General features: G+C 34.0%; 55 protein-coding genes and 2 other annotated features (1 of these 57 running past the window's edge). Of the genes, 8 read left to right on the top strand and 47 right to left on the bottom strand.

Annotated elements, in window-relative coordinates; all coding sequences use genetic code 11:
- Together FC45_RS07860 and FC45_RS03565 are read left to right on the top strand one after the other, a co-directional pair.
- Positions 1-227 (top strand): hypothetical protein (locus tag FC45_RS07860; protein WP_236694513.1); only part of this gene is annotated, 227 nt, incomplete at its 5' end.
- Between the two features lie 305 nt (positions 228-532).
- The gene (locus FC45_RS03565; RefSeq protein ID WP_006584471.1) at positions 533-1,042 is read left to right on the top strand and encodes a hypothetical protein; all 510 of its coding nucleotides are present in this window, start codon (positions 533-535) and stop codon (positions 1,040-1,042) included.
- A gap of 47 nt (positions 1,043-1,089) precedes the next feature.
- On the opposite strand, the gene FC45_RS03570 is transcribed toward FC45_RS03565, so the two are convergent.
- Entirely contained in the window at positions 1,090-2,268 is a 1,179-nt protein-coding gene (locus FC45_RS03570; RefSeq protein WP_006584470.1) for an MFS transporter, read from the bottom strand.
- A 215-nt stretch (positions 2,269-2,483) separates the two neighbouring features.
- Here FC45_RS03570 and FC45_RS03575 point away from each other — a divergent pair, with 215 nt between their 5' ends.
- Positions 2,484-3,677: an ATP-binding protein gene (locus FC45_RS03575; RefSeq protein WP_006584469.1), complete on the top strand. Its 1,194-nt coding sequence runs from the start codon at positions 2,484-2,486 to the stop codon at positions 3,675-3,677.
- A 134-nt stretch (positions 3,678-3,811) separates the two neighbouring features.
- On the opposite strand, the gene FC45_RS03580 is transcribed toward FC45_RS03575, so the two are convergent.
- Positions 3,812-4,894 (bottom strand): BMP family lipoprotein, encoded by a 1,083-nt coding sequence (locus FC45_RS03580; RefSeq protein WP_006587804.1) that lies wholly within the window; start codon positions 4,892-4,894, stop codon positions 3,812-3,814.
- Between the two features lie 191 nt (positions 4,895-5,085).
- Between FC45_RS03580 and FC45_RS03585 the strand changes: the two genes are divergently transcribed.
- On the top strand, positions 5,086-5,841 hold the full coding sequence (locus tag FC45_RS03585; protein ID WP_006584467.1) for a nucleoside phosphorylase: 756 nt from the start codon (positions 5,086-5,088) through the stop codon (positions 5,839-5,841).
- A 55-nt stretch (positions 5,842-5,896) separates the two neighbouring features.
- Here FC45_RS03585 and glnA read toward each other — a convergent pair whose 3' ends face one another.
- The 3 genes from glnA to miaA form a co-directional block, all read right to left on the bottom strand.
- Positions 5,897-7,234 (bottom strand): type I glutamate--ammonia ligase, encoded by a 1,338-nt coding sequence (glnA, locus tag FC45_RS03590; protein WP_006584466.1) that lies wholly within the window; start codon positions 7,232-7,234, stop codon positions 5,897-5,899.
- A gap of 253 nt (positions 7,235-7,487) precedes the next feature.
- Positions 7,488-8,735, bottom strand: coding sequence for a methionine gamma-lyase family protein (locus FC45_RS03595; RefSeq protein ID WP_057706384.1), 1,248 nt, complete (start codon positions 8,733-8,735; stop codon positions 7,488-7,490).
- Positions 8,728-9,648 carry a tRNA (adenosine(37)-N6)-dimethylallyltransferase MiaA gene (gene miaA / locus FC45_RS03600; RefSeq protein WP_006584465.1) on the bottom strand — a complete coding sequence of 307 codons (921 nt, stop codon included), beginning with the start codon at positions 9,646-9,648 and terminating at the stop codon, positions 8,728-8,730. Before miaA ends, FC45_RS03595 begins: the two co-directional genes overlap by 8 nt.
- A 68-nt stretch (positions 9,649-9,716) precedes the next feature.
- Between miaA and FC45_RS03605 the strand changes: the two genes are divergently transcribed.
- Positions 9,717-9,896: a DUF3042 family protein gene (locus tag FC45_RS03605; RefSeq protein ID WP_006584464.1), complete on the top strand. Its 180-nt coding sequence runs from the start codon at positions 9,717-9,719 to the stop codon at positions 9,894-9,896.
- Between the two features lie 89 nt (positions 9,897-9,985).
- Here FC45_RS03605 and FC45_RS03610 read toward each other — a convergent pair whose 3' ends face one another.
- The 6 genes from FC45_RS03610 to FC45_RS03635 form a co-directional block, all read right to left on the bottom strand.
- Positions 9,986-10,387 (bottom strand): rhodanese-like domain-containing protein, encoded by a 402-nt coding sequence (locus FC45_RS03610; RefSeq protein ID WP_006584463.1) that lies wholly within the window; start codon positions 10,385-10,387, stop codon positions 9,986-9,988.
- Positions 10,388-10,431: 44 nt separating this feature from the next.
- The gene (locus FC45_RS03615) at positions 10,432-10,641 is read right to left on the bottom strand and encodes a YqgQ family protein (protein ID WP_006584462.1); all 210 of its coding nucleotides are present in this window, start codon (positions 10,639-10,641) and stop codon (positions 10,432-10,434) included.
- A complete protein-coding gene (locus tag FC45_RS03620; RefSeq protein WP_006584461.1) occupies positions 10,641-11,330 on the bottom strand; it encodes a rhomboid family intramembrane serine protease in 690 nt (229 codons plus the stop codon). Before FC45_RS03620 ends, FC45_RS03615 begins: the two co-directional genes overlap by 1 nt.
- Positions 11,331-11,373: 43 nt before the next feature.
- On the bottom strand, positions 11,374-11,931 hold the full coding sequence (locus FC45_RS03625) for a 5-formyltetrahydrofolate cyclo-ligase (RefSeq protein WP_006587801.1): 558 nt from the start codon (positions 11,929-11,931) through the stop codon (positions 11,374-11,376).
- Between the two features lie 44 nt (positions 11,932-11,975).
- Entirely contained in the window at positions 11,976-12,125 is a 150-nt protein-coding gene (rpmG, locus tag FC45_RS03630) for a 50S ribosomal protein L33 (RefSeq protein ID WP_006584459.1), read from the bottom strand.
- Between the two features lie 75 nt (positions 12,126-12,200).
- Complete coding sequence (locus FC45_RS03635) at positions 12,201-14,327, bottom strand: peptidoglycan D,D-transpeptidase FtsI family protein (RefSeq protein ID WP_006584458.1); 2,127 nt, start codon at positions 14,325-14,327, stop codon at positions 12,201-12,203.
- Positions 14,328-14,443: 116 nt separating this feature from the next.
- Here FC45_RS03635 and FC45_RS03640 point away from each other — a divergent pair, with 116 nt between their 5' ends.
- Complete coding sequence (locus FC45_RS03640; RefSeq protein WP_006587800.1) at positions 14,444-16,996, top strand: YfhO family protein; 2,553 nt, start codon at positions 14,444-14,446, stop codon at positions 16,994-16,996.
- 64 nt (positions 16,997-17,060) lie between these two features.
- Here FC45_RS03640 and greA read toward each other — a convergent pair whose 3' ends face one another.
- From greA to FC45_RS03665, 5 genes are all read right to left on the bottom strand, one after another.
- Positions 17,061-17,537 (bottom strand): transcription elongation factor GreA, encoded by a 477-nt coding sequence (gene greA, locus FC45_RS03645; RefSeq protein ID WP_006587799.1) that lies wholly within the window; start codon positions 17,535-17,537, stop codon positions 17,061-17,063.
- A 66-nt stretch (positions 17,538-17,603) separates the two neighbouring features.
- Complete coding sequence (pheT, locus tag FC45_RS03650) at positions 17,604-20,012, bottom strand: phenylalanine--tRNA ligase subunit beta (protein ID WP_006584456.1); 2,409 nt, start codon at positions 20,010-20,012, stop codon at positions 17,604-17,606.
- Positions 20,013-21,062, bottom strand: coding sequence for a phenylalanine--tRNA ligase subunit alpha (gene pheS / locus FC45_RS03655; RefSeq protein WP_006584455.1), 1,050 nt, complete (start codon positions 21,060-21,062; stop codon positions 20,013-20,015). It abuts the gene before it with no gap.
- Between the two features lie 35 nt (positions 21,063-21,097).
- Positions 21,098-21,301: a binding site (T-box leader), on the bottom strand.
- 58 nt (positions 21,302-21,359) lie between these two features.
- Positions 21,360-21,710: a winged helix-turn-helix transcriptional regulator gene (locus tag FC45_RS03660; RefSeq protein WP_006584454.1), complete on the bottom strand. Its 351-nt coding sequence runs from the start codon at positions 21,708-21,710 to the stop codon at positions 21,360-21,362.
- 75 nt (positions 21,711-21,785) lie between these two features.
- Positions 21,786-22,553 (bottom strand): TrmH family RNA methyltransferase, encoded by a 768-nt coding sequence (locus tag FC45_RS03665; RefSeq protein WP_057706386.1) that lies wholly within the window; start codon positions 22,551-22,553, stop codon positions 21,786-21,788.
- Between the two features lie 84 nt (positions 22,554-22,637).
- Here FC45_RS03665 and FC45_RS03670 point away from each other — a divergent pair, with 84 nt between their 5' ends.
- Positions 22,638-22,913, top strand: a complete 276-nt coding sequence (locus FC45_RS03670) for an acylphosphatase (protein WP_006584452.1) — start codon at positions 22,638-22,640, stop codon at positions 22,911-22,913.
- A 55-nt stretch (positions 22,914-22,968) separates the two neighbouring features.
- On the top strand, positions 22,969-23,937 hold the full coding sequence (gene yidC / locus FC45_RS03675; protein WP_006587798.1) for a membrane protein insertase YidC: 969 nt from the start codon (positions 22,969-22,971) through the stop codon (positions 23,935-23,937).
- A 61-nt stretch (positions 23,938-23,998) separates the two neighbouring features.
- On the opposite strand, the gene rbsU is transcribed toward yidC, so the two are convergent.
- The 31 genes from rbsU to FC45_RS03830 all read right to left on the bottom strand — a co-directional run.
- Positions 23,999-24,886: a ribose/proton symporter RbsU gene (rbsU, locus tag FC45_RS03680; RefSeq protein WP_006584450.1), complete on the bottom strand. Its 888-nt coding sequence runs from the start codon at positions 24,884-24,886 to the stop codon at positions 23,999-24,001.
- 97 nt (positions 24,887-24,983) lie between these two features.
- The gene (locus tag FC45_RS03685; protein ID WP_006584449.1) at positions 24,984-25,589 is read right to left on the bottom strand and encodes a response regulator transcription factor; all 606 of its coding nucleotides are present in this window, start codon (positions 25,587-25,589) and stop codon (positions 24,984-24,986) included.
- Between the two features lie 2 nt (positions 25,590-25,591).
- Positions 25,592-26,701 (bottom strand): sensor histidine kinase, encoded by a 1,110-nt coding sequence (locus FC45_RS03690; protein WP_006584448.1) that lies wholly within the window; start codon positions 26,699-26,701, stop codon positions 25,592-25,594.
- 19 nt (positions 26,702-26,720) lie between these two features.
- The gene (locus FC45_RS03695) at positions 26,721-27,458 is read right to left on the bottom strand and encodes an ABC transporter permease (RefSeq protein WP_006584447.1); all 738 of its coding nucleotides are present in this window, start codon (positions 27,456-27,458) and stop codon (positions 26,721-26,723) included.
- A 2-nt stretch (positions 27,459-27,460) separates the two neighbouring features.
- Positions 27,461-28,330, bottom strand: a complete 870-nt coding sequence (locus tag FC45_RS03700; protein WP_006584446.1) for an ABC transporter ATP-binding protein — start codon at positions 28,328-28,330, stop codon at positions 27,461-27,463.
- A gap of 127 nt (positions 28,331-28,457) precedes the next feature.
- Positions 28,458-30,026, bottom strand: a complete 1,569-nt coding sequence (locus tag FC45_RS03705) for a HAMP domain-containing sensor histidine kinase (protein WP_057706388.1) — start codon at positions 30,024-30,026, stop codon at positions 28,458-28,460.
- A complete protein-coding gene (locus FC45_RS03710; protein ID WP_006584445.1) occupies positions 30,001-30,723 on the bottom strand; it encodes a response regulator transcription factor in 723 nt (240 codons plus the stop codon). The genes FC45_RS03705 and FC45_RS03710 overlap by 26 nt, the downstream gene beginning before the upstream one ends.
- 174 nt (positions 30,724-30,897) lie before the next feature.
- Entirely contained in the window at positions 30,898-31,443 is a 546-nt protein-coding gene (locus FC45_RS03715; protein ID WP_006584444.1) for a YceD family protein, read from the bottom strand.
- On the bottom strand, positions 31,443-32,594 hold the full coding sequence (locus FC45_RS03720) for a nucleotidyltransferase (RefSeq protein ID WP_006584443.1): 1,152 nt from the start codon (positions 32,592-32,594) through the stop codon (positions 31,443-31,445). Before FC45_RS03720 ends, FC45_RS03715 begins: the two co-directional genes overlap by 1 nt.
- Before the next feature lie 2 nt (positions 32,595-32,596).
- A complete protein-coding gene (gene rsfS / locus FC45_RS03725; RefSeq protein ID WP_006584442.1) occupies positions 32,597-32,944 on the bottom strand; it encodes a ribosome silencing factor in 348 nt (115 codons plus the stop codon).
- A 2-nt stretch (positions 32,945-32,946) separates the two neighbouring features.
- Positions 32,947-33,555: a bis(5'-nucleosyl)-tetraphosphatase (symmetrical) YqeK gene (yqeK, locus tag FC45_RS03730; RefSeq protein ID WP_006584441.1), complete on the bottom strand. Its 609-nt coding sequence runs from the start codon at positions 33,553-33,555 to the stop codon at positions 32,947-32,949.
- Positions 33,548-34,177 carry a nicotinate-nucleotide adenylyltransferase gene (locus FC45_RS03735; protein WP_006584440.1) on the bottom strand — a complete coding sequence of 210 codons (630 nt, stop codon included), beginning with the start codon at positions 34,175-34,177 and terminating at the stop codon, positions 33,548-33,550. The genes yqeK and FC45_RS03735 overlap by 8 nt, the downstream gene beginning before the upstream one ends.
- Positions 34,178-34,190: 13 nt before the next feature.
- A complete protein-coding gene (gene yqeH, locus FC45_RS03740; RefSeq protein ID WP_006584439.1) occupies positions 34,191-35,300 on the bottom strand; it encodes a ribosome biogenesis GTPase YqeH in 1,110 nt (369 codons plus the stop codon).
- Positions 35,285-35,815, bottom strand: a complete 531-nt coding sequence (locus FC45_RS03745; protein ID WP_006584438.1) for a YqeG family HAD IIIA-type phosphatase — start codon at positions 35,813-35,815, stop codon at positions 35,285-35,287. The genes yqeH and FC45_RS03745 overlap by 16 nt, the downstream gene beginning before the upstream one ends.
- Positions 35,816-35,902: 87 nt before the next feature.
- Positions 35,903-38,500 carry a bifunctional acetaldehyde-CoA/alcohol dehydrogenase gene (gene adhE / locus FC45_RS03750; RefSeq protein ID WP_057706389.1) on the bottom strand — a complete coding sequence of 866 codons (2,598 nt, stop codon included), beginning with the start codon at positions 38,498-38,500 and terminating at the stop codon, positions 35,903-35,905.
- A gap of 238 nt (positions 38,501-38,738) precedes the next feature.
- Positions 38,739-39,095, bottom strand: a complete 357-nt coding sequence (gene rplT, locus FC45_RS03755) for a 50S ribosomal protein L20 (RefSeq protein ID WP_006584435.1) — start codon at positions 39,093-39,095, stop codon at positions 38,739-38,741.
- A gap of 43 nt (positions 39,096-39,138) precedes the next feature.
- On the bottom strand, positions 39,139-39,339 hold the full coding sequence (gene rpmI, locus FC45_RS03760) for a 50S ribosomal protein L35 (protein WP_006584434.1): 201 nt from the start codon (positions 39,337-39,339) through the stop codon (positions 39,139-39,141).
- A 29-nt stretch (positions 39,340-39,368) separates the two neighbouring features.
- Positions 39,369-39,896: a translation initiation factor IF-3 gene (infC, locus tag FC45_RS03765; RefSeq protein WP_075362502.1), complete on the bottom strand. Its 528-nt coding sequence runs from the start codon at positions 39,894-39,896 to the stop codon at positions 39,369-39,371.
- 25 nt (positions 39,897-39,921) lie between these two features.
- Positions 39,922-40,040, bottom strand: a sequence feature (ribosomal protein L20 leader region).
- A gap of 66 nt (positions 40,041-40,106) precedes the next feature.
- The gene (thrS, locus tag FC45_RS03770; protein ID WP_006584432.1) at positions 40,107-42,038 is read right to left on the bottom strand and encodes a threonine--tRNA ligase; all 1,932 of its coding nucleotides are present in this window, start codon (positions 42,036-42,038) and stop codon (positions 40,107-40,109) included.
- A 291-nt stretch (positions 42,039-42,329) separates the two neighbouring features.
- Entirely contained in the window at positions 42,330-44,285 is a 1,956-nt protein-coding gene (locus FC45_RS03775) for a M13 family metallopeptidase (RefSeq protein WP_006588272.1), read from the bottom strand.
- A gap of 22 nt (positions 44,286-44,307) precedes the next feature.
- Entirely contained in the window at positions 44,308-45,222 is a 915-nt protein-coding gene (gene dnaI, locus FC45_RS03780; RefSeq protein WP_006588273.1) for a primosomal protein DnaI, read from the bottom strand.
- 3 nt (positions 45,223-45,225) lie between these two features.
- Positions 45,226-46,569: a DnaD domain protein gene (locus tag FC45_RS03785; protein WP_006588274.1), complete on the bottom strand. Its 1,344-nt coding sequence runs from the start codon at positions 46,567-46,569 to the stop codon at positions 45,226-45,228.
- 16 nt (positions 46,570-46,585) lie between these two features.
- Positions 46,586-47,053 (bottom strand): transcriptional regulator NrdR, encoded by a 468-nt coding sequence (gene nrdR, locus FC45_RS03790; RefSeq protein WP_006584429.1) that lies wholly within the window; start codon positions 47,051-47,053, stop codon positions 46,586-46,588.
- Positions 47,031-47,645, bottom strand: a complete 615-nt coding sequence (gene coaE / locus FC45_RS03795; protein ID WP_006588275.1) for a dephospho-CoA kinase — start codon at positions 47,643-47,645, stop codon at positions 47,031-47,033. The genes nrdR and coaE overlap by 23 nt, the downstream gene beginning before the upstream one ends.
- Complete coding sequence (gene mutM / locus FC45_RS03800) at positions 47,645-48,472, bottom strand: DNA-formamidopyrimidine glycosylase (RefSeq protein ID WP_006588276.1); 828 nt, start codon at positions 48,470-48,472, stop codon at positions 47,645-47,647. The genes coaE and mutM overlap by 1 nt, the downstream gene beginning before the upstream one ends.
- Before the next feature lie 12 nt (positions 48,473-48,484).
- A complete protein-coding gene (gene polA, locus FC45_RS03805) occupies positions 48,485-51,142 on the bottom strand; it encodes a DNA polymerase I (RefSeq protein ID WP_006588893.1) in 2,658 nt (885 codons plus the stop codon).
- A gap of 103 nt (positions 51,143-51,245) precedes the next feature.
- Entirely contained in the window at positions 51,246-52,553 is a 1,308-nt protein-coding gene (murC, locus tag FC45_RS03810; protein WP_006588278.1) for a UDP-N-acetylmuramate--L-alanine ligase, read from the bottom strand.
- Positions 52,554-52,649: 96 nt separating this feature from the next.
- Positions 52,650-54,725 carry an LTA synthase family protein gene (locus tag FC45_RS03815; RefSeq protein WP_006584427.1) on the bottom strand — a complete coding sequence of 692 codons (2,076 nt, stop codon included), beginning with the start codon at positions 54,723-54,725 and terminating at the stop codon, positions 52,650-52,652.
- A gap of 93 nt (positions 54,726-54,818) precedes the next feature.
- On the bottom strand, positions 54,819-55,826 hold the full coding sequence (locus FC45_RS03820) for a lysylphosphatidylglycerol synthase transmembrane domain-containing protein (protein WP_006588279.1): 1,008 nt from the start codon (positions 55,824-55,826) through the stop codon (positions 54,819-54,821).
- Entirely contained in the window at positions 55,823-56,869 is a 1,047-nt protein-coding gene (locus FC45_RS03825; RefSeq protein WP_006584426.1) for a glycosyltransferase family 4 protein, read from the bottom strand. Before FC45_RS03825 ends, FC45_RS03820 begins: the two co-directional genes overlap by 4 nt.
- Positions 56,862-57,671 carry the 3' portion of a glycosyltransferase family 4 protein gene (locus FC45_RS03830; RefSeq protein ID WP_006584425.1) on the bottom strand. The gene runs 357 nt beyond the window's last position, so the window shows 810 of its 1,167 coding nt (coding positions 358-1,167); the start codon falls outside the window, past its right edge; the stop codon is at positions 56,862-56,864. The genes FC45_RS03825 and FC45_RS03830 overlap by 8 nt, the downstream gene beginning before the upstream one ends.

Below are 57,671 nucleotides of genomic sequence, written 5' to 3' on the forward strand. Positions count from 1 at the left end.
AAACTATCAACAGGAAAAATTATAGAACCATAATATTTTTAGCAAATGCAATTCTTAGATTGTATTTGCTTTTTTATCGCTCAATAATAAAACCGCTTTCAAAAATTGGGGGGTGCTGTATAATTAAATTAAAAAAGAATATCTCAAAAGAAGATGGCTTAATAACTAGAAAGTGTGACGAGAATGAAAAACAGTTTTTTCACAAAATATCACATCAACAAAAATAGAAAAATTGATTTTTTTGTAGATTTCGTGTCAATCATTCTAGCACTTCTTTATAGGCTTTTACTTGGTAATTTTGTTCTTTCCGCATTAATTACTAGTGTAGGAATACTTGGAATTTTAGATACGCTTGATTATCCTATATCTAGTCACAGATTGATTAAAAATTTGCAATTCTTTGGGTAATTCTTCTATTATTAAGTGCTATATTTAAGCAACAACTTGTCTTAGCATTGGAACTATTTTATTTATGTTAGCAGCTTTTGACATTGGTAAAGACAAACAATAAAAGTTATAGGAGGTAGACAAAATGTTACTTCAATTTCTTTACATCATCCCCTGCATTATTATTGTATCCACAGTGCTTACACGAACCTACCTTGCTACAAATACCAATTTAAAGGTTAAGGATTTACTGCCAGGTATTAAAGGAAGTATATTATTTGGGCTCTTTAACTTAATCTTGGTTATCTCTGTTAAGGTTTTAACTAGCTTAACTTATACTTCTTTACTAATAATTGACGGAGTAGTTTCATTAATAGTTATGACTCTTATTCTAATTTTTGTAATTAAGCAGCATCGCAATTACTCAGGCATCATGTTTTTCTCAATTGGCTTGCAGCTGATTATTTGGGGCAATCTAGCTAATGAAGATGCTTTATTAGTTTTAATTCCTTATCTAGCAATTTTGGGATTTGATTTAATCTACGCAATATTTTATGGATTTCATAAAGAAGGTACTTGGTTTTGGAAATGCAGTTTAGAAACTAAAAATGCCTTCTTCAAACAAATTTCCCCTGTTATTCCATTCTTATATTAGTAACAAAAAAGTCATCAGGATTTTCCGATGACTTTCTTATTTTCACTTTAATGTTGATCAATCGCTCCATTTAACTGTTTGCGATAAACGAAGTAAACTATTAAAACTAACGGTACCAAAACAAGTTGTACCAAGTAGAAATATTGAATTGGCAAATAAGTATCAATGAACCCAGCAATAATTGGTCCAAAGCTCATCCCCAAGTCAATTCCCATATAAAAAGTAGAACTAGCTAACCCTTGTTCTTCAAGTGGTGCTAATAATAACGCCGTTGATTGCAAGACTGAATATATAATTCCATACCCCACAGTCATTCCAATTGCGGCAAGCCCCATCATTAAATCATTAGTCATAATCGCTAATAATAGTAAGTACAAGAACATGCTGGCTGCTGCTGCATAAAGCCAAATACCAAAGCGAACAGTGTCAAAGAAATTCTTCAACACAATCCGCAATCCTAATAAAACAATTGCATAAATCACAAAATAAAAGCCTACATGAATATCAAGATGCTTCTGTTCTGCATAAGTTACAATATCAGCCTGGGTAATGAAATATGGAATCGCAAATAAAGCTGTTAAAATCGCAACTGGAAAGGCATTCTTTTGAATAAGCTTAAACTTCTTCTTGGATTTATTTTCTTTTACCTTTGGCAAGGCATGATTTTCAACGAATTGAATGACAATAATCATCAAAATGCTGGCTACTGCTGCCAAAACAAATGAATTACGATAGCCGATTGTATGATAAACATCAATTGCAATTGCTGGTGCGATTGCCATATCTAACGCATTCATTAAGCCATAAAAGCCCATTGCTTGTCCGACATGACTTCGCGGAACAAGCGCACCAAGCCAAGTAGTCATACATACTGTGCATAGCACAAAGCCAGTTCCATTTATCAATCTGAATAATAAGAGCAGCTCACTATTAGGTGTGATTACATATCCAATAATTCCGATTGCAATCAATATTCCACCAATTAAAGACAACCGATATTTTGAAAAAATATCAGTAATATTACCTGCAATAGGACGCAAAAATAGCGAAGCAACACTCATTATTCCGACTACAAATCCGGCAAAGCTACTACTAGCACCTAAGCTAATCGCATATCCATTGATTAAAGGCGTAACAAACATCACGCTAAACATGAAGAAAAATGAAGCCACCATAACTAAAATTACATCTTTAGTATAAACAGTCTTTCCTTGATTTTTTCCCATAATTTCCTCCTAGAATTTGTTGTTAGTCCTATTTATATCATACCAAGATTATAGTCCTTGCTCTAACTTGATTTAATATTTTTGCTTAATAAAAGGTAGTTGAGTATTTTGCTAAATTTTCAGTACACTGAAAATTATGCTAAAATATTGGTAGAATTTTCAGTACAGAGAAAATTTAGCTAAAAAAGCTAAAAGTTTTCAGTTAGGAGAAAATTATGGAACCAATTCTTCGCCCTTTATACTTAAAAAGAATCGAACCAATGATTGATACTGAGTTTATCAAGGTAATTACTGGAGTGCGTCGTTCAGGAAAAAGCTACTTATTATTAATGATTAGAGATCAGCTTCTCAAAAGAGGTATTTCAGAAAAGCAAATCATTTATTTAAACTTTGAAAATCCAGAATATTTTGATTTGCTTGACTACAGAAAATTATATGAGTACCTAAAGAAAAAAGTAGATAAAAGTAAAAAGACTTACTTTTTCTTTGATGAAATTCAAGAAGTCCATGAATGGCAGAAATTAATTAATGGCCTACGTGTAGCATTTGATTCTGACATTTATATTACAGGTTCTAATGCATCACTTCTTTCTGGAGAACTTGCCAGCTATCTAACAGGTCGTTATGTTCAAATTCCGGTATTACCGTTGACCTTTAGAGAATACTTGAAATTTAAAAACTATGAACAAGATGATCCTGCTCGCCACTTCAACGACTATTTAGAATATGGTGGTTTTCCTTCAGTTGTTTTACAAGATAATAATCAATTAAAGCGTGATGTTTTAAGTGGAATTTATAACTCAATTTTGCTTCGAGATGTTGCTGGGCGAGCAACCATTAAAAATACTGAAGTTTTAGAACGGGTCGGACTTTTTTTACTTGGTAATGCTGGTCAGCTTATCAGTATTAATAAAATCGCTAATACTTTAAGATCTAGTGGCTTCAAGATTAGTAACAATACCATTGAAGCTTATCTTAATTTATTACAAGATGCTTTTCTATTTTATAAAGTCCCACGCTATGATATTCGTGGAAAAGAGCTACTTAAAGGCCAAGGAAAATTTTATGCAGTAGATTTGGGATTTGTCCGTTCTCAATTACGTAGAGAAAGAATTAATCGTGGCTCAAAAATTGAAAATCTCGTTTATCTAGAATTATTAAGTCGTGACTATGAAGTCTTTGTGGGAAAATACGATACTAAAGAAATTGATTTTGTAGCAAAAAATGACAGTGATACCCTTTATATTCAAGTTACTAATCAAATTCCTCAAAATAATACTAGAGAAACTGATAACTTTTTGCATTTACCAACTGGTTATCGAAAAATTATTATTACTAATAATTGGGATGATGTTGGCGTAATCGATGGAATTGAAGTTGTACACATTACTGATTTTTTAACCAAATAATTTATTAATAGTTGATACTACACGATTTCTGTATGTTACAGAGGTCGTGTATTTTTTTCTACCATAAAAAAGCACCTCATAATCATCAGATTTCATATCTAACAACTATGAGGCACTTAATTATCTATCTTTTCTTATTTTGGTGAAGTTCTAACGGTAATTTTTCCATTAATGATTTGGCTTCTTGCTTCTTGACTTTCCTGCCAAGCTTTAGCAGATAAATTCCCCTTAGTAATTGAAACACCATTATGTTCTAAGCCGTAAACAAGGTGCTTGCCACCTGGGAATTTACCGAGATATGCTTTATCTGCAATATCCTTAACTGCAAAGCCCAGTCCCTTTAACACTGAAGTTAAAGTACAATTATCTTTTTTACCCCTACTATTAGTATATTCACCTTGAGCGGATTGATCTGAATCAACACCAATTACCCAAACTTTCTTCTTTTCGCTTCTTGTTTTGTTGAGATTTTTTGCTTCTTGGAAGACGCCATTGCCGGCTGTTGCGGCGGCTTGATAAAGGATATCAGCTTTTTTAGCATACATTGATTGAGCAATTGCTTTAGCCTTATCTGTTGAAGTAAAGTCACCAACATATTGATCTAAAATGGTAATCTTCTTACCCAATTTTTTAGCTGTATCTGTTACTCCTTGCTTAAAACCAGCTTCAAATAAGTCTAAGACAGTTGATCTAGCACCACCAATAAAGCCAACGGTATTAGTTTTAGTTGTATACGCGGCTACAACACCTGCTAGGTATGATGATTCGTTCGATTTAAAAGTTGCACTGACCACATTCTTTTGACCAGTGATGACATCGTCCATAATGACAAAGTTCTTTTTAGGATATTTTTGAGCTGCCGATGAAACGGCTTCTTTCAAGGCATAACCAACACCGTATAAGGTTTCAAAACCAGCATTAGCAGCCTGATTAAAATTAGGAACAAAATCTCCTTCACTATTAGATTGAAAATATTGATAACCACCCATTCCTCGGCTAAGCTCATGTTCTTGGCCAAAAGCTTCAAAGCCTTTCCAAGCAGCTTCAGTAAATGAATGATCATCAACACCACTAATATCGGTAATCAAAGCAATTGAATATTTGTTTTTATAGTTATTTTTGCTAAGTGAATGCTTGGCTCGACATCCAGTTAAAGTTAATAACATAACACCAATTAGGCCACTAACTACAATTGCTTTGATTTGCATCTTCTTCATCAAAAATCTCCTTACTATATAAAAGCGAACAAATTCTATAGTACGATATCAGTTTGAACGATTTTTGTCAAATCAAAATGGAAAAATATAATAACAAATATTTTCACACTTTTTTATTTAAAAAATAAAGAAATTGCTCCAATCATGTTATAATGATATTATTAAATAAATTTTATTAAAAGGTGAAAAATATGGAAGAATTATCATTAATGAACTTTGATTCAAATCCTAATGCGGTTCTTAATCCTAATCATGAAAATTTAGGATGCGATTTTGCTGACAAGCTTGTCTATCCTTTTGTCACTGATGAAAATTTCCAAGCTTTTTTAGCTGATAAAGATTATAAAATTGTGGCAACTTTTGAGACTTTTGCTTGCAACTTTTCTGTTTATCAAGTTCAGTATCATAATCAAACTCTTTCACTTGTTCACCCTCCTCTAGGCGCTAGTGCTGCTGTGCAGCTTCTTGACTGGTTAATTGCTTATGGTGTAAAAGAAGTGCTAGCAATCGGCTCTTGTGGTGCTTTAACTTCTGGGAATGAAGGTGACTTCTTTTTACCAACTAAGGCCCTGCGTGACGAAGGCACCAGTTTTCACTATGTAGCGCCAAGCCGTTACATCATCTTATCTAGTCCATTAGTAACACAAGTTAAAGAGCAACTTGAAAAAAGAAGCCTGCCCTACACCGAAGTAACTACTTGGACAACTGATGGTTTTTTCAGAGAAACTAAAACTAAAGTTGAACAGCACCTAGCTGAGGGAATTTCGGTTGTTGAAATGGAATGTGCTGCAATGGCTGCTTGCTGTCAGTTACGCAATGTTCAATTTGCTCAAATTCTATACTCAGCTGACAGCTTAGCTAATTTTGAACATGATGAACGAAATTGGGGGCAAAAGCGTCAAAAGGATGTCATGGCTCTAGCTTGTGATATTTTAACAGCAATATAAAAAGGAGAGGTATAAACCTCTCCTTTTATAGTATTTAGATAATTATTACTACATATTAGTAGTTCATGTAACGATTTCTTTCCCAATCTGAAACACTTTGAGTATATTGAGCCCATTCAAGTTCTTTAGATTCAATAAAGCTTTGAGTTAAGTGTTCACCTAAAGCATCTTGAATTAACTTATCTTCCTTGAAGTACTTAGTAGCGTTATGCAAAGTTGAAGGTAAAGCAATAATACCTCTTTCCTTCTTTTCTTCAGCAGACATTTCAAAGACATTTGAAGTAATTGGTTTCATTGGCATCTTAGCTTCTTTGATACCTTCAAGACCAGCCTTTAAGCAAGCTGCTAATAATAAGTATGGGTTAGCTGTTGGGTCAGCTGAACGCATTTCAAGACGAGTACCAATTTCTTCAGCATCTGGAATACGAACAAGTGGTGAACGGTTCTTATTAGCCCATGAAATGTATACAGGAGCTTCAAAACCAGGAATCAGACGCTTGTATGAGTTAACAGTTGGATTACCAACACAAGTTAATGCTCTAGCATGGCTTAAGATACCATTTAAGAAGTAAAGAGCAGTCTTAGATAACTTGTATTCGCCATCTTTATCGTAAAAGACATTCTTACCATCTTTGAATAGTGACATGTTAGTGTGCATTCCTGAACCAGGTAAACCTTCAACAGGCTTTGGCATAAAGGTTGCATGTAAACCATGCTTCTTAGCGATTTGCTTAACGACCATCTTGAAAGTCAAGACCTTGTCAGCAGTTGCAACTGCGTCGTCAAAGCGGAAGTCGATTTCTTGTTGACCTGCACCAACTTCGTGGTGAGCTGCTTCAACTTCAAATCCAATCTTTTCCAAAGTTTCAACAATATCACGACGACACTTAGCACCTTCATCTTCACTAGCCATATCAAAGTATGAACTTTGGTCAGTTGGCTTAGTAGTCCAGTTGCCTTCGCTGTCTTCTTTAAATAAGAAGAATTCAGCTTCAAAACCAATTTCAAAGTTGCTATAACCCATTTCCTTCATTTCGTTAACAACACGCTTCAAGTTGTTTCTTGGATCACCAGCAAATGGAGTACCATCAGTATTGTGAACTGAACAAATCAAACGACCAATTTTGCCGCCTTCATTGTCACCCCAAGGCAAAACTGCCCAAGTTGAAAAGTCAGGGTATAAAACCATGTCACTTTCTTCAATTCGAACATAGCCATCAATACTTGAACCGTCGAAACGAATTTCGTTAGCCAAAACTTTATCTAATTGACTAAGAGGAACTTCAACATTTTTTAATGTTCCGTTGATATCTGTAAAGCATAAACGTAAGAAACGTACATTTTGGTCTCTAATAATTTTACGAATTTCTTCTTCTGTGTATACTTTTTTCATATTTCCACCTGTTAACAAAATCTTTCTATCGTAACAAAATTGGTATAGTCCTAGAATTACTTATATCTCCTAAGAACATAGCAATATCATAGCCTTTGTTTTTTGTTTTGTCAAACTGGTATAGTTATTTTTTGCGATTAATTTTTTATTACTTATTTTTATAAAGTGTAAAAAAATCATATGCAAGTAAGCCTAAACTAAAAATTGGTCTAAAAAAAGAGCTAAAAATTTAGCTCTAATTTTTTACTTATATTTAAACTTTCTTAAAGAATAGCTCATTAACTGCATTCATCACAGCAATTTTTACATGGGCATAAGTTAAGCCACCCTGCATGTATAAGGCATAAGGTTCTCTTATTGGACCATCAGCTGAAAATTCGATTGTTGAACCAGAAACAAAAGTTCCTGCAGCCATGACAACTTTATCTTCATAGCCGGGCATATTGTATGGAACGGGTTCGACAAAAGAATCAACCGGTGAATTTTTTTGTAATTCTTTAGCAAATTTAACCATTTTTTCTGGATCATGGAAAATAATATTTTGAATTAAATCCGTTCTAACCGCATCCCATTTTGGAGCAACTTCAAGCCCCATTTTTTCTAACAAGGCACTGCTAAAGACCATCCCTTTAATTGCATTGACAACCGTATTAGGAGCGATAAAAAAGCCTTGTAAAAAGTCCTGCATATTGGTCAACGTGGCACCTTCATCTTCACAACCCGGAGCTAATAACTCATATGTTGCATTTTCAACTAACTCTTTTTTACCAACAATATAGCCACCTGTTTTGGCAATACCGCCACCGCCATTTTTAATTAAAGAGCCCGCCATTAAATCCGCGCCATATTCAGTGGGTTCATGCTTTTCAGAAAATTCACCATAGCAGTTATCAATAAAAACAATTGTCTCTGGTAAAATATCTTTGACAAAAGCAATCATCTCTTTAATTTGCTCTACATTATAACTAGGACGTGTGCTATAGCCTTTAGATCTTTGAATGGCAACCATTTTAGGCTTATCTCGAAGCAAAACTTCTTTAGCCGCCTTGTAATCAACTTGATTATCTTTTAATGGGACATATGAGAAGCTAATGCCTCTTTGCATCAGAGTTCCTTGCTTGTGTGGAGTAAGTCCAATCACTGTTTGTAAAGTATCATATGGCATACCTGTTAAGTAAGTTAAAATATCCCCTGCTTGTAAATTACCTCTCATTGCCGTTACCAAAGTATGGGTGCCGGAAACAAACTGAGGCCGAACTAATGCTGCTTCAGTTTGAAATACTTCAGCAAAAATAGCTTCTAACTTATCACGACCGGTATCATCATCACCATAGCCATTAGTTCCTTTTAAATCAGCCTCAGCTACATTAGCATGCTTAAAAGCTTCTAAGACCTTGGCTTGATTATAGACAACTTGCTCATCTAATTCAGCAAATTTAGGCGCTATCTGCTGATCTACAGTCTTTACTAAATCTCTTAATTCTTTTGGATAATTATACATTTTGCCATTGCTCTACTTTCGTTAAAATCTTATCAAAATAAGCTGGATCATTTAAAGAATCATACCAATTCACACTTAACTTATTTCTAAAATACGTTAGCTGACGTTTAGCATATTTTCGAGAAGCCTGTTTAAGTTTATTAACACAGGTTGTTAAATCACTTTCACCTTCAAAATAAGGGAAGAATTCTTTATAACCAATCGCTTGTAAAACTTGATATTCCTTAGCCCGATTTTCGAAGACAAACTTCGCTTCGTCAAGCAATCCATCAGTCATCATTATATCTACGCGCTTATTAATTCGACTATAAACAAGTTGGCGGTCACTATTTAAGCCAATTAATAAAGCATCATATCTAGGCGTTATTTTTGTTTGCTGCTCACTAAATTTCTTTCCTGTCCGGTCAATAACCGTTAAAGCACGCAATACTCGCCTGGTATTTTCAACTGGTATCTTTTTACAAGCTTGAGGATCTTTTTCGTGTAAAAGTTGCCATAATTCTTTAGATCCATGTTCAGCTAAAAAAGCCTCAAATTTTGGCTCAACACTTGTTTCATATTCTCCAGGTTCCCCAAGCTGCATTTTATTAATTAATGCATTGATATAAAAACCTGTTCCTCCACAAATTATTGGGATTTTTTTCATTTGAATCGTTTTATCAATTGCCTTAGTAGCATCAGCTACAAAATCTTTAACAGAATATTCCTCAAAAACAGACTTTTGATTAATTAATAAATGTGAAGCTGCAGCTTGCTCTTCTTCAGTAGCCTTTGCTGTTCCAATTGAAACTTCTTTGTATATCTGCATTGAATCGCCAGAAATTATTTGTCCATTAACCTGCTGAGCTAGTTTAATAGCTAGACTTGTTTTACCAACAGCAGTCGGTCCGACTACAACTATTATTTTTTGCATACCTTTTCCTTTAATAAAATGATAAATATTGCTAAAATTAAAGTAAATGAACTAGGAGGTAATTCAAAATGGCTAAAAAGTTTGGAGCCGGTTTTGTTACCGGAATGATTACTACTTTAGGTACAATTGCAGCAGGAGTCTTCACTTATAAAAAGAAGGTATTAGACCCTGCTGAACAAGAAGCTAAGCGAATTGAACAAAACCGTATTCGCGCTAACCGTAAGAGTCACTCAGCTCACTTAGGTTAAAAGCAATATTTTGAATTGTTACTTAATATTATAATTATAAATCACTAAAAAAACTTGCTAGGATAATACCAGCAAGTTTTTTTGTTTAATTAATATTTTGATGCCTTAGTACGTCCATCCCAATTTTCTAAACCATCTTTTAACCAGAAAATCTTTTTATAGCCATCTTTTTGCAAAATTCTTGCAGCACGCAAGGTAATAGAACTTGCATCTGAATAAAGGTAAACTGGTAAATCTTTTCTAATTTCACCATGTTGGTATTTAAACATAGTCATTGGAATATTGCGAGCTCCATCGATATGCTTACGCTTAAATGGTGCACTTTCACGCACATCAATTATTTGGGCCTTACGCATCCCTGCTCTAAATTCTTCATTACTTAAAGCACCACCTACTCTTTTAGCTTGGTACTTATTCCAAAGCCATGAAAAAAGAAATGACAAAATAATAATTAATAAAATTGCATCAATAACTAATAAAAAAGTATTCACAATAACTTTCTCCTCAACTTTTTCTTTATTTTATAATACCGCTCTTACGACTCTTTTTCATTCTTTTCTTCAATTTCATGTTCACGTCGTAAAATTAGCTTAGCACTCAAATAATCCTTTTGACTAATTACTCCAGCGTGATGTAAATTATCAAGTTCTAAAGCCATCAGCTCAATATCCCATTTTCGTTTACCAACATAAACTAAAATATTAAATTTTTTCAGCAACTGCTGCACATCATACAAAGTTTTCATTATTCTGAAATAATAAATCCTAATCTCAAACTAATTAATACAAACCCAATTAATGCAAATCCTGCCAAAATTTTTATTGGTAATTTGTAGCCACGTAAATTTTGGTCTCCTAGAATCACTGTTAATAAAAATCCAGCAAGTAAACCACCAACATGCCCCCAAGTATCAATCTGTGGAATATTAATATCAAATAGCAGATTAATTACAGCTAAAACAAATGATTGTCTACCTAAATAAGCCATTCCTTCATGAGTACGATTAGCAATTCCTAAGGCAATCATCGCCCCAAATAAGCCAAACAAAGCTGTTGAGGCACCAGCACTTACTGCATTATCACTACCCAAAGCTAGAGTCATTAAATTGCCACCAACTCCAGCTAATAAATAAATAATTAAAAAACGAACATGTCCCAACATTGGCTCTAAATATTGCCCCATATAAAAGAGCGTGACACAGTTAACAACTAAATGCAGCAATCCAATATGTAAAAACTGAGCTGTAAAAAGTCGCCACCATTGGCCTAATATTATGATTGCTGGATTAAATTGGGCACCCAATTTAAATAAAACAGCAGATTCGTCTGATCCTCCACGAAGAGTTTCTATTATAAACATTGCGACTAAAACCACAAAAATAGTATTAGTCATTGCATTAGTCTTATAGTACTTCCTAAGTCTTGGATTATTCATAAGTCGCTATTCCTCACCCTTCTCTTTAGTTTATGAATATATTTTACTTGGTTAAAGCAATTAATTCTCCAACTTGTCGATCTGTTTCTTCAATTGGCCAAGCTGGCGTATCAAACAACATAACCGAATTAACTAAACTAACAGTTTTACAATTATGTTCAGCTAAAAAGCGGTCATAATACCCTCCACCAAAGCCTAAACGATCATGGCTTGCTTTTGAAAAAGCCAGGCCAGGTACTAGTAATAAATCTAATTGATTATTAATTTCTATAGGATTAGCTACTTCCAAAATACCAAAGTTAGATTTTTTTAACTGAGTTTGTTCATCAAAATAAACAAAATCCATCCTCTTATCAGGATAACTTTTAGCTAAATAGGTCTTTATTCCTTCTCTTCTTGCTTGTTCAATAATTATTTGATTATCAATTTCAAAATTTAAAGGACAAGTTACACCGATTGTTTTCACTCCTTCAAGTAACGAATTAGCTAAAAATTTATTTTGTAATAAAATATCCTCTTCAACTTTTCGATCTTTTTTAGCAAATTCTTGTAAGCGATGAATTTGCCGTTGTCTTAACTCTTTTTTCTTCATAATTAACATTATAACAAAAAAACAACAGGCTTTTTAACCTGTTGTCTTAGTAATTACTTAGTTTCGCGGTGAAGCGTAGTCTTTCTTTCGCGTGGGCAATATTTCTTTAAAGCCAAACGTTCAGGGTGCTTACGCTTATTCTTCTTGGTTAAGTAGTCTCTTTCGCCACATTCAGTACATTCAAGAATAATGTTATCTGCCATTTCTTCCACCACCTATTAAATTTATTTCGACTGTTCAATGATAGCATTTTTCGCTAATTTTTACCAGAAAAAATATTAGTTTTCTGCGTATTTATTTAATTTAAAGTAATCTTCCACCATTTCTTTAGCAACTTGCAATGTGTAAGTACCTTCCAAATTAGGATCTAAACCTGGGAAAACGACTACTACAGCTAATTTTGGTTTATTTGATGGAGCAAAGCCTACAAAAGTTGCATTAATTAATTCAATTGGATCACTACTACTATTCTTTTTCTTACTTGCACTAGCATCATAATAGAAAGTTTGAGCTGTACCAGTCTTACCTGAAATACTTGGTTTAACACTCTTCAATGTATGAGCTGTCCCCCAAGCATTTGTACCATGTACTACTCGATACATCCCTGTTTTAATGACATTTAATTCACTACTTGTCCAAGGTATTCTAAATTGAACATTTGGTGTTTTTGAGTAATTAATTGATACTTTAGTACCACTTGAATTAGTCTGTCCAACTGATTGCACCAAATATGGCTGCATTCGATAACCACCATTGGCAATTGTTGAAATATATTGAGCTAGCTGAATTGGTGTATATGCATCGTAGTTACCATAGGATTCGTCAAGTACGGAACCAGAAAGCAATTGGCCTGATGAATTATAAGACTTACCTTGAATACCTGAAATTTCTCCTGGTAAGTCAATACCAGTCTTTTGTCCCAATCCAAACATCGCAAAATTACGTCTCAAAATATCAAATGCATCACTTGGCATATGAATGTATGTTTTTGGAGTATATTTTGCATTCAACCATCTTAAAGTAAGTTGCATCATGTAAATGTTACTTGATACTTCAAGAGCTGTTTCAGCATCTAATGAACTAAAAGTTCCAATTGGATAAACAGATTTCTTAACTGGAGTCCCTGGTAAGTAAATTGGTGTATCAGGCAAAGTATTACTACTTGGGGTAATAACTTTATTGATCAAACCACCTGCAACTTGTGCACCCTTTACAACAGACCCCATAACAAATGATTGGTTAATAATACCTAAAGCATCATCTGTAATTTTATTAGTTTTTACATTGTGATCTAGACCTGCTACTGCCTTAATTGCACCGGTATTTGGATCTAGTGCAATTGCAAAAGCACCACTTGAGTAATGTGCAGCACCGGCTGATAAAGCAGAAGAATAGACTGATTTCAATTTCTTTTGCACTTTAGCTTGGTATTTTGAATCAAGTGTCAATATCAAACTAGCACCAGCTTGTCCCTTATACACGGTTTTAGTCTGTGTAACTTTTCCATTAGATTTAGTGGTTAATTTACTTTCAGTTTTAGACCCCTTAAGTAAAGCTTCATATTCTTTTTCTAGATAAGAAGTCCCTACTCGGTCATTACGTGAATAACCTTGAGCTAGGTAATATTGCAACTTTTCACTTGGTAAACCAGCTTTTTCTGAAGAAACAGACCCAATAATAGTCTTAATTGAAGAACCATTTGGATAAGTTCTTTCCCAATCAGTTCCTATTCCGACGCCAGGCAATTCTGATAAATGTTCTCCAACTAAAGCAACTTCTTTATCTGTCAAGTTTTGATTCTTAATATAAATTGTAGATAAGCTATAGGCACCAGAAATCTTATTAAAAATCAGGGCAGCTGTTTTTTCCCTACTGGTATAATGCCTTTTATTTTTAATAACTTGCTTTTCCAGTGTTGAATATACCGTTGAATTGCTTAGCTCATTTCCATCAGAATCATACTTTTGTGACTTAGGTAACTTAGCATATTCCTTGGCATAATTGCGACTATTGCCAAGGTAATAAGCCGCTAATTGTAATGCGGTCGGCTTTTCATTACTAATGGTAATATATTGACTCAATGCCGTAGAAATATTATAAATTTGTTTACTAGTAACAGATGAACCCTTAGTATAAGTAATGGCATTATTAGCCTTATTACCTACTAAGACGCGCCCTTTATCGTCATACATAATACCTCTTGGCACTGCACTAGTAACTACAGTATCATCTGTTTTTTGTACTTCTGAATGAAAACGACTACCATAAATTAACTGTAAATATGCTAGTTGTCCTATCAGCATTGCAAATAAAATAAAAATGACACCTAAAATTATTTTCATTCTGATTGGCGTTTCTGCCGCTTTTCGATCAGATTTATGATTATTATTTTGTAAAAAATTCAAGAAAATCAACCTCACTAGACAGTCAATATTTTAGCAGATAGCTATGTGTTATGCTATGTATATCCCAATGTTAGTTTCAATGTTTTTTAAATCTTAATCAAATGAAGAAAATGAAAATGAATTATCAAAACAAACACATTAATACAATCTTATATTTATTGAGTTTTTTTATTCCCTTTGCCATTTTTGCTAGTTACTTTACTATGCATGGTATGAGAATCCTAACAGTTGATTTAGGACAGCAATATATTGATTTACTTGCCTTTTATAAAGATCACTTCTTTAACCCAGCAACATATAACTATAGCTTTACCAATGGCTTAGGTGGTAGTTTAATAGGTACTTTCTTTTATTATCTAGCTAGTCCCTTTAATATCCTCTTGCTTTTTTTCACTAAAAGCCAACTGCCAATAGCTATTTATTGGCTTATTTCACTTAAAGTAGGAACAGTCGGCTTAACTAGCTATTATTATTTTCAAAAAAATTATCAAAAAATCTATTCCTTAGCTGGCAGTATTGCCTTTGCATTATCAGGCTATATTATTGCCTATAATTTAAACTTGATGTGGCTCGATAGCCTAATATTATTGCCACTATTAATTCTTCAAATTCGCAAAACTGGTCAAAAAAATTGGTTAATTCTTGTGACCTTCTTACTATGGGTTACTAATTTTTATACGGGCTATATGGCTTTAGTATTTGGATTTTTCTATTTTTGTATTTACTTATACAACCATCCTACTAATTGGCAAAAGAAATTATTCAACTACTTGGCCAAATCTGTTATTGCAACCTTATTAGCTGCTTTTGCCTTAATTCCCACAATATATGAAATAATTAATAATAAAAATAGTAGTGCTGTCTTTAATTGGGGAATTCAATTTACCCCTTATAAGATGTTAGGTAAATTTATTTCCGGCTCTTATACATTCCATGAGATGCAAACTGGATTGCCTAATGTATATATTACAGTCCTACTTTTTCTGGTTAGTTTAACCTATTTTTTGAGCAACAAATTCAGTCTTAAAGAACGTTTTAGTAATGCGCTTTTAATTCTATTTTTATTTGTTTCTTGCTGGTTTAATCCCTTAGTTCTATTTTGGCATTTAGGCCAATTCCCAACCTGGTATCCAGCTCGCTTTAGCTTTGTTATTAGCTTTTTGTTAATTGAATTTGCACTTAAAGTTTTATCAAAGCAAGCCAAATTTTCAATTGCACAATTAATATTAATTATTTTAGTATCAGTTGGTTTATTCACTTGGTTATTAACCAAAAATAGGTTTGAGTTTTTAGACCATAATAAAGTATTAATCAGTTTAGTTTTTGCTGCACTTTTAATTATTATTGTAGCTGCCTTTCCTTTAAGAAATATCCTAGTACAAGGAATAATCTTGAGTTTGACGATTATTGCTACTGCCTTAAACTTAAGCTCAAGCTTAAATAGTATTTCTTACCAAGTAAATGAAGACTACAGTAACTTTACTGAAAATGTTGCAAATGCTACTACTATCATTAAAAGGCATGATAGTAGTTTATATCGTTTAGAAAAGACTTTCTCTCGTTCTGACGATGATCCATTTAGTGATAATTATTATGGTCTTTCAGTCTTCAATTCAATTGCTAATTCTAAAATTACTAACTTTATTAGTTATCAAGGCTTAGCTCATAATTCCAATGCTTTTATTAATAAGTTTTCTACTCAAGTATTGGATTCATTGCTGGGAGTAAAATACACCTTACAGCCTTATTACGGTAATGATAACGTTAAGACTAGTCAGCGAATGAAATATAATAATCAACTATATCGTACTGATATTAATTCCATGGCTTTTGGTGGCGACTTTAAACAAATATCTTATGCAATTAATCAAACAGCATTACCTTTGGCGTATGTTTCTCAAAGAAATTGGGCTACTAATTACTTTGAAAATGAACCAATCAAAAACCAACAATCTTTTTATACTGCTGCAACTGGTGACAAAACTAACTTGTTTACCACAATTAACTTACCAAACGCCCAACTAGAAAATGCTAAAACCAATGGTAATTTTAACTACCAAAAAAAGGTTTTCTCACAAACAGCAACTGTTTCCTTTACTTTTACACCTCAAACAAATAATTCATATTATTTACAATTACCAGCTAATTTAACTGGAAAAGTTGCTTCACTTACTATCAATGGGGAAAACGTTGATATAGAAGCTCGCTACGATCAAGTCAGACTTATTAATATTGCTAACAAGCAAAAAGGAAAGAAACTAGTACTTACATTCACGTTATTAAAAAATAAAGCCAACTTAGCTAATATTGTTATTTGGGAATTAAATTCAAAGCATCTTACTGATACTTTGATTAAACTTAAGGAAAATCAACCCACTGTAAAAGAAATAAAAGCTGGAACTATTGAGACTTCAACTTTCACAACTAGTGGAAGTCAAACACTTAGAACTAGTATTCCTTATGATAATAATTGGGTTATTTATGACAACGGTAAAAAAATTAACTACACTAAATTTACAAATACCTTTTTAGAAATTCAGTTAGTTGATGGAAAACATCAAATAAAATTTGTTTATGTTCCTCATCAATTCTATTTAGGCCTCTTAATAAGTCTAATAACTGGAATTTGTCTTTTAGCATATTATTTTTATCATAAGCGTAACCAATAAAAATCATTACAAAAAGAGCTGATACAATCTGTATCAGCTCTTTTCTCATATATAAAACTACTTATTAAGCTTTAACATCATTAATAACAACGTCAAAACTTCCACCTGGTGTATTGATTGAAACAGTATCGCCCTTATGCTTACCAAGCAATGCTTGAGCAATTGGTGAGTCGTTTGAAATCTTACCATTTAATGGATCTGATTCATCAGAACCAACAATAGTATAAGTTTCAGGATCATCTTCACCAACTTCAGTATAAGTTACAGTTTTTCCAACTGAAACTTCATTGGGATCAACACTATCAGCATCAATAACATCAGCATATTTAAGCATTTGTTCAACTTGTGCAATCCGTTGTTCTACAGCACTTTGTTCATCCTTAGCCGCATCGTATTCTGAGTTTTCTGATAAGTCACCATATGAACGAGCGACTTTAATTCTTTCAATAACTTCTGGACGTTTAACAAGTTTTAATTCTTTAAGTTCTGCTTCAAGCTTTTCTTTACCTGCAGCAGTCATTGGATATGTTTTTTGTGGCATATTAATCTCCCTTTATTGATATTTCACCAGTCAATAATATTTAATTCACTAATGAAAGTCAATAGATTAACGTACTTCTACTTCTAATTGACTAGTTAAAGCTTCACTAACTGCACTAACTGCCTTAGTTACAACTTCATCTGTCAAAGTTTCTTTTTCGTTTAAGAATGTTAATTTATAAGCCAAACTCTTCTTACCCGCTTCAATATGCTTACCTTGATATACATCAATTACATCAAGTTTAACTAAGTATTTACCTGCATTTTCACGAATAACATTTGCTACTTCATCACTGGTTATATTTTCAGCCACTAACAATGACATATCACGTTCAACACTTGGATACTTAGGAGCTGGCATAGATTTAGTTTCTCCATCCATAAGTGGCAAAATTAAATCTAAATTAAGTTCATAACCATATAATTCTTTTCCACGTAAATTCTTATCAAATAAGTTAAGTAATGGTGCAATTTGTCCAATAAAACCAACATATTGATCATTAATATAAATTCCAGCAGTTCTAGTTGGGTGCATACCTGGTAACTTAAGAGCCTTATATTCAATCTTGGCAGAAGTTTTAATTACAGCATCAAATAAACTTTCAACTTGACCCTTAACATAGTAAAAATCAATCTTTTCGTCAATATGTTGCCAGTTAGTTTCTTCAGCTGTACCAGTATATAATGCAGCTAAATGAGTATGTTCGTTATATTCATCACTTTCATGGTCATATACGCGACCTTGTTCAAAAATTCTAACTTCATTTTGTTTACGAGCAAAGTTATAACTAGCTGCTTCAACCAAACTAGCCATTAAGTTCTGTCTCATCGTTGTTCTAGCAGAATTAAGTGGCCATTCAACTTTAACAGGAGCTAAGGCTTTTTCTTCAAATAAAGTTGCCAATTCTTCACTAGTTAATGAGTAATTAATAGTTTCAACAAGTCCCTGGGCTTCAACTAAGTGACGTAAATGTCTTACTTTTGTTTCATCTGCATTATAGCCACCATGTGTTTGACCAAGTACCGGTTGCGTTGACTTAATATTATCATAACCATAAATTCGGCCAACTTCTTCAACCAAGTCAGCTTTAATTGAAATGTCCCAACGTCTACTTGGAACAATTACAGTAACTTCATCACCTGAGACTTTAGTTTCAAAGTTTAAACGATCAAAAATTGCTAAAATTTCTTCATTTGATAATTCAGTACCCAAGATCTTATTAAAGTAGGCAAATTTAGCAGTAATTTCACATTTAGGCTTTTCTTCATTTTGAGCATAAATAATCCCCTCATTAACTGTACCTTCAGCATGATTTCTAAGAAGTAAAGCTGCCATATTGAGAGCTTTTTCTGTATTATCCCAGTTAAGGCCCTTTTCAAAGCGAGCTGATGATTCACTTCTTGCATCATGACGTAAAGCAGCCTTTCTGACTAATGCAGGATCAAAAACAGCACTTTCTAAAATAACATCAGTTGTTGCTGAAGTTACTTCAGAATTAAGGCCACCCATAACACCTGCCAAAGCAACAGGCTTAGAACCATCTGTAATTACGATATCTTCAGTATCTAACTCTAATTCATTTTCATTAAGTAAGGTTAACTTCTCGCCCTTCTTAGCTAAGCGAACTTCGCACTTACCAGCAAAGGCATTTGCATCATAAGCATGCATTGGTTGGCCAGTTAAAAGCATGATGTAATTAGTAGCATCAACCACATTATTGATTGGACGAATTCCAGCATTCCATAAACGAATTTGCAACCAAAGAGGACTTGGAGCAATCTTTACATTGGAAACTTTTCTCATCAAGAATTTTGGTGCTAATTTCTTATCTGCACTAACACTCAATTCTTTAGTCCAATCACTACCATCACCTTTTAAAACAACATCTTCGATTTTAGGCTTTTGACCAACAATAGCACCTACTTCATATGCTGCTCCTTCCATAGAAAGAGTATCAGCACGGTTAGGAGTAATATCAAAATCTAAGATGTAGTCATCCATTCCTAAAGCTTCATAAACATCAGTCCCAGGTTTAATTGCATCAGGAAATACAAAAATCCCATCCGCAAATTCTTGTGGCACTACACTATCGCTGAAGCCAATTTCTTGTAAACCACAAATCATCCCATTTGAAACAACGCCACGAATTTTACCACGCTTAATCTTTTCATTGCCAGCAATTCTAGCCCCGTGTAAAGCTACAATTACATATTCACCAGCTGCAACATTAGGTGCCCCACAAACAATTTGAATTGGTTCATCTTCACCAATATCTACTTGGGTAATATGCAAATGATCTGAATCAGGGTGCATTTCACACTCTAAGACATGACCAACAACTAGCTTTTTTAAGCCTTCCATTGGATGATCAACTGATGCTATTTCAATCCCAGTTCTGGTGATTTTTTCAGCCAATTCATTGGGATCAATATCTAATTTTAAGAAATCTTGTAACCACTTGTATGAAACTAACATCTAGTCTTCCTCCTGACGAAATTGTGTTAAGAATCTAATGTCATTAGTATAGAAATCACGAATATCATCTACACCATACTTCAAAATTGCAAAACGGTCTAACCCTAATCCAAAAGCAAATCCACCATAAACTTCCGGATCTAAACCAGCATTTCTAATAACATTAGGGTGAACCATACCTGCACCTAATACTTCTATCCAACCAGTGTATTTACATACTGGGCATCCCTTGCCATCACAGTTAAAGCAAGAAACATCCATTTCAACACTAGGCTCAGTAAATGGGAAATAACTTGGTCTCAAACGAGTTTCCCTATCTTGACCAAAGACATGCTTAGCAACTGCTTCTAAAGTCCCTTTTAAATCTCCCATAGTAATATTTTTATCAACAACTAACCCTTCCATTTGGGCAAATTGATGTGAGTGTGTTGCATCATCATCATCACGACGGTAAACCTTACCAGGAGATATCATCTTTAAAGCACCATTTTCAAAATCATGCTTCTCCATAGTTCTAGCTTGAACAGGGGAAGTTTGACTTCTTAAAAGGTGACCATCATCTACAAAGAACGTAGCTTGCATGTCACGAGCTGGGTGGTCCTTAGGCAAGTTAAGCATTTCAAAGTTATAATGCTCTGTTTCAATTTCAGGACCTTGAACTACTTGGAAGCCCATACCGATAAAGAATCTTTCTAAATCATCTTGAATAATTCTAATTACATGTTTAGAACCCAGGCGAGTTTTTCTACCTGGTAAGGTAACATCAACTGCTTCCGCTTTTAATTTTTCAGCAACTAATTTTTCTAATAAGTCTTTTTTAGCATCATCAAGCTTTTGGTTAAATAAGTCACGTAATTCATTAACTTTTTGACCAACTTCTCGACGATTTTCAGGAGCAACTTCCTTCATTGAGTGAAGAATTTCAGTTAATCTTCCTTTTTTACCAACTAAAGTTACCCTTACATCGTTTAACTTCTTTTCATTTTCAGCTTTTCGAATTTGTGCTAAACCTTCATCACGCAATTTAGCCAATTTTTCAAATAAATCCATACTACGTCCCTTTCTAAACAAAAAAGCCTCGCCCCAACAGGGACGAAGCTTCGCGGTACCACCCTCGTTTAGGGATAAAGTTATCCCTACACTTAACTTTCGATAACGGGAAATACCGGAATTGATTAAAATTCAACTTACAAGGTGAAATTCATAAGCTATAACTTAGATTAATCTCAGCTAAATAATCCTCTCTGTTAAGTAATAAACTTATTACTAGCCTTGCTTAACGTTTTTATCTTTATTGTTATAGTTAGTATCTTAAAACTTTTAACAAAAACATGCAACCAGTATTCTTTATACTTCCCAGCGATCTGCCCACTCATGAACTTGATCAAAGACTGGTTTTAATTCTGCACCTTTTTTAGTTAGCTTATACGTAATGATACCTGCATCTGAGACTGAACGCTTGACGATCTTTAATTCTTCTAATTCTTTTAATCTTTCCACTAAAACACGATCTGAACACGCATGAACAGCATTAGCTAAGTCCTTAAACCGCATTGGCGTAAAGCTACATAAGGAACTAATAATCAATCCATTCCATTTCTTGCCAATAAAAGCAAAGGCGTTGATAAAGTGTTCACAATTTTCATATTTATTATGACAGCCTTGACAGCCATCTTTTTCTTCAGAAGTAGTTGACATATGTCTTCCTCCTTTAAAAAATTTATTATTAATTTTATTATACTTGTTTTCACTTACTAATTACAAGTGAGCAACTTAAGCAAAATGATAAATCATAATTCCAGCTGCAATTGCTGCATTTAAAGATTCAGCTTGACCCTTTATAGGTATAAACAATTTTTCATCAGCTAAATTTACAGCCTCATCACTAACACCATTAGCTTCATTACCGATGATTAAGGCTAATTCTTTAGTTTTTTCAAAATCAGGTAATTCCTTAGCTTCATCATCTAAAACTGATGCATAAACTGGAATATAGTTTTCCTTAAATTGTTCAATTGTCTTCAAAAGATCTGCTTTAATTATTGGCAGATGGAATTGACTTCCTTGCATTGCTCTTTGAGTTTTTGGATTATATAAATCAGCACAGTTTTCTGATAAGACAACGCCATTAAAACCAGCAGCATCTGCTGTTCTAATAATTGTACCAATATTACCCGGATCAGCTAATGAATCGAGCAATATCCATTTACCAAAATTAAAAGTAAAATGCTTAGGCTGGTTTATTTTTAAAACCATAAACACATCTTGAGAATTAGTTGTCGCGCTAAGATGTTTCGCAACTCGTTCGTTAATTTGAATCAAGCGTTTATCAGTCAAATCTAATTGGTACTGAATATTTAACTTTTCAAATGCTGCTGGAGTTGCTAATAAATATTTAAAATTGAGTTTACTTTTAAATGCTTCATCTACTAAATGAAAACCTTCAATTAAATAATATCCTTCTTGCTCACGATATTTTTTCTTATTGAGCTTAGCCAAATTTTTGATTGTTTGATTAGTTGTTGATGTAATTTTTTGCATATCTTTCTCCTTAGTTCACTACACTATTTTATGTTAGAAGCTTAAAATATTAAATAGTAGATTGTATTCATAAGGAGAAAAATTATGGAAACAAGAGAAATTCATGTTTATGGCCTAGTTCAAGGGGTCGGATTTAGATGGTGTACTCAAATATTAGCTAAGAAATTTTTCTTAAAAGGTTGGGTAAGAAATGAAAATGATGGTAGCGTAACTATCCTTATCCAAGGTAAAGATTATATTTTAGACAAATTTATTCAAGAATTGCCGGATGCGCAAGGGCCAACTGCTAGAATTGATAAAATTGAACAAAAGCAGTTGACAAATGTAGCACCATTGACCCGTTTTACGGTAAAATATTAACAAGTTGTTTTTTTAAAACAGAGACTATATAGAAATTAAGTGGTGTATTTAATTAATGAAAAAAAATAAAAAGATTTTACTATTAGTTAGTTTAGTAGCCATGTTAGCAATTATCCTAACAGGCTGTGCAGCCTACAAGACTGGTGCAAATGCAGCACCTAAAGGTGGCTTTTTTGGATTAATCTATCAATTTATTGGTATTCCCATTAGAAATATCATGTTAGCAACTGAAAATGCTATTGGTGGCTCTAATGGTGCTGGATGGGCAATTGCGATTATTACTGCAGTAATTCGCTTCGTTCTTCTACCATTAATGCTTTCAACTTCAAAGAAATCAACGATTCAACAAGAAAAAGTTAGTCGTTTGCAAGATCAATTCAAGTTAATCCAAGATGCGTTAAAAGATCGCTCTTTAACTCCTGATAAGCAAATGCAAATTAGCCAACTTCAACAAAAAGTATATCGCGAAAATAACTTAAGTATCACTGGTGGAATTGGCTGTTTACCTTTATTAGTCCAATTTCCATTTATGATTGGTATTTATCAAGCTGTTGCTTATTCAGATGCTTTATATAAATCGAACTTTTTTGGAGTATCACTTGGTAAGCCATCATTACTCTTCGCAATCGTTGGTGCGCTCTTTTACTTGGCACAAAGTTTATTAATGCTTCGCGGAGTTAGTGAACAGCAACGAGCAGCAATGCAATCAACTGTTTTCATCAGCCCATTGATGACATTATTCATTTCAATGTCAACACCTGGTGCCTTAGGTCTTTATTTCTTAGTTGGCGGAATTATTGCTTTAATTCAACAAGTAATTGTAACTTACATTATCTTGCCAAGAGCCAAAGCAAAAATCGACGCCGAATTAAAAGAAAAGCCAATGAAGGTCGTAGTAACAAAAGAAATAATTGATAATATTATTTCTGATAATACTAATACTGGTAATTCAACAAGTTCAACTACTGCAGAAGATGAGCTACGTAAGCGTAATGCTGGTAAGCAAAAGCGCAATGACAAATAAAACAATTAAAAAGGTCCTCTACTTACATAAGTAGAGAACCTTTTTTTGATATTTATCTTTATTAAACCAAAACAGTCATTGAAGCAGCAACAACAATTAAGACTAATCCTAAAACAGTTACAAACATTTCTCTTTTAGCCTTATTTTGTCCTAGTAACCAAATACCTGATAAAGTTGCCAAAACTACTGAAGTTTGTGAAAGAATAAAGCCAGTAGCCAGGCCGTTCATATTTGGTTGGGCAGAAATTAAATAAGTTAAAGCTGCAAAGGCAAAGAAAAAGCCTGAAATAATATGCTTGTATGAAATCTTTTCTTTAATTGCTGACTTTCTTTGGTGCTTTAATGATAAGAAGATAGCATAAACTACAGAGACTAAAACCATCCCTGTTGCTTGTGGCAAGAAGGCTTGCAACCCTGACACATGAGCAGCTTGTGGAGCAGCTGAATATGCCCAGTAACCTACTTGGCCAATTACTAATAATAAGATGGCTTTTTTCAAGGTTTGCTTATCTTCATGGCTCTTATTTTCAGTCCAAACAGTAAGCCAAGCGCCGCAAATGATTAGGATTAAGGCTAAACTCCCCACTGTCTTGTCAAAGCTGCTTGGCCAGTCACCAAGAGCTAACACGCCCCAAAGTGAAGTCACGATTAATTGTAAAGCGGTTGAAATTGGCATTGCACGTGATGATCCAATCAAAGTGAATGATTGGAAGGTAATGATTTGTGCACTTGCCCAACCAATTCCAGATAAAACTGAAAAGACAAAATTCATCCCAACTGGTAATTGAATTTTAAGGGATAAAGTAACAATTAATGCAAAAATAAAGGTTCCAATCGTTGAACCTAAGATTTGATTCTCAGGTTTTCCACCAATTTTACTTGCAATTGTTGGATATAAACCCCAACCCACAAAAGGTCCTAGACCGATTAAAATTGCGAATGTATTCATATTAAGTCCTCATCTCAGAATGTATAATACCGCTTTCATAACAGTACAAGATGAAATTTTATCACACTTCGCAATCGCTTTCAATAGATTTTTTAAATTAAATCCAACCCTTATCACGCGCTAGGTTAAGTGCTTCCAAACGTGACGCAGTTCCTGTCTTACTGAGAATAGAAGAAATATAGTTTCTCACCGTTCCTTCTGACAAAAACAACCTTTGAGCTAACTCTTTAGTAGTTGCTACTTGTTCAAGCATTTTAAGAATTTCTAACTCTCGTTTAGTTAATGGATTATCGACTTCATTTAAGACGCCACTAACAAGCTTGGGGTCAAAGACAGTGTTGCCTTCTAAAATGGCTCTAATTGCCTTTACCAGCGAATCACTAGGACTATCTTTTAAGAGATAACCATCAACTTTTTGAGCTAATGCTTCCTTAAAATAATTAGCCCGAGCAAAGGTAGTTAGGATAATGATTTTTCCTGGATAATTTTGCTGGCGCAACTCTTTAGCAATTTCTAGACCGCTTTGTTTGGGCATTTCAATATCTAGTAAGGCTACGTCCACTTTTAAATCCATTATTTGCTTTGCTACATCTTCACCAGTTAGACTAGTCCCCACTACTTCAAAGTCATCTTCTAAATCAAGTAACATCTTTAGAGCTGAATTTAACAACTCTTGATCTTCAGCTAAATATAAACGTCTCATAACTACTCCTTAGGTAGGCTAATACTAATTTCTACCCCATTTTTATCAGAAATTGCAAAGCTTCCCTTTAACTTATCAACTCTAGCCTGCATCCCACTAATGCCAAAATGCTCACGACTGGAATGTTTATTAGTTTTATTTTTAAAGCCAATACCGTTGTCTTTAATTTTGACAAAATAGTTATTGCTATCTTCATTAAAATCAATCTTAACTAAATTGCCGTGGCTATAACGAATAGCATTGGCAATGGCTTCTCTAATAATAAATGATAACTCATTTTGAATATTATTAGGCCAGGCAAAGGCTTGTTTTTGATTCTCTGTTGTTAAGTCAAATTGCGCGTTTTCCAAGTTTTCACTCTCAACTGCCAAGACTTGGACCAACTTTTGTTTACGTAAATCAGCTACAATTTCACGGACTAAGCTTAGATTGTCCCGAGCGTTCTTGCCAATTTGTTGAATTTGCTTCTTAGCTAAGGCTGGATTTTTATCTACAAGCTTTTCAGCTAGATCGGCGCTAATTGCCAGGGTTGAAAAGACTTGCCCTAAATTATCATGTAATTGTCCAGCAATTCGGTCACGTTCAGATTGCTTAACAATGATTGATAAACGCTGATAATCCTGCTTTAAAGCGAATCTTTTTCTTTGAGAAATCGCAAATGAATGGGCAAAAAAGACACTAGAATAAGTAAAAATTAAACCAAAAGCTAAATTAACGTCAAGCCCCTGTTTAAGCACAGAGAAGATAGCACAAGCTGTAATTACAGTCAGATAAAGAATTACACGTTTCATAAAAATATGAGGCTTAATTTCACTAAAACCAATGCAAAAGCCAGCAAAGATAAAATTATAGTAATATTGGTAGTTAATCACCCATAAAGCTGCAATAATAATCATGCCGATGATTTCCCAATCATATCTGGGAATCTCATCTCCATAAGAATCACGATAAAATTTGGCAAATGGAATTAAGGCTAAAACGCAAACCCAATCAAGTAAGCTTTTAAGTGGCAAGGCAATAAAAAAAGCTACCAGCAAAAACAATAAATAGTAATAAGGCATGGCCCCATACTTTTTTGGAAAGAGGACATGCCTATTTAAAAATTCTTCCAATCTTTTTTCTCCTTAGTAATTAGGCTTTACGACCCTTTGTTTTAATAACAAGTCCTAAGATTAAAACTAGCACAATCAGCCAAATGAATAAAGTTTGTAATTGACTAGTGGCCAAGTTTTGTTTTAGGAGTAAGTTTAAACTTAACTCTGAAACTGGATGACCTAACATAATTTTGCCAAGTTTTTGCAAATAATCTGGCATGATGCTTAATGGCCACCAAAGCCCTGACAAAATTGCGATTGCAAACATGAGTAAGTTAGCCAATGCTCCAACCGCATTCTCATCACCAACAAAAGAAATTAGCACACCAATTAAGGCAAAAGGAATACACAAAACCGGCACTGCAACTAGTAAAACGAGCCAATTTTCAAAAGACAAGTTTACCTTATTAACAAATACACCTACTAAAGCTACGGCGCTAATTGCAACTAGATTCATAATTTCAAATACGACAAAGATATTGGCATAATAACTAGTTAAACTAGCAGGTGATAACTTAACAAAGAGCTTAAATCCATTTTTATCATCACTTGATAATATTCTGGAAAGTGTCGTCAGTGAATTAACTAAAATACCATAAACAATCATACTGACTAAAAACCGTTTATTCCAACCTGCTGGAGCATTACTAATTGCAACTTTAGTATAAATTAAGTAAAAAATCGCAGGAAAAGAAATGGTAAAAATAAAGAAGAAGGGATTTCTAAGTAAGAAGCGTTTTAGATTAATTTTTAATTGATAAGCGAAATTTTTCATGATTAGTCCTCCATCCACTTTTTCATTAAGCTTTCGAGATTACTTTGAGAGATTTCAAGATTTTCAACTTGTTTGATATATTTGATAAAGCTTGGCAAAAATGTGTTTAAATTACTTACTTTTAAAACATAATGGTGGTTATTTTCAGTAATTTCTGCTAAAGCTGGTAATTTAGTAAAACTTTCTTTTTCAAGCTGACTGACAAATTTAACTTGAGCAGTCTGGTTTTGTTCTTTCATTTGCTCTAAACTGCCATCAAAAACTAAGCGATGATTATTGATAATCAAATAACGGCCTGCTACTTTTTCAAGTTCTTCTGGATAATGGCTAGTGATCAAGAAAGTAATACCCAGCTTTTTAAAACCGTTAATCTTTTGCCAGAATTCATTTCTAGCATCAACATCCATCCCCGCAGTTGGCTCATCTAAGAAGACTAACTTAGGATTTCCTGCCATTACAATTGCAAATGAAACTCGCTTTAATTGGCCACCTGACAACTTATCAGTGAATTTATCTAGTAAAGTTTCAATTCCTGCTAATTCTACTAATTTCTCAAAAGATAATGGATTTTGATAAAAAGATCTCGCTAAATTTACTGCCTCTTTTACTTTTACTCTGTCTAATCTAACTGAATTTTGTGACATGACCCCAATCAGATTGCGGTCAGGCTTAACTTGTTCAAAGATTTTAACAGTTCCAGAATCTTTAGTAATTAAATCATTAAGGAGTCTAATCAAAGTGGTTTTTCCTGCACCATTTTTTCCAAGTAAAGCTACAATTTCTCCGGCTTCAATTTTGAAATTAATATTACTTAAAACGGGCTTTTTATTAAATGATTTAGATACATTATTTACTTCAATTGCGTATGTCATTAATTCTTCCTCCTTTAACTATCTCTAGTTTATCGGAGAAAAAAATTATCCTGTAGTAAGTTTCATCATGATAAAAGATGACATTTGTCATAAAAAAACAGCTAGGTCAAAAACCTAGCTGTTTTAATTATTTGCCCCGTTGAGCTTTTTCTTTTTTCTTATTTAGCTGTTTAACTTCTTTTTTGCTTAAAACAGGGAAACGTAGAATAAAGTTACTACCGCTACCTAAGACTGAATCAACGCTAATTTGGCCATGATAGCTTTGGGTTAACTTTTGGGCAATTGATAGCCCTAAACCATTACCACCTTTTTCACGTGTTCTAGCCTTATCAACCCGGTAAAAGCGGTTAAAGATCTTACTCTTTTCGCTTTCAGAAATACCTTCGCCAAAGTCTTGCACGCTAACAACGGCTTCACCATCTTCAACACTTGAACTAATAATGACCTCATTACGATTAGTCGAATACTTGATAGCATTATCAATTAAAATAATTAGCAATTGCTCAAAATGACTATGATACATTTGAATCATTGTATCTTCATTTAAGTCATCATTTAAGCGCAAAGTAAAGTCCTTGTGAACTAACTGTAAGTCACTAACAACTCTAGTTAAAACTTCAGAAACATTAGTTACTTCATTAGGATATTGAATATCAATCTGTTCAGCCCGTGTTAAATCAAGCATTTCTTGAATCAAATGCTTCATTCGCTCAGCTTCCTGTAAACTGGCATCTATTGATTCATCTAAAATTTTTGGGTCATTCTTGCCCCAACGTTCAAGTAAGGAAAGATGCCCTTCGATTACAGCAACAGGTGTCCGCAATTCATGTGAAACATCCCCCACAAACTGCTTTTGTTGCTGAATATAGCCCTGAACTCGATCAAGCATTTGGTCAAAGCTTTTGGCCAATTCCCCCAATTCATCATCGCGCTTTAAATCAGGAATTCTCACATCACTATTAGGATCTTTATTAATTTGTCTAGCAACTTTTGACATAGCATTTAGTGGCCAAACGATTCCTCTAATAATAAAGTAAGAGATTAAAATAAAGATTATCGTTGCCACTATTGAAATACCAATCATCCATGCTCTAACTTTTTCCATCATCGAATTAAAGCTTGACATATCGTCTGTTACAGCAATATAACCTATAATTTTATGACTACTTGCTGAACGAATTGGCTGATAAATAGTTAAACTTTGTTTCCCTAGGTAAAGCTTAAGTTGTTCTTCTTTATGAGTTATATCTGTTACGAAATCAGCTTGATTTTTCCCATTAGAAAAGACAATATCACCAGACTTATCAAAAATTACTACACTGATATCTTGATTCGTTAAATTTTGTAAAATATCATCACTAAAGCCATTTTCAGTCGAACTAGTATTATTATCCGCAGCTGAAATTGTCGGTCCACCATTTAAAATTCGCTGAGTAGTTGGCGATAAAGCTGGAACAACATTTGAAATCTGCAATTCTTTATTAATTGAATTTAAACGATGTTCAAAATTCTCAACGACAGTTTCAGCAACTCGGCGTTCTTGATTTAAGAACTGTTGACTGACAATTGAATAAATAATTACTGAAAAAACAAGAAAAGAGACCGTAATAGTCAATGCCACAAGACTTACCCATTTCTTGACTAATGACGTATTTTTGGCCTCTTTCTTTTTAGTTTGCTTCTGGAACTGGCGCATCGTCTTCTCTTACCATGTAACCTGTACCTCTGACTGTCTTGATATATGAAGGACGGTCAGGTGCATCAATTTTATTTCTTAAGTAACGAACATATACTTCAACAACATTAGTTTCAATATTAGATTCAGGACCCCAAATCTTGTTAAGCAATTGTTCGCGACTTACAACATTATTCTTATTATCAATCAAAGTCATAAGAAGGTTATATTCACGCTTAGTAAGATCAATTGTCTTGTCCCCTCTATGTACAATTCTGTTTGCAGTTTCAATAGTTAAATCATTAAATTTAACAACTTTTTGCTTAATAGCAGTATTACTTGAAACTTTCTTTTCAATATTTACTCTACGCAAAACTGCACGTAAGCGAGCTAATAATTCTTCGATTGCAAAAGGCTTTACGATATAGTCATCTGCTCCATGATCTAAACCAGATACACGATCAATAACTGAATCTCTAGCTGTCATCATGATAATTGGAGTCGTTTTTACTTGACGCACACGACGGGCAATCTCTAGACCATTCAAGTCTGGTAACATTAAATCAAGCAAAATTGCATCGAATTTTTCATTTAATGCTAAATCCAAACCCCGGCGTCCATTGTTTTCTACAACAGTTTCATATTCTTCATGTTGTAATTCTAACTGAACAAAACGGGCTAAATTCTTTTCATCTTCAATAATTAAAATCTTAGCCATTTTTTCTAATCTCTACCTTCTATTTATTAAAATTTTAAATGATGTTATCTAAGAAGAAATATTCATTTTAAAAATAAAATAAATTTATCCTTCTTTTTAATAATTCAATAATATATTAAAAACTAAGCTTTGACAATAATCAAGCCCCAAAAGAAAAAAGCCTTAAAAAAGGCTTTAATTTTTATCGTCTTCTGGGAATAAATCCTTTAGTTTAGCAAAAGCAGGGTTGATTTTTTCATCATTTTGCTCTTCTAAACTTTCTTCAGAAACTACTTCCCAACCTGTTCCTTGAGGGAATTCATTATTTTCCTCTTCATCTTTAGTAAGAATAGTTGTTGGCAAACTCAATAATAAATTGTCTTCAACTGCGGTTTGTAAGTCGATAATATCCTTTTCAATTGGGACAATCATGTCAACTTCTTCTTTTTCTTCATTAGTTGGTTCTCGATCTAAGTAATTTTCAGTAAAAGAGAAGCTCAAATGCATTGGAACTGGTGCCAACGATCGGCTTGATGGAGCAACAATGTCTGCTTCTACTTGGAAATTTCCTGTTACAAAAGGTTCTTGATAGAACATTTGCCCCTTAACCTGAATATTATTGGCATCAAGTAATAATTCTTTAGCTCTTTCAAAAAATTCAGGTCTGGTTTCTAATTCTGTGGAAATTTCAGTTAATGGTTCTTTACTCTTTTTTATTTGAGAAAAATTAATTGTTAACATTATTTCACCTCCATTGGTTTTTGGCCAAAATTTTGATCTTGGCCAATAATTTGTTCAAATAAGCGATCTACTCTTACATCAAGAGCTAAACTACCTTTTTGACTATTTTTATGGTCAACCTTTGAAATAATTGGTAATTCAACTTCTTTACGTATCTGCTTTAAATAGTTTCTTCCTCGTTTACTATAACCTAAAAGTATAGTTGAAACATCATGACTATTGATAATATCAGTATTAGTAACTCCCAATAGGGTATATAGGCATAATCTTCTTAATCTAGAATATGTATAACGTTTAGATTTTATCCGCCTTAAAAACTCTGTAAAATCACGAGCTTCATGAATTTCAGCTTTTAACTTGTATTCCAAGCCTTCACTCATTTGATAAATTTGTTGTAAATCAGTTAAGCTAGCAGATTCAATCCTATATTTTAAAAATGGAAATAATAAATTCCAATTAGGATAAATCTTTTGCGTTAATAACTGCTCAGCTTCAGCTTTAGGAACCCACTGCTTTAAATCGGCTAAATTAGGCTGTTCAAGTAATAAATTTCTAATTGCACTTGCACTTTGAACCACTCGTTCACGCTCAAGCAAGTCATCATGATTAGCTCCAATTCTAGTGATTGGACTTAACTTTAACTTTCTAGATAAATCTGCGTTAGCAACTGCATAAGCTAATGCCAAAATAATATTTGGTTCATTAACTTCTTTGCCAACTTCACGAGCAACCATCTGATTATATTGAGTGGAATAAGTCTGAGTATAATCATTAAAGTCCATTTTATTTTTAGGAATTTGTTTAATTTTTTCACCTAAATAAGCAAAATTTAGGTTGGCATCTTCTACTCCAAAAACTAATTCCTCACAGCCTAACTTACTCAAGATTTCCATACTACCTTTTGCAAAAATATCAGCAGCTTGAACACTGGTAGCAAAAGGCATTTGAAAAATTAAATCAGCACCACTAGCTAAAGCATACTTGGCTCTAGTCCATTTATCCGTAATTGCCATTTCACCTCTTTGAACATAGTTTCCAGACATTATTACGATAATTGGATCTTCGCCAGCTTTTAATCGAGCTTGATTCATTAAAAATTCATGGCCAGAATGAAAAGGATTATATTCTGCAATAATTCCAACAACTGACATTACTAATCCTCAGGAATATCTAATTTTTTACCATTTGCCCAAAGGCTTTCAAGTCCATAAAAGTCACGAGCATCTTCAGTAAAGATATTTACAACGACATCCCCCAAATCGACTAAAAGCCAATTAGAATCACGAGTACCTTCAACACGATAATCATGATAATCGTATTCTCTTACCTTATCTAAAATACTATTAACTAATGCATGCAATTGTCGATTAGAGCTAGCGCTAGTTACAATATAAAAATCTGCTAAAATACTGATTCCACGCATATCATATGCTTCAGTAGCTTCACCGTGGCGGTCGCTTATTGCATCTAAAGTAATATCTAATAATTTTTCGCTATTCAAATTTATTTCTCCTTTTTAATTCCCCAAACATTATATGCAGCTAATGTTTTAGGATATATTTTTTGTCGATTATTCGCTAAAAATTGTAATGTATGAGCTAGTTCATAGCCAACACCTGCATCTAAGTTAGAAAAAGTAACTTCTCTTGCTTCATCTACACCAGAAAAGCTACGTCCTGGCTCAATATAATCAGCAACAAAAACAATTTTATCCAATGTCGTCATCTCAACATCCCCAGTAGTATGGCGTTTTATTGCAGTTAAAATTTCTGAATCCGTAATACTTAAATCACGTTTAATGAAATAAGTTCCAACAATTCCGTGCCAAATTGCCCGATTCCAGTTCAGTAAATCTTGATTGAAATTATTCTTTGGGTCTTTTATAACACGAATAAATTCATCATTAGCCACTTGCTTCGCATAATCATGAATAAAGCCAGCTAAAGCAGCTTTATCTTCATCATAATTATTAAGCTTTGCTAATTTTCTTGCAGTAATACTAACACCCTGACAATGCCGAAAACGAGCCTCATCCATATTAGCACGTACCTTGTTTACTAATAAATCACTAGATAAATCAGAAAAGGTTTTATTTAGATAAAAATCATTCACGATATAGCCCCCTTTGTTCAATATATTCCCGAACACTATCAGGAACTAGGTATCTAATTGAAGTACCTGTTTTCACAGCATGACGGATTGCTGTTGAAGATAGACGAATATCAGGAGCATCAACCCAAATCAGTGGATAATGCGCTTCTTGTGTATATCCAGGTCGCCGAATCCCTACTAAAGTAGCTAATCTTGCCAATTCATCTGCATCTTTCCATGTATGGAATGAATTTACCTGGTCACTTCCCATAATTAAATAATAATTATTTTCCGGCGCTTCTTTCTTAAGATAATGCATTGTATCAATCGTATAAGAAATTCCTCCTCGATATAATTCAAGGAGCATTACCTTAAATTTGGGATTATTTTTTGTAGCAAGTTCAAGCATATTAGCACGGTCTTCAGCTGGTATATTTAAAGCTAATTCTTTATGAGGTGGAATATTATCTGGAATAAACCAAACTTCATCTAAATGTAATTTGGTCATTACCTGTTCTGCTGCAACTAAGTGAGCAATATGAACTGGATTAAAGGTTCCACCCATAATACCAATTTGCTTACCTGAAATTTTTTTTATTTCTTGAGCCCTAACTTTAGGCTTATTTGCTACAACACAGTCCATTTTTATACCTCTATTAAATTAACGCACGTCTAATTCCTTGACCAATTCCTCCCGGTAAATATGTCTTAACGACAACACCAGCGGGAACTGTAATAAAACCAATGCCGCCAAATAATAAATCACTTTTAGTAGTTGGATGATAGGTTTGACCTTTCATTGCTGGTAAATTTTCATCCCCATGTGGTGGAGTTAGCAAATCACCAACATGTTTTTCATAAAAATCATCCGCATTAGTTGTTTTTGTACGATGCACATATAATCCTCGTGCAGTGTAAACAGTGAAGCTAGTTTTTTTACCACTAATAAAATCAATTCTCCCCAAACCGCCTAAAAAAAGTGTTTGTCCACTATTTAACTGATAAGTTGCTGGTTTCAGGGGTTTTTTTGGAGCGATTAAATCAAGATCTTTTGCATTTAAATATGATGCAAGTTGCTTTTCAGTCATAATTCCTGGTGTATCAACCAAATAATGACCAGAATCAAGTGGGATCTTAATTTGATCAAGTGTAGTTCCAGGGAAGCGAGAAGTAGTAATTAAATCTTTTACATCTCCCATTAAATCAATAATTGAATTAATTAAAGTTGACTTACCAACATTTGTTGTACCTACAAAGTATACATCTTGATCTTGTGATGCTTGATCTAAATAAGTAATTAAATCTTGCAAGTTTCGCTTCTTAGCTGCACTAATTAGAAAAATATCCTTAGGATAAAGTCCCATTCTGTTAGCTTCTTGGCGCATCCAATCTTTAATCTTGGATTCTTTAGAGTTAAGTGGAAAAAGATCAACTTTATTACCAACTAAAATAAAGTCATTATTTCCAACAAAACGTTTTAATGATGGAATTAGCGAATTATTGAAATCAAATAAATCAACTACATTAACAATTAAAGCCTTTTTATCGCCCAGCGAATTCAACAAGCGTAAGAAATCATTATTATTTAATTCTACTGGCATAATTTCACTATAGTGGCGTAATCTAAAACACCGCTTACAATAGATTTCTTTATCTTCTCCATCAAGAGCCTTGTTTAATGCACTCGCAGGAAGAAAACCAGCTTCATTTTCATCTTCACTTTGTAAAATAGCTCCACAGCCAATACATCTTAATTCTTCATCCATTTTAGGCTCTCCTTGAACTCAATTTTTTTGTTTATATTTAAAAAGAAAAAGATAATTTTTTCAAAAAAGCGATTAATTCTTGTATTCCATTTATCAGTTTCAACAAGTGGCTTTACTAAAACTGTCTTAACACCAGCCAAATTTCCGGCCTGAATATCAGTAATTAATTGATCGCCTACCATTATAACGTCTTCCTTTGACAAATTGTAATGCTTAAGTGCCTTTAAAATACCGAATGGCAACGGCTTTCTTGCATTAGCCCAAAATGCCACATTAAACTTACTTACTGCTTCACTTACTCGGTCTGGATTATTATTTGATATAACTATCAATTTAATTCCAGCTTTAGCTAATTTCTTATTTAAAATTGCCATTTCTTGACTACTCTCTCTAATGTTCCATGCAAGTAAAGTATTATCTAAGTCAGAAAAAACAGCCTTAATTCCCATTCTTCTTAATCCAGTGGGATCTAAATGATATATTGTATCAATCGTATAAATTGGTCTAAAAATCATTAATCTACTCCTAGTTTATGTACTCTTTATTATATGAAAAAAAAGCCCTCTCCTCAACAATTGAGAATAGGACTTTATTTTCTACAATTAAGCTTGATAAATTTTTAGAAGTAAATCTTTTATTTCACTAATCAACATTGCTGAAGGATTAGTTACAGTATTCTGATCACCATATGCTTCAACAGCTATTTCGCCTAGTTGCTTTTCAAACTCACTCTTACTAATACCATAATCCTTTAAACTCAAACTAATGTCTAAGCTATGTGCTAAATCACTGATTTTTTGACATAAACCCTCAATTAGTTCATCATTTTTAGTTCCTTTAATTCCAAGGCTTTGGGCAATTTTTGCATAATCTCTATCTGCTCGATAAGTAGCATAATGTGGCCACATAGCTAATTTATTAGGTCTTTGTGCATTAAAACGAATTACGGCAGGCATTACCAAAATATCACTAACACCACTTGGCAAATTAAAATGTGAGGATAAGCAATGAGCAATTGAATGGCCTACTCCTAAGAATGCGTTGCCATAAGCCATCCCCGCAAGAGTAGCTGCATTATGCATACGATTCCGAGCTGCCAAATCACCCTTATAAGACTTTTCGAGATTTTCAAAAATCAAATCAATTGCTTCCATAGACCAGCCACGGGTAAAATCAGTAGCCATTGTAGAAACATATGATTCTATAGCATGAGCTAAGGCTTCAAATCCAGCAGCAGCTATTAAGTTTTCAGGTAAATTCTGAACAAACTGATCATCCACGATTGCTACATCTGGATTCAATGAATAATCACAAAGTGGATGCTTAATTCCTGTCTTTGCATCTTTAATAATTGCAAATGGTGAAACTTCTGAACCTGAACCAGAAGTAGTTGGAATGCAGACTAATTTTACTTTGTTATCTTTAGGGAAGCGAACTGTACGTTTACGAATATCTAAGAATTTTTGGTAGCTATCTTCAAAGGACATATCTGGATTTTCATAAAACAGTCTCATCGCTTTAGCAGCGTCCATAACACTACCACCACCTAACGCAATTATGACATCAGGTTTAAAGATTTTCATCCTATGGACACCATCAAAAATCACATCACTATCGGGATCTGGATTTACCGCTTGAAAAATCTCATAACTTTTTTCTCCTAATCGATTTGCAAGAATATCGGTAATTCTATTTCCAAATTCATTAGCAACAGTTTGATCGGTAACAATGAAAAAGCGACTAACATCTGGCATATGACGTAAATAATTAGCTGCATTATGTTCAAAGTAGGTCTTTTTCGGAACTTTGACCCACTGCATATTATCGCGTCTCATTGCGACTGTCTTTATATTAAGCAAATCACTTGCAGATACATTATGTGAAAGTGCATTAGCCCCATAAGTTCCTGTTCCCAATGTCAAAGATGGTAATAAATTATTATACAAATCACCAACACCACCTAAGGCAGCCGGAGTGTTTACCAAAATTCGGCAAGCGGACATTTTTATTGAGAACTCTTTAATTAAGGCTTGATTGTTTGTATGGATACCTGCAGTATGACCACGGCCACCATAATTTAATAATTCTGTACAAATCCGCAAAGCATCTTCATGATTCTTAGCTTTATAAAGGGTAAATACTGGTGACAGTTTTTCTGCTGATAAAGGATAATCCTTCCCTACTCCTTTATACTCTGCAATCAAGACCTTAGTATCTTCAGGAACGTTAATTCCGCAAAGCTTAGCAATTTCATACGCGCTTTTACCGGCAATAGGACCTGCAACTGTCCCACGCTTTGGATCAATAAATTTTTCAGTAAAAGGCTTAATTTCATTTTTCTTGAGGAAGTAACATTTCCAAGAAGCGAATTCTTTCTTTACTTGTTCATAAATACTACTATCAACAACAACACTATTTTCTGAGGCACAAACCATGCCATTATCAAAAGTTTTAGATAAAACTATATCATAAACTGCTCGTTTAATATCTGCAGTTTCTTCAATATATGCAGGGCCATTACCTGGACCAACACCAATTGCAGGCTTACCTGAAGAATAAGCAGCTTTTACCATTGCTGGACCACCCGTTGCTAAAATTAATTGTACTTCTGGATGATTCATCAATGCGCCAGTAGCTTCAATGCTTGGCTTTTCAATCCATTGAATACAATTTTTTGGAGCACCTGCACTAACTGCTGCTTTACGAATAATTTCTGCAGTTTTTACGCAACAGCGTTGCGCTTGAGGGTGAAATCCAAAAATAATTGTGTTTCTAGTTTTCAAGGCAATCAAGCTTTTGAAAAGTACAGTCGACGTTGGATTGGTAACTGGAGTTACACCTGCAATTACTCCAACTGGTTCAGCTATTTTTATTAATTCTTTTTCTTTATCTTCACTAATAACACCAACTGTTTTTTCATGTCGCAATGAATTCCAAATGTTTTCAGTTGCGAACATATTTTTTATAGCCTTATCTTCTACAACGCCACGTCCAGTTTCTTCAACGGCCATTTTAGCTAAGGCGTAATTATTTTGTTCTCCCGCAATTGCGACCGCTTCACAAATTTTATCAATTTTTTCTTGATCAAAGTTTGCCATTATATCTAAAGACTCATGAGCTCTCTTGACATATTTATTTATCATCGATTGAACTGAAGCTTCATTATTTGTTTGTGACTCAGATTTTTTTGCTAATACCATGAATAGATCCTCCTTAGCATGTGAATCTTTTTACAATTAGAGTATAATTCCACAAAGAAAGCGTTGTAAATAGTTATTTAACATTGTTATTTTTTCACGATAAAGTTACAATTATCAGTCCATAGCTCTTTCAATATGGTAAGCGCTGCCATCAAAAAATAAATAGTTCATCACTTCACATATTAAGCAACAAAAAAAGACCAAGAATTTAATCTTGGTCTCATCTAAGAACTAAATCTTAGTTTAAAGCCTTCTTAGCAGTTGCTGCTAATTCAGCAAAAGTCTTTTCGTCGTTGTAAGCAATGTCAGCTAACATCTTACGGTTGATGTCAACACCAGCTACCTTCAAACCGTGCATTAACTTGCTGTATGAAAGGTCGTTTTGACGAGCTGCTGCATTAATACGAGCAATCCATAACTTTCTGAATTCGCTCTTACGCTTACGACGGTCACGGAATGCGTACTTGTATGAAACAAATAATTGAGTACTTGCTGCTTTAAATTGCAAGTGCTTTGAACCACGGTAACCCTTGGCAAGCTTTAAAACCTTCTTACGACGTTTACGTGTAACAGTACCACCTTTAACTCTTGGCATCTGAAATTCCTCCTAATTCGCTATCTATATTTCTAAAATGTTATTAACGCATTTGGGAAAGCATTTGCTTGATGCGCTTTAAGTCACTGCGTGAAACCATTGCAGCTTTTCTCAAATGACGACGTTGCTTCTTAGTCTTACCGTGGAAACGGTGACCAGTAAATGCGTGATGACGCTTTAAACCACCATTACCAGTTCTCTTGAAACGCTTTGCTGAAGCGCGGTGTGTTTTTTGTTTAGGCATGTTTATTTCCTCCAATTAACAAGTTTTTTTTACTTCTTATCCTTTTCACTCTTAGGAGCAAGCATTAAGAACATACTTCTGCCTTCCATCTTAGGCTTAGCAGTAACATTAGCAATATCCTTAGTTGCTTCTGCCATCTTCTCTAATACTTCAAGTCCTAATTCAGTATGAGTGATTGCTCGACCTCTAAAGCGAATAGAAACGCGTACCTTAGCGCCTTCCTTGCTTAAGAACTTTCGAACATGGTTCAACTTAGTGTCGAAGTCGTTACCTTCAATAGTTGGACTTAAACGAATTTCCTTAACACTAACAGTCTTTGACTTCTTACGTGATTCCTTAAGCTTCTTTTGTTGTTCGAAGCGATACTTACCATAGTCCATAATGCGAGCTACTGGTGGCTTGGCATTTGGAGAAATAAGTACTAAATCTAAATCTGCATCGGCTGCTTGGTTTAAGGCCTCGTTTTTAGAAACGACACCAACTTGTTCACCATCTTCGCCAATCAAACGAACTTCGCGTGCGCGAATGCTTTCGTTTAAAATTAAATTCCGTGGTATAACGATTCACCTCCATGTTAATTTGAGGACAAGAAAAAAGCGGGTATGGATAAAACAACCCGCCTTTAATCAACAGAAATTATCGATTAGCCTAGAGGTTTTATCTTTAACTTAGGCGAGAAGCGGGAGCTTCTTCTTGTTCTCAACTAGTTAAACATTATACTTTATCCAGCTATACCAGTCAAGCTCTAAATTAATTTCAAATATTGATTACTTTTCTCTTGAATATGAATCTACATCAGCTTGTAATTCATTGATAAATTGATCTAAGCTCATTGATTCTTGCTTTTCAGTACCGTAAGGACGAACGTTTACGGCGTTACTGTTCATTTCATCGTCACCTAATACTAAAGTGTAAGGTACCTTTTGAGTTTGAGATTCACGAATCTTGTAACCCATCTTTTCATTTCTAAAGTCAACTTCTGCTCTGAAGCCGTGCTTAAGTAATTCATCACGAACCTTCTTAGCGTATTCACCATGAGCATCTAAGTTAACTGGGATAATTTCAACTTGTTCTGGTGCAAGCCAAGTTGGGAAAGCACCCTTGTAGATTTCAGTCAAGTAAGCAATGAATCTTTCCATAGTACCAACAATACCACGGTGAATCATAACAGGACGGTGTTCTTCGCCATCTTGACCAACGTATGACAAGTCAAATCTTTCTGGAAGCATGAAGTCAAGTTGGATAGTTGACATAGTTTCATCGTTACCCAAGGCAGTCTTAGTTTGAATATCAAGCTTAGGACCGTAGAATGCTGCCTCACCTTCTGCTTCAACGTAGTCAAGGCCTAAGTCATCCATAGCACCCTTAAGCATCTTTTGACTTCTTTCCCACATTTCGTCATTTGCAAAGTACTTGTCAGTGTTCTTTGGATCACGGTATGACAATCTGAAGTAGTAATCAGTAATGTCAAAGTCCTTGTATACATCCATGATTAACTTCAAAATCTTAGCAAATTCTTCTTGAACTTGTTCTAAGGCTACAAATGTGTGACCATCGTTCAAAGTCATTTCACGTACACGTTGAAGACCTGAAAGGGCACCTGATTTTTCATAACGGTGCATCATACCAAGTTCAGCAATTCTGATTGGTAATTCACGGTATGAACGAATGTGGTGCTTGTAAACTTGAATGTGGCTTGGGCAGTTCATAGGACGTAATTCAAGCATTTCGCCATCACCCATATCCATTGGTGGGAACATGTCTTCACGGTAGTGTGCCCAGTGGCCTGAAGTCTTGTAAGCATCAAGGTTCATTAAAACTGGAGTGTATACGTGTTGGTAACCATCAGCTAATTCTTTATCGATGATGTAACGTTCAATAACGCGACGAATAGTTGCACCCTTTGGCATCCAGTAAGGAAGACCTGCACCAACCTTAGGATCTACAAAGAAGAGGTCAAGATCACGACCGATAGTTCTGTGGTCACGTTCCTTAATTTCAGCACGACGCTTAAGGTCTGCTTCAAGATCTGCTTCCTTAAAGAAAGCAGTACCGAATAATCTTTGAAGCATTGGGTTAGAACTCTTCCCTTGCCAGTAAGCACCAGCTACTGATAATAACTTGAAGTGCTTTACCTTACCTGAGTTTGGCAATAATGCAGCAAAGCCAAAGTCGACAAAGTCACCCATCTTGAAGGCAGCAACTTCATCGCCTTCGCTCTTAAGAAGTTCCATCTTGAATGGATCATTCTTAAATTGAGCTTCAAGTTCACTCTTCTTAACCATTACTGGTTCAATTGCTTGACCATTCTTAATTAACTTAGCAATTGCCTTTTCTAATTCTGGTAATTCAGTTACCTTAATTTGGTCTTCTTTGTCAGTATCTACGAAGAAGCCATCTTCATTTGCTTCATGTTCACCTAAGCGAAGTTCTGGGTACTTAGCTTGAGCTGCTGCTTCAAGTAAAAAGGCAACAGTATCACGTAAAACTGCCAAACCAGCTTCATCTTTATCAGTCAAAATTGCAACTTCACTATCTTTTTCAAGCATGAAGTTTACTGACTTAACTTCGCCATCAACTTTTGCAGCTACAGCAGCCTTACCAAGAGAAGTAGAAATACCCTTGGCTAAATCTAATACTGAAACGGCTTGATCAAAGTCTTTCTTTGAGCCATCTGGTAAAGTAATTGAAAAACTCATCTAAAAACCTCCGGAAACAAAAAAAGCCCCAGCATGAGAAAATCTCACGCTGGGACGAATATTATCGTGGTTCCACCCAAATTTAGCGTACAAAAATACGCTCTCAAATAGATCGATATTGGGATCAAACCAAGTTTATTAACATCTTCAAGAAAAAAGGTGGGGTGCTATTTTAATGGGGGCTTTCAGAACTAGGCCCCTCTCTCTGAGGCAAATAGCATCATGTCTTTTATCTAAGATAAAATTATACCCCGTCAAAAATATGATGCAAGTCTTTTAATTAAATTCTTGCTACCAAATTTTAACTCGCTTATCAGGATCAAGCCACATGCCGTCATTTTGACTTACTTGATAAGTTTCATAAAATTCTAGCTGACATTGAACTGGTAAATTAACTCTAGTAGGCTGTGGTGCATGCACATCAACACTAACTTCAGTCTTAATAGCTGCTGGACGCTGAAGTTGAGCCCATGAACAAGCATAATTTTCAAATAGCTCTTTCATGTTACCATTTTCCAATTTATTTGCTTGAATTGCACAAGTTAAACCACCTAAGTCTGCAATGTTTTCAGCAACAATCTGTCTACCATTTAATTTACTTGGACCATATTGAACGCCATCATATAAGTCGACTGCAGCTTGCGTCCGCTTTTCAAACTCATCGAAGTCTTGTTTAGTCCACCAATTAGTTAAATTGCCTAGTTCGTCAAATTTAGCACCATTGTTGTCAAAAGCGTGTGAAATTTCATGTGCAATAGTCGCCCCGATTCCGCCATAGTTAGCAGAGCGACTTTGCTTTAAGTCATAAAATGGTGCCTGCAAAATCCCGGCAGGGAAAGTTATGTCGTTTCTTTGCGGGTCATAGCAAGCGTTATTCATGTTACCTGGCATGAGCCAAGTATTGCGGTTAACTGGCTTAAATAACTTAGCTAATTGATATTTAGCCTTAATAAGGGTGCATTCCTTTTCATTTTCGTAAAGACTTAATTCAGGATCAACTGTTAATTCATCATAAATTGTTTCTAATTTTTCTGGATAGCCGATCTTTAAAACTAAGGCATTTAACTTAACAATTGCCTTGTCTTTGGTTGCTTGTGAAAGCCAAGTATTATTTTGAATTCGGTCTTCGTACACCTTGATCATTTGCTTAATCATCTGAGTAATATCAGCCTTAGCTGCTTTACCTAGATACTTTTGACCATAAAAGACACCTAAAACTTCATCAAAGAAGCCATTAGTTAAATAGTAGGCTTGTCTTTGAACTGAAGGCAATTCAGCCATCCCACTAATTGCCTGATGGAATGAGAAAGAAGCCTCTCGCATTTCCTGAGAAAGGAATCTAGCACTATTATTAATAAACTTCATTACCATCCAACCCTTAATTTGAGTGAAATTATCAGGATTGAATAAGGTTTCAATTTTATCTAAATAGCGAGGTTCCATAACAATAACCCGTTCTGGTAATTTCTCTAGTAAGTTTTCAAGATAAGTCTTAATGGTAAATGACTTAAACTTACTTAAGAATTCATCAAGAGCTAATGGGTTATAGCAAGCTGGATAATCAGACCATTCTTCAGTTGACTTTACAACTTGTGCTAGCTTTTGATCAAAAGCTAAACCATCTTTGACTAAGTTCTTAGCTTCTACTTTTGAAACACCGGCCATTTCAAGTATTTTTTCAGTTTGTTCAGCTAAAATATCTAATAACTTTTCGGCATCAGGTGACTTGTATGAAGTAGTATCAGGTAAGAACGTACCTGGTCCAGCAAAGTATAAGGCATGCTTTTGAGTATCTTTCATATCTGTATCGACTTCAAAGGCAAATGGCAATATTACTGCTGAATTGAGAATCTGGGTTAAATTCTTGGAAGCTAAGGTATTAAAAGCAGAGAAATTTTTTAAGTCCAATAACTCATGTAAATCCTTTTGAATTGGCAAAGTCTTGTCAGCATTTCTCTTATCAAGATTTAGCGCCACTTGATAAAAAGTAACTGCTTTAGCTAAATTAGGTACACTATTTACGTCTTCTTTGCCGGCTATCAAAGCTTCAAGATCATCTTTCATGCGTTTTTCAATTCGCATATCAATTTCGGTGTTTACCCCAATTTCAGTTCGGTCTTCAGGAATGACAGCATCTTTTTGCCATGTTGAATTAACAGCTAAATATAAATTATCCTTTGGACTAGCATTAACATCTGCTTTAGTTAAATCGCCAGCACCACCGCGAACCTGCATAAAACGTCTCATAATCATATCTCCATCCCTACAACTAATCATCTAAACGAAGATTTTTACCACCAACATCTACTTCTTTGCCTAAAAACTTAATGCGTTGCATCAAGCGTTTAGCCTTAACTGGCTCAATATTATTACGAGTTTCTTCAAAATGCTTTTCCAAATCATCAAAACTTAAATTAGAGCTAAAGAAAGTAGGTAAAAGATTATCCATCCGATATTGCAAAATAACCCCTAAGACATCATCCCTTGACCACTGAGATAAACTTTCAGCGCCAATATCATCAAGAATCAAAATATCTGCCTGACTAATTCGGTTGATTTCTTCATCAAGATTTTGTTCTTTAATATGAGTACTCAAATTAGCGAAAAAGCTAGGGGTATGCAAAAAGATAACCTTTTTCCCCATCTCAGCCAAAGCTCTTGCAAGCCAAGCTAATAAATAAGTTTTTCCTACACCGAAGTCACCTTGGAGGTAAAGTCCTTGCTTATATTCATGGCCTTGAATTTCCATCAAAAAATTATTAATTGCTATAATGGCTGCTTTGCGATCTTCATTTGCAATAATATCTTTACTTGTAACATTGCGATATCTTTTGGGAATGTCTATTAATTCCAAATGTCGACTAGCTTTTTGCCTTACCAATTCTTTACTTTTTTCTTTGGTTGGAGCATAAGCCAAATCAATCGTCGAACCATGCAAAATAAGCTTAGGTAAATAGCCTGGGATGGGATTAGAGCCAGTTTTGGCAGCTTCTTTTTGTTGATGAAATTGAAAGATATTATTCAAACTTGAGAGCACAACTTCCTTAGGTACCTGATTTTGTTTAATAAAAGCTTGTACTTCTGAGTCTTGCAAGGCTTCATTAATCAAAGCTTTGCTATCAATCTTTCTATCTTTGTTATGCTGAGTAAAAGCATTACCTAGCAAATCGTTAATTTTTTCCATAACCTAATCCTTTGGATCAAACTTCTGTAAATTTTTCATTATTTCAGACAAATCTTGATCATCAGCGGAGCTTGTACCGCCTTTTTTATCAATCTTATCCTGAGCAATCTTCTTCTTCCAGTTCGTTCCCTTTTCAACTCTTTTTTTACTAAAATTATTTGCTTTTCGCTTCTGCCACTCACGCGTAAATTTAAGAGCAGCTTCAGGTGTAGTTACTTGGTGCTGAAGCCAAGAATTGGCAATACGTCCAGTAATATTGTCAGATAAAACTGAATCATAATCTAAGCATGTTTTAATCAAAATATTAACCCATGCATCAGGCAAATTGTAATTAAGTTGCAAACGGCGAATAACATTACGCTCATTATATGTAACAAAACCACCCTTTTGTGATTTCAAAGTTTCTAAAAACTTCAAGGGACTTAAGCTTTGGGCCATCTCCAACAATTCCCGTTCACTTTGATTTAAACTAACTGGTGAATTATTTTGTACATTACCACGTTTAAAAGCTTGAGCTATTTGTTTTTGACTATGATTTTGAGTAGCTAATTCATTTAAGCGATACTGCATCTGCTTAATATTTAGTTGGTCTTGCCCCGCAATAATAGTCGTTGCAACTTGATTAACAAAATCTTGTTCAGAAAGGCCATAAAAATGCATCAATTGAGCCATTTGCCCTGCATGACTATCTACTTCGTTAGCTGAAATCCCATATTTACTAAAAAGTTCTTTTACAAAATTCCAGTCAATTGGACTCATTTTATCTTTTACTAAATCAGCTGCTTTTTGATCTGCTAAATTAGCAGCATTTAAAACTTGTTCATCAGGATTAATAGCTTTTTCTGCTGATAGACGAAAAACATCAAAAAAGTCAGCTGAAACATCCCTACCATCTTTGATAAATCCAGGTAAAGTAGGATTAAATTCCTTATTCAAGCTTTGAAATCTTGTAGTTCCTACTTTTTCAAGTAATAAGCTGCTTAACAAAAGAGTCTTAAAAAACTCACTTGCTTCAGGTATATCAATTAGCTGAAACGCTAAATAATCTCCCACTCCCAGCATTTCACCATGAAAAGTTTTGACTAACCCAGTTGCTTCTAGCTTATGTAAACTCTTAAAAATATCTTCTAACTTTATATCTAATATTTCTTGTAATTGATACAGTCTTTTTCCTTGGCTTTTAATTGGTACATGTTGATAGTCATCAACTAAAGTTAAATATAATGACATTGCAACCGGGCCAATTAGCGGCTGGTATAAACGAGTCAACACTTGCTCTTGTTTTTTTGCTAAATCAACTCTATTTAAAACAAAATACGTTAATCTAGGATCAGCGTTTTTATACATTTATCTCACTTCGTTTTTAATTTGAGTGTTCATGTTTATCCATGATATCTTTCATTGTCTTCATGAAACCAGAAATATCTTGGAACTGACGATAAATACTTGCAAAACGAATATAAGCAACGTCATCAACATTTACCAATTCGTTCATCACCAATTTACCAATTTCTTTAGATGAAATTTCGCTAACTCCCTGTTTTCTGATTTCATTTTCAACATGGTCAACTAGTTCATCTAATTGTTCACTAGTAACTGGACGTTTTTGAGCTGCTGCAGCAACACCACGTAAAATCTTTTCCCTATCAAATGGTTCACGAGTTCCATCATTCTTTATAACTAATAGAGGCGTTTGTTCAACGCGTTCAAAAGTGGTAAAACGATACCCACAATTTTCACATTCTCTCCGCCGTCTAATAGTTCTTCCTTCATCAGTTGGCCGTGAATCAATAACTTTAGAAGAATTTTTATGACAATTTGGACATTGCATCTTCTTTCTCCTTTACCTCTTGTAAAATTTTATTAAGCTTATCTTGTAATACTTCTATTGTACCAGTATTCGCAACGCTATAGGTGGCTAATTTTAATTTCATATTTGTTGACATCTGACTCTTAATTTTTGCCATAGCATGTTCTCTATCTAAATTATCTCGTCTCATTAAACGCTCTAATTGAACCTGTTCAGGCACATATATCAGCAAACTTGCATCATAATATTTCTGCTGTTTGCTTTCAAAAAGTAAAGGAATATCAACCACACAGATTCCAGATTTAATAGCAGCTTTTTTCCTTTTAATTTCAGCAAAAATGGCTGGATGCGTTATCTGATTTAGTAGCTTTAACTTTTCTGAATCATTAAAGACAAGTCGACCTAGTTCCTTTCTATTAACATCGCCACTAGGAAGGATACACGATTGACCAAAAAGTTGACAAATTTGTTTCGTAACTTCTGTATTTCTTTTAAGTAGGTTATGAGCTATTTCATCACTATCAATAACTGGCAGCCCTAGCTCTTTAAAATAGTTATCAGCTGTTGTTTTTCCTGAGGCAATACCACCTGTTATAGCTAAATAAAAAGTCATTACTTCACCTCTTGGCATTTAGGGCAAAAAGTCGTTCCGCGACCAGCAATATGATTTTTTTGTAAAGTCGCGCCACATCTAAAGCATTTTTTACCAGCCCTGCCATACACTTTTAGATATTTTTGATAACCACCTGTTTGCCCTTCCGCATCTAAAAATGAGTGGACAGTTGTTCCATGAGCTTTTATTGCCTGGGAAATAACTTGATTAATGGCTTTGTATAAGCTCGTTATCTCATCACAAGATAGCGAGTTTCCTGGTCGCTCAGGATTAATTTTACTTAACCATAAAGTTTCATCAGCATAAATATTTCCCAAACCTGAAACTACATTTTGATCTAGCAAAACAGCTTTAATATTCTTCTTTTTGTTCCTCAACGCCCTTTGGAAATAACTTAAAGTAAAGCCTTCACTTAATGCCTCCGGTCCTAACTTCTTTATTCCTGTCTTTTGCTTTTCAGTTCCTGTTTCAACAAGTTGCATACGCCCAAATTTTCTTACATCGTTGTAGCGCAAACTAGTTCCATCAGTAAAAATAAATTCTACATGATCATGTTTATTTTTTTCTTCATGTGGAGTTGCTAAACGGTACTTACCTTCCATTCGCAAATGGGAAACAATCGTTATATTGTCACTTAGTCTAAAAAGTAAGAATTTTGCATAACGATCAATTTTTATAATTTTCTTTTTCTTTAATTGATTACAAAAAGATTCGCTGTCCCCTATGATTATATTCGGATACCACACCTTTGCCTTTTCTATTGTCTTACCTAAAACTAATTCAGTTAATGTTTTACGTACTGTTTCAACTTCTGGCATTTCAGGCATATTGCTACTCCTTTACTTTGCTTCATACCAGTCATGTCCCCAATTAGAATCTGCAACAAGTGGTACATCTAAATGAACTGCGTTTTGCATTACTTCTGGTACAACTTTCTTTATAGTTTCTAATTCATCAGCAGGAACATCAAAAATCAACTCGTCATGAACTTGAATCAACATTTTGCTTTTAAGATTCAATTCATCAAGTTTTTTCTGCATATTAATCATTGCTATTTTAATAATATCAGCGGCCCCACCTTGAATTGGTGAGTTAATGGCGGTTCTTTCTGCAAAAGATCGAACATTAAAGTTTTTAGCATGAATATCTGGCAAATAACGTCGACGATGCATAATGGTTTCAACGTAACCTTTTTCACGGGCAAAATTAATTTCCTTATCCATGTAATCTTTAATTTTAGGATATTGTTCAAAATAATTGTCAATAAATTCTTTAGCTTGCTTACGGCTAATCCCTAAGTTTTTAGATAAGCCGTAATCACTAATACCATAGACAATTCCAAAGTTAACAGCCTTGGCATGTCTACGCATATTTGGTGTTACTTCATCTGGAGAATCTAAGTGGAAAATCTTCATTGCAGTATGAGCGTGGATGTCATAGCCAGTCTTAAAGGCTTCTTGCATATTTTCATCACCTGAAACATGGGCTAGAACTCGCAACTCAACTTGTGAGTAGTCACAAGAAAAGATATATCCATCTTTATTTGAAGGAATAAATGCTTTACGAATCTTTTTTCCCTCTTCTAAACGAACGGGGATATTTTGTAAATTTGGATCAACTGATGATAGTCGACCAGTTGCTGTTAAAGTTTGTTGGTAACGAGTATGTACTCGTCCATCGGGTTGAATTACATCAAGCAATCCTTTGACATAAGTTGATTGAATTTTGGCAATTTGTCGATAATCTAATACTTTTTGAACAATCGGTGATTGATCTTTTAACTGTTCTAACACTTCAACTGAAGTAGAATAACCTGTCTTAGTTTTCTTAATTGGTGGAAGCTCTAGCTTTTCAAATAAGATTTGCCCTAATTGCTTAGGTGAGTTAATGTTAAATCTTTCTCCAGCTTCAAGATAAATATCCGCTTCAAGTTCAGTAAGTCGCTGTCCAAAATCATTTCCTAATTGGACTAATGTACTAGCATCAGTTTTTAATCCTGTGATTTCCATTTTAGCTAATACGTTAGCAACTGGCATTTCAATGGTTTCATATAAATCATCTTGCTCATGCTCAGTCAATCTTTTCAGCAAAGTTGGTTTTAATGCTTCAATTGCTAAAACTTTTCCAGCTAAATGATTAAAAAAGATTTCTTCATCCGGTATTGCAGCTTTTTTACCTTTTCCATAAATATCGACATCTGGCTGCAAATCGTAATAATTGTATAATTGACAAATCTCTCCTAAGTCATTTGAATTATTCTCATTATTTACCAAATATGAGGCTAACAACATATCATAGTTGATGTTATTAGCTTTTATTCCCAATCGATGTAAGCCAACAATTGTTCTTTTTAAATCAAAAACATTTTTATTAACTGCTTGATCTTCTAGTAAAGTTTGCAAAGGCTGCTTAGTCAATAATGATACGTCATTTGAAACATAGACATTATCACCCATTTTCAAACTAAAACCAACAAAATCTGCCAAATGATAATTTTCACCGAACATCCCTAAATAAAAACTAACTTCAGATTTAACATTTGGAAGCTTATTTAAGTTTTGTTCATCTAAAACTATATAATCAACTTTTTTATCGCTCACTTCGCCAATTTCACTATTAGAATTATTGAGCTCTGCTAAAAAACGTCTAAAGTTCATCTGTTCATAGAACTTGCGCAAGTCAACTACATTGGTTTCTTGCTTCTTCAATTCATCAAGCTTAAATTCAACTGGTGAAGTACGATCAATGGTTGCAAGTGTTTTGGCTAAAAAAGCCTTATCTTTGTCATTGATTAAATTCTCTTTTAATTTCGACTTTTTCATTTCGTCAATATGCTTATAAATATTTTCAACAGAACCATATTTCTGAATCAAATTAGAAGCGGTTTTAGGGCCAACTTTAGTAACTCCAGGATAATTATCTGAATTATCACCCATTAATGCCTTCATATCAATAAATTCCGTCGGAGTTACACCATTAACTTCTTTCATATGTTCAGGTGTAAAAGCTTCTAGTTCACTTACACCTGATTTTGTAACATAAACGGTAGTTGAATCACTTGCTAATTGCGTAAGGTCTTTATCTCCTGAAACAATGGCAACCTGATAACCAGCTTCCTCACCCATCTTGGAATATGTTCCAATAATGTCATCGGCTTCATAATTTACAAGTTCATAAGATTTAATTCCAAGATCCTTAAGCATTTCTTTAATATAAGGAATTTGTTCTAATAACTCGCCAGGAGTTTTCTGACGACCACCTTTATAGTCAGAATATAATTTAGTTCTAAAAGTAACTTTTCCAGCATCAAACGCTACCAATACGTGGCTAGGATTTTCTTGTTTTAAAATTACATCCAACATATTTTTGAAGGCATAAATGGCATTAGTGTGCAAGCCTTCAGGATTTTGGAAACGATCAAGTTGTCGATAAAGAGCATAAAAAGCCCTAAATGCAACAGAATTTCCATCAATCAAAAGTAATTTCTTATTTGCCATTATTTTTCTCCTTCTTATTAGACAGCTATTATTACAAATATTTATTTTAACAGTTTACAAGCTAGTAAAAAAGCTAAGAGCTTTTTGGCTCTTAGCTTTCAACTTAAATTAACTTTTCAAAGGCATCTTCATATTTTTCAATATCGCCAGCACCCATAAATACCACTACAGAATTACGATTCTTAGTTAAATCTGCGATATTAGCAATATCTATTACTTCACTACCAGGAATTTGACTTGTTAAATCTTCACTTGAAATATCGCCACTCTTTTCACGAGCTGAGCCAAAAATTGGGGTAATATAAGCTTTATCAACTCCACGCAATATTTCAATAAATTCACTGGCAAACTCTTTAGTTCTTGAATAGGTATGAGGTTGAAATACAACTACCAATTTTTTATTTGGGAACTTTTGCTTAGCAGCTTGAATAGTTGCTCTCATTTCAGTTGGGTGGTGAGCATAATCATCAATTACAGTAATATCACCAAAGTCTTTTTCACTAAAACGACGTTTTGCCCCACCGTAAGTTAACAATCCTTTTTGAATATCTTCCATTGGAACTTCTTCAGTTAATGCAACTCCAATTACGGCAAGAGAGTTCATGATATTATGGTCACCAAATAAATGGGTCTTAAATTCACCAATTTCTTTGCCATGAGCCTTTACACTAAAACTTGTTCCATCAGTTGACTTCTTAACGTTATAAGCTTGAAAATCGTCACTATCCTTGAAGCCATAAGTATACTTAGGAATTTTTGTTTCAATTTTTTGCAAGCGAGGATCATCGCCCCAAACAAAAAGTGCCTTTTTAGTTTGATCAGCTGCAGATTGAAATGCACTTTGCGTATCATTAATATCTTTAAAATAATCTGGATGATCAAAGTCGATATTTGTCATAATTTGATAATCTGGGTGATATGCCAAAAAGTGACGACGATATTCATCTGCTTCATAAACAAAGAAGCGTGAATCTTTAACACCACGACCTTCACCATCACCAATTAAATATGAAGTTGGAGCAGCTTCAGTTAAAACATGTGATAAAAGTGCAGTAGTTGAAGTCTTACCGTGAGCACCGCTAATACCAATACTTGTGTATTGTTGAATAATTTCTTCAACTGTATCTGGATATGAATGCATTGGCACTTTCATTTCTAAAGCAGCTGCAACTTCTGGGTTTTCTTCTTTAAAGGCATTTCCTTTAACGATAACTTGTGCAGGGGTGATATTATCTCTATTAAAACTCTTAATCACAATTCCTTTATCTTCAAGTGGCTTTTGTGTGAAAGTTTCCATGTCAATATCACTACCAGCAACATTAAAACCTAAATCGTGCATAATTAAGGCTAATGAAGCCATACCTGTACCTTTAATTCCAATGAACCAATATTGTTTTGTTTTATCTAGCATTTTTATACTCCAATACTATTTTTCAATTTAATCTTTTTCATCATAACATTTTTTGAAGAAAAAAGAGCCTAAAAATAGACTCTTTACTTATATTTTTTAATTACTACTCTTTTTTAACTCCGGTGCATCAGTTGTAAAGTCACTTTGGGTAGTCTTTTTACCATTTTGATACCATAGACTAGATTTTTTCTTTTTATCTTCTGCATATAAGTTCTTCAAGGCAATCTTTTTCTGATAGTTATAATCTTTAGCATTTACTGGTTTAAACCATGAAGGATGATAGAAACGTAATAAATTGCCCCGAATCACACGATCAGAGAGTGATAATTGAGTTGTGACCTGATTTGATAATGATGCTAATTCTTCTTTTACCTTTTTAGAAGGATTTTTAACCTTTTTTCCAGTCTTAGTATAATAATATGTTCCAGTAACTTTACTATACTTCGGCGTTACAAAATCACCATTACGTTGGACAACTAATTGCTCACGATTAGTAGCTAATAAATCATGTCCAAATTGAATAGTATTCGTATCATTATATCCTAGTAAGTTCATAATAGTTGGTAAAACATCAATTTCACCACCATAAGTGTGGTTGATACCACCTTTTAACCCCGGCATATGAATCATTAACGGAACACGTTGTTGTTGCAAATTATCAAAATCATTATACCCCTTCTTATCGAGCAACTGAGCCATTGCCTTGTGGTGGTTTCCTGAAATACCATAGTGGTCACCATACAGAACAATCATTGTGTTCTTTTCCAGACCAGTCTTCTTTAAATAAGACATTAACTCACCAATAGCTTGATCTAAATAATGAGCAGTTTGTACATAGCCATCAACTGTAGAATCTCCTGTATCAGTTTTACTGATTGATTGATTCTTCTTATCTAGTTCATAAGGATAGTGGTTAGTTACCGTAATCATCTTCAAATAAAATGGTTGTGGTAAACGTTCAATATATTTAATAGATTGACTGAAGAAAATTTTATCTTTTAATCCATAACCAATATAATAACTCTTCTTATTTACATAATAAGATAATGGCATGAAATATTGATAACCAAATTGCTTATATGCATTATTCCGATTCCAAAATGAACCTTCTCCCCCATGCATAACGGCTGTTGTATATCCGTCTTGTCCTAAAATAGCTGGAGCTGCTTCAAAAGTATTTGCTGTACCATAACTAGACATTGCAGAACCAGATGAAAGTCCATATAAAGAATTCTCTAACATTAATTCAGCATCAGAAGTTTTACCTTGACCAACTTGGTTAAAGAAATTATCAAAACTCAAGGTATCACTTTGGTGATATAACTTATTTAAATTAGGAGTTACTTCTTTACCCTTCCATTTATAATCAATCAAAAATTGTTGAAAACTTTCCAAGTGAATAATCAAAACATTTTTACCTTTAGCAACACCTGTATAACTAGCATTAGGTGTTACTTGATGTTTTTGTAAATAAGCTTGAACTGATTTTAGATCAGAGGCATTTGCTTTAGCCATCTCAGCATTATTTTGAGCAGTTTTCACCCCATCATATAAGGCATATTCGTTCATCCCCAAGTACTTAACGATATAGTTATTATCAAAAGTCCTAGTTAATAAACCTGAACGATCTTTTTGGGCCATAAATAAATTCAAAGCCATTAAACTTAGGGCTAAAAGCTCAATTAAGCTAGTAACTTTTAATTTTAATGGTCGAACATCAATTTTAAACACTTTAAACAATATAAGCGCTAAAATAATTACCAAATCTAAAAATACTAAGAAATCAGTAGCTTTAGTAATTCCAGCTATACTCTTTCCTAAATTATCAGATGTTGAGCCGGAAGTTGACATTATCGCAAATGACAAAAAATTTGAAAACTCACGATAATATAAGATATTGGCAAAAAGCCAAAAACTCATAATGAAATCAATAATCCAAATAATCCAATACGACTTTCGCCCTTTAACAAAGAGTCCAATTCCTAGTAATAACATTCCAGCGGGAATTGGATTAAGTAGCAGCAAGAAATTCTGCATCGCCCCAGTCGCACCTAAACTAAACTTAGTTATATAGATTAGATATGTTTTAATCCAAAATAAAGTTAGGACAACTGAGAAATAACCCAACTTGGTATGAAAGAGCCAATTGGCAATTTTTTTGGCACGAGACATCCAATTTTCCTCTCAATCTTTAATTATCAACTCTTATGATAATACTACTTAAATACACTTCAATATTAACTACTTTAGGCTTTTAACAAAAAATTAACCCCTAATATTCTTTTTGGGTCTAATTAGCCAAGCTATTACTCCTAGAAGCATTCCAAAGAAATATGTTGCAAATCTCCAAATGAACATGCCTAAAACTAACTGAGCACCATTTTTTACAAAGAATTTGAATAAAGTCTGAAATCCTAACTCTGCTCCTCCACTTGCACCAGGTATTGGAATGACAGCCATAAATAGTGCAACTAAAATATTAAGGTGCATTAATTCAACCCAACTTCCAGACAAGTTTAAGGCTTTTATGGTTAAAAATGGCACACTGTAAAATAAAGTTAATTGAATACAAGTCAAAATAAAGCTGATTACTAAACTCTTTTTATGCTGAAATAATTTTTGACTCTCAAGATAATATTCATCGACCTGTTGATCAAAACTCTCTTGGAGGTTAATTAACTTTCTTGAAGATGTAAAATATCCACCTAATTTAAAAAGAAGTGCACCTATACGCTTTAAAGTCTTTCTTGCAAACATACCAAAAAGTAAAAAGATAATTGTACTTAAATGGATTAAAAAACTAATAACAATAACTATATTAAAGTGATCCATTTCTCCTAATAATTGATGACCAGTAAAAAAAGCCCATACATAGGCACAAAAGACTACTAACTGATAAATTATAAACTTCATCAGCAAAAGTGAACTAGCTGGACCTAATTCGATTTTCATTTGTTTCAGTGCAATTAGCTGGGCAGGTTGCCCTCCAGTGGCCATTGGCGTAATTGCATTAAATAAGGCTTGAATCAATGGAACACGATAAAAATGAATTAAATCGCTAAATCTCTTCCTACCTGCTAAAACAAATAGAATCAAAGCTTCACAAAGATATGTACATAAAATTACTAAAAAAATCAAAATAATAAAACTATAATTTATATTTTTGCTTGCTGAAAGTAAGGCTTTAAAATTAGTTTGCTTCAAATCCCAATATAGTACAAATGCACTTATTGCTAAAACAGCTATAAAACCTAAAAAATATTTCTTTCTCATAAATGAATTTGTCCTAGCTTAACCCCAAGCTCATATTGCTCAAGATAAAAGTTACGCCAAATCTCAGCCAAATGTTCTTCAGAATACTTTTCACTAGCCTTTGTGGATAATGAAGCATATTTTTTCAACAGCTCTGGATTAGCTTTGATTTCTCTAATTTTCTCGTCTAAAGTACCAAAATCAGTACCATACATATAATAGCCATCAATAATTGCTTTATATAAATCTAAATTTCTAAGTAATACTGGTGTGCCACAAGAAAAGGCTTCTAAAACAGACATTGGGAATAATTCATCAAATGAAGGTAGTAAAAATAAATCAGCAATATTTAGATAATTAACTAGTTCTTCACGTTTTACAATCCCAGTAAAGATTAGGTTCTTAGGCGGATTTTCTACTAAATTACGATAATGCTCATATCCATCGGTAATTTTTCCAAATGAAAAGCCACCTGCCCATATAAATTGGATATCTGGATTAGCTTCAGCCAATTTAGCAAAATCGTCTACACCTTTTCGCTCTTGAACTTGCCCATCACCAAAAATGACAAACTTGTCTAAAGGTATTCCTAATTGATTACGAAAAGCATTTTTTTCAACTGTAGTTTTCGTATAAAATTCGTCTTTTGATACAAAGTTGGGAATATATTTAATCTTATTACGGTCAAGACCATGAGCAACTAACTTATCAATGAATATTGGGTTAACTACGACTATTTGATCCATCCGTTTATAAAAATTAATTACATAATTATAAAAGGCATTCTTGGCCGGTGTTGGTAGTTTTATAGAGCCTTCTAAGGTTTCAGGTAAAAAATGTACATAGCCTATTTTTCTACCTCTTGCAGGCGAAAAACTATTAAGAAAATAAGTTGGATTGATCGTATGGTAATGAGTCAAATCACTTTGGCCATACTTATTAATCGTCATATAAAAATCGTCTACTAATCTTGTTCTCATCAGATTAATTAATTCTTGATAGGCGCTGCCCACACCTTGTCCTTTAACTGAATCTGCTTGAGAAAACATGTTAATTCTAATCATCATTTACCTCTTTATTTGAATAGGCATCAATTGCAGCTTTATAAAAATCAACTACCTCTTTACCAAAATGAGTTGCCGAAATATTTTCTAATTTAGTCTTTAATTTAGTTGGATTAATAGCTTGTTTACCCTGCTTTAAATAAGAAATAATTGCTTCTTTCATTTCTCTTTGGCTATTGAATACTTGCCCAAATTCAACATCATCAAAAACATTTTCCGTATAATCTGTATCAAAAATAACACTTTTAGTTCCGGCTGCTAATGCCTCTATATAAGTCAACCCTTGAGTTTCAGTATCACTTGCGGAAACGAATAAATCAGCCATACGATAGAAATTTCCTACATCTTCATGAGGAACATCACCAGTAAAAATCACATAATCCTCAATTGATAAGCGTTCCACTTGATCCTTTAATAAATCAACATCTGGTCCGTCACCTGCAATTACTAATTTTAAATTAGAAAATTGTCCCAATAATTCAGGCATTAAATCAAGGATTCTATCTATCTTTTTTTCAGCTGCAATTCTACTTAGAGTCAAAATAACTAAATCATCAGGTGCAATGCCAAGTTCTGGTCGAACGTCTCTTCGTTGGTCTCCATTCATTGCCTCGATATCGACTCCGGTTGGTATCACTTTTATAGGAATCTGCACACCATAACGATCTAGCAATTTTTCAACACGTTTACTAGGTGCAATAACGCCATCCATATTCTTCAAATAGGCTTTTGTAAATTGCTTAACATGCACTGGGCGTAGTAAATTCCCATTGAGCACATAGTGTAAGTAATCTTCATACAT

This window comes from Lactobacillus jensenii DSM 20557 (assembly GCF_001436455.1).
GTDB classification, from domain to species: Bacteria; Bacillota; Bacilli; order Lactobacillales; family Lactobacillaceae; genus Lactobacillus; species Lactobacillus jensenii.

What these genes read in the sequence shown, in the direction of transcription:
- dnaI (WP_006588273.1), bottom strand. Translation starts at nt 45,222, where the DNA reads ATGGAAAAAATTAACGATTTGCTAGGTAATGCTTTTACTCAGCATAAC.
- FC45_RS03670 (WP_006584452.1), top strand. Translation starts at nt 22,638, where the DNA reads ATGGAAACAAGAGAAATTCATGTTTATGGCCTAGTTCAAGGGGTCGGA.
- FC45_RS03565 (WP_006584471.1), top strand. Translation starts at nt 533, where the DNA reads ATGTTACTTCAATTTCTTTACATCATCCCCTGCATTATTATTGTATCC.
- FC45_RS03595 (WP_057706384.1), bottom strand. Translation starts at nt 8,735, where the DNA reads ATGTATAATTATCCAAAAGAATTAAGAGATTTAGTAAAGACTGTAGAT.
- mutM (WP_006588276.1), bottom strand. Translation starts at nt 48,472, where the DNA reads ATGCCTGAAATGCCAGAAGTTGAAACAGTACGTAAAACATTAACTGAA.
- adhE (WP_057706389.1), bottom strand. Translation starts at nt 38,500, where the DNA reads ATGGTATTAGCAAAAAAATCTGAGTCACAAACAAATAATGAAGCTTCA.
- FC45_RS03580 (WP_006587804.1), bottom strand. Translation starts at nt 4,894, where the DNA reads ATGAAGAAGATGCAAATCAAAGCAATTGTAGTTAGTGGCCTAATTGGT.
- pheT (WP_006584456.1), bottom strand. Translation starts at nt 20,012, where the DNA reads ATGTTAGTTTCATACAAGTGGTTACAAGATTTCTTAAAATTAGATATT.
- coaE (WP_006588275.1), bottom strand. Translation starts at nt 47,645, where the DNA reads ATGACTTTTTATTTAGCTATAACAGGTGGTATTGCCTCAGGAAAAACA.
- FC45_RS03820 (WP_006588279.1), bottom strand. Translation starts at nt 55,826, where the DNA reads ATGAGAAAGAAATATTTTTTAGGTTTTATAGCTGTTTTAGCAATAAGT.
- pheS (WP_006584455.1), bottom strand. Translation starts at nt 21,062, where the DNA reads ATGGATTTATTTGAAAAATTGGCTAAATTGCGTGATGAAGGTTTAGCA.
- FC45_RS03710 (WP_006584445.1), bottom strand. Translation starts at nt 30,723, where the DNA reads ATGGCTAAGATTTTAATTATTGAAGATGAAAAGAATTTAGCCCGTTTT.
- FC45_RS03685 (WP_006584449.1), bottom strand. Translation starts at nt 25,589, where the DNA reads ATGAGACGTTTATATTTAGCTGAAGATCAAGAGTTGTTAAATTCAGCT.
- FC45_RS03700 (WP_006584446.1), bottom strand. Translation starts at nt 28,330, where the DNA reads ATGACATACGCAATTGAAGTAAATAATGTATCTAAATCATTTAATAAA.
- murC (WP_006588278.1), bottom strand. Translation starts at nt 52,553, where the DNA reads ATGCTAGATAAAACAAAACAATATTGGTTCATTGGAATTAAAGGTACA.
- FC45_RS03825 (WP_006584426.1), bottom strand. Translation starts at nt 56,869, where the DNA reads ATGATTAGAATTAACATGTTTTCTCAAGCAGATTCAGTTAAAGGACAA.
- FC45_RS03660 (WP_006584454.1), bottom strand. Translation starts at nt 21,710, where the DNA reads ATGTCAACTACTTCTGAAGAAAAAGATGGCTGTCAAGGCTGTCATAAT.
- FC45_RS03775 (WP_006588272.1), bottom strand. Translation starts at nt 44,285, where the DNA reads ATGAGACGTTTTATGCAGGTTCGCGGTGGTGCTGGCGATTTAACTAAA.
- FC45_RS03705 (WP_057706388.1), bottom strand. Translation starts at nt 30,026, where the DNA reads ATGCGCCAGTTCCAGAAGCAAACTAAAAAGAAAGAGGCCAAAAATACG.
- FC45_RS03735 (WP_006584440.1), bottom strand. Translation starts at nt 34,177, where the DNA reads ATGGACTGTGTTGTAGCAAATAAGCCTAAAGTTAGGGCTCAAGAAATA.
- FC45_RS03720 (WP_006584443.1), bottom strand. Translation starts at nt 32,594, where the DNA reads ATGTCAGTTGTTGGAATTATTGCAGAATATAATCCTTTTCATTCTGGC.
- FC45_RS03815 (WP_006584427.1), bottom strand. Translation starts at nt 54,725, where the DNA reads ATGTCTCGTGCCAAAAAAATTGCCAATTGGCTCTTTCATACCAAGTTG.
- polA (WP_006588893.1), bottom strand. Translation starts at nt 51,142, where the DNA reads ATGGCAAATAAGAAATTACTTTTGATTGATGGAAATTCTGTTGCATTT.
- thrS (WP_006584432.1), bottom strand. Translation starts at nt 42,038, where the DNA reads ATGAGTTTTTCAATTACTTTACCAGATGGCTCAAAGAAAGACTTTGAT.
- FC45_RS03640 (WP_006587800.1), top strand. Translation starts at nt 14,444, where the DNA reads ATGAATTATCAAAACAAACACATTAATACAATCTTATATTTATTGAGT.
- yqeH (WP_006584439.1), bottom strand. Translation starts at nt 35,300, where the DNA reads ATGGATGAAGAATTAAGATGTATTGGCTGTGGAGCTATTTTACAAAGT.
- FC45_RS03625 (WP_006587801.1), bottom strand. Translation starts at nt 11,931, where the DNA reads ATGTTAATTATGAAGAAAAAAGAGTTAAGACAACGGCAAATTCATCGC.
- FC45_RS03695 (WP_006584447.1), bottom strand. Translation starts at nt 27,458, where the DNA reads ATGAAAAATTTCGCTTATCAATTAAAAATTAATCTAAAACGCTTCTTA.
- rpmG (WP_006584459.1), bottom strand. Translation starts at nt 12,125, where the DNA reads ATGGCAGATAACATTATTCTTGAATGTACTGAATGTGGCGAAAGAGAC.
- FC45_RS03785 (WP_006588274.1), bottom strand. Translation starts at nt 46,569, where the DNA reads ATGTATAAAAACGCTGATCCTAGATTAACGTATTTTGTTTTAAATAGA.
- FC45_RS03745 (WP_006584438.1), bottom strand. Translation starts at nt 35,815, where the DNA reads ATGATTTTTAGACCAATTTATACGATTGATACAATATATCATTTAGAT.
- FC45_RS03715 (WP_006584444.1), bottom strand. Translation starts at nt 31,443, where the DNA reads ATGTTAACAATTAATTTTTCTCAAATAAAAAAGAGTAAAGAACCATTA.
- FC45_RS03615 (WP_006584462.1), bottom strand. Translation starts at nt 10,641, where the DNA reads ATGAAAACTTTGTATGATGTGCAGCAGTTGCTGAAAAAATTTAATATT.
- FC45_RS03620 (WP_006584461.1), bottom strand. Translation starts at nt 11,330, where the DNA reads ATGAATAATCCAAGACTTAGGAAGTACTATAAGACTAATGCAATGACT.
- rplT (WP_006584435.1), bottom strand. Translation starts at nt 39,095, where the DNA reads ATGCCAAGAGTTAAAGGTGGTACTGTTACACGTAAACGTCGTAAGAAG.
- miaA (WP_006584465.1), bottom strand. Translation starts at nt 9,648, where the DNA reads ATGCAAAAAATAATAGTTGTAGTCGGACCGACTGCTGTTGGTAAAACA.
- FC45_RS03605 (WP_006584464.1), top strand. Translation starts at nt 9,717, where the DNA reads ATGGCTAAAAAGTTTGGAGCCGGTTTTGTTACCGGAATGATTACTACT.
- FC45_RS03585 (WP_006584467.1), top strand. Translation starts at nt 5,086, where the DNA reads ATGGAAGAATTATCATTAATGAACTTTGATTCAAATCCTAATGCGGTT.
- glnA (WP_006584466.1), bottom strand. Translation starts at nt 7,234, where the DNA reads ATGAAAAAAGTATACACAGAAGAAGAAATTCGTAAAATTATTAGAGAC.
- greA (WP_006587799.1), bottom strand. Translation starts at nt 17,537, where the DNA reads ATGCCACAAAAAACATATCCAATGACTGCTGCAGGTAAAGAAAAGCTT.
- yidC (WP_006587798.1), top strand. Translation starts at nt 22,969, where the DNA reads ATGAAAAAAAATAAAAAGATTTTACTATTAGTTAGTTTAGTAGCCATG.
- rpmI (WP_006584434.1), bottom strand. Translation starts at nt 39,339, where the DNA reads ATGCCTAAACAAAAAACACACCGCGCTTCAGCAAAGCGTTTCAAGAGA.
- rbsU (WP_006584450.1), bottom strand. Translation starts at nt 24,886, where the DNA reads ATGAATACATTCGCAATTTTAATCGGTCTAGGACCTTTTGTGGGTTGG.
- FC45_RS03665 (WP_057706386.1), bottom strand. Translation starts at nt 22,553, where the DNA reads ATGCAAAAAATTACATCAACAACTAATCAAACAATCAAAAATTTGGCT.
- FC45_RS03570 (WP_006584470.1), bottom strand. Translation starts at nt 2,268, where the DNA reads ATGGGAAAAAATCAAGGAAAGACTGTTTATACTAAAGATGTAATTTTA.
- nrdR (WP_006584429.1), bottom strand. Translation starts at nt 47,053, where the DNA reads ATGCAATGTCCAAATTGTCATAAAAATTCTTCTAAAGTTATTGATTCA.
- FC45_RS03575 (WP_006584469.1), top strand. Translation starts at nt 2,484, where the DNA reads ATGGAACCAATTCTTCGCCCTTTATACTTAAAAAGAATCGAACCAATG.